This window comes from Herbaspirillum sp. CF444, assembly GCF_000282135.1.
In the GTDB taxonomy this organism is placed as follows: domain Bacteria; phylum Pseudomonadota; class Gammaproteobacteria; order Burkholderiales; family Burkholderiaceae_D; genus Herbaspirillum.
On record NZ_AKJW01000011.1, the window covers coordinates 1 to 57,671 of the forward strand.

29 protein-coding genes (1 of these 29 running past the window's edge) are annotated in these 57,671 nt (G+C 61.3%); 17 read left to right on the top strand and 12 right to left on the bottom strand.

Annotation, left to right across the window (positions count from 1 at the left end; all coding sequences use genetic code 11):
* From PMI16_RS01890 to PMI16_RS01910, 5 genes are all read left to right on the top strand, one after another.
* On the top strand, positions 1–578 hold a 578-nt coding region (locus PMI16_RS01890; protein WP_007875828.1), incomplete at its 5' end, for a contractile injection system tape measure protein.
* Positions 579–620: 42 nt separating this feature from the next.
* Complete coding sequence (locus PMI16_RS01895) at positions 621–1,967, top strand: ATP-binding protein (protein ID WP_007875831.1); 1,347 nt, start codon at positions 621–623, stop codon at positions 1,965–1,967.
* Between the two features lie 28 nt (positions 1,968–1,995).
* Positions 1,996–5,013: a hypothetical protein gene (locus tag PMI16_RS01900; protein WP_034378854.1), complete on the top strand. Its 3,018-nt coding sequence runs from the start codon at positions 1,996–1,998 to the stop codon at positions 5,011–5,013.
* A gap of 43 nt (positions 5,014–5,056) precedes the next feature.
* A complete protein-coding gene (locus tag PMI16_RS01905; RefSeq protein ID WP_007875835.1) occupies positions 5,057–6,607 on the top strand; it encodes a hypothetical protein in 1,551 nt (516 codons plus the stop codon).
* Between the two features lie 45 nt (positions 6,608–6,652).
* The gene (locus PMI16_RS01910) at positions 6,653–8,224 is read left to right on the top strand and encodes a tetratricopeptide repeat protein (RefSeq protein WP_007875837.1); all 1,572 of its coding nucleotides are present in this window, start codon (positions 6,653–6,655) and stop codon (positions 8,222–8,224) included.
* 115 nt (positions 8,225–8,339) lie between these two features.
* On the opposite strand, the gene PMI16_RS01915 is transcribed toward PMI16_RS01910, so the two are convergent.
* The 5 genes from PMI16_RS01915 to PMI16_RS01940 form a co-directional block, all read right to left on the bottom strand.
* Positions 8,340–10,571 (bottom strand): xanthine dehydrogenase family protein molybdopterin-binding subunit, encoded by a 2,232-nt coding sequence (locus PMI16_RS01915; RefSeq protein WP_007875838.1) that lies wholly within the window; start codon positions 10,569–10,571, stop codon positions 8,340–8,342.
* A gap of 10 nt (positions 10,572–10,581) precedes the next feature.
* Entirely contained in the window at positions 10,582–11,055 is a 474-nt protein-coding gene (locus tag PMI16_RS01920) for a (2Fe-2S)-binding protein (protein ID WP_007875839.1), read from the bottom strand.
* A 373-nt stretch (positions 11,056–11,428) separates the two neighbouring features.
* The gene (locus PMI16_RS01925; RefSeq protein ID WP_007875840.1) at positions 11,429–12,496 is read right to left on the bottom strand and encodes an alpha/beta hydrolase family protein; all 1,068 of its coding nucleotides are present in this window, start codon (positions 12,494–12,496) and stop codon (positions 11,429–11,431) included.
* A 31-nt stretch (positions 12,497–12,527) separates the two neighbouring features.
* The gene (locus tag PMI16_RS25135; RefSeq protein ID WP_007875841.1) at positions 12,528–13,895 is read right to left on the bottom strand and encodes a GIN domain-containing protein; all 1,368 of its coding nucleotides are present in this window, start codon (positions 13,893–13,895) and stop codon (positions 12,528–12,530) included.
* Positions 13,892–14,206 carry a helix-turn-helix transcriptional regulator gene (locus tag PMI16_RS01940; protein ID WP_202801638.1) on the bottom strand — a complete coding sequence of 105 codons (315 nt, stop codon included), beginning with the start codon at positions 14,204–14,206 and terminating at the stop codon, positions 13,892–13,894. Before PMI16_RS01940 ends, PMI16_RS25135 begins: the two co-directional genes overlap by 4 nt.
* Before the next feature lie 492 nt (positions 14,207–14,698).
* Here PMI16_RS01940 and PMI16_RS25140 point away from each other — a divergent pair, with 492 nt between their 5' ends.
* Positions 14,699–15,346, top strand: coding sequence for a transglycosylase SLT domain-containing protein (locus PMI16_RS25140; protein WP_007875845.1), 648 nt, complete (start codon positions 14,699–14,701; stop codon positions 15,344–15,346).
* Between the two features lie 314 nt (positions 15,347–15,660).
* Here the strand turns inward: PMI16_RS25140 and PMI16_RS01950 are convergent, their stop codons facing one another.
* On the bottom strand, positions 15,661–15,855 hold the full coding sequence (locus PMI16_RS01950) for a hypothetical protein (RefSeq protein ID WP_007875847.1): 195 nt from the start codon (positions 15,853–15,855) through the stop codon (positions 15,661–15,663).
* Between the two features lie 621 nt (positions 15,856–16,476).
* Between PMI16_RS01950 and PMI16_RS01955 the strand changes: the two genes are divergently transcribed.
* The gene (locus PMI16_RS01955) at positions 16,477–17,058 is read left to right on the top strand and encodes a DUF4142 domain-containing protein (protein WP_007875849.1); all 582 of its coding nucleotides are present in this window, start codon (positions 16,477–16,479) and stop codon (positions 17,056–17,058) included.
* A 143-nt stretch (positions 17,059–17,201) separates the two neighbouring features.
* Here the strand turns inward: PMI16_RS01955 and PMI16_RS01960 are convergent, their stop codons facing one another.
* Entirely contained in the window at positions 17,202–17,879 is a 678-nt protein-coding gene (locus PMI16_RS01960; protein ID WP_007875850.1) for a ceramidase domain-containing protein, read from the bottom strand.
* Positions 17,880–18,586: 707 nt separating this feature from the next.
* Between PMI16_RS01960 and PMI16_RS01965 the strand changes: the two genes are divergently transcribed.
* From PMI16_RS01965 to PMI16_RS02005, 10 genes are all read left to right on the top strand, one after another.
* Positions 18,587–22,579 carry an SDR family NAD(P)-dependent oxidoreductase gene (locus PMI16_RS01965; protein WP_007875851.1) on the top strand — a complete coding sequence of 1,331 codons (3,993 nt, stop codon included), beginning with the start codon at positions 18,587–18,589 and terminating at the stop codon, positions 22,577–22,579.
* The gene (locus PMI16_RS01970; RefSeq protein WP_007875852.1) at positions 22,576–33,555 is read left to right on the top strand and encodes a non-ribosomal peptide synthetase/type I polyketide synthase; all 10,980 of its coding nucleotides are present in this window, start codon (positions 22,576–22,578) and stop codon (positions 33,553–33,555) included. Before PMI16_RS01965 ends, PMI16_RS01970 begins: the two co-directional genes overlap by 4 nt.
* Positions 33,552–44,135, top strand: coding sequence for a non-ribosomal peptide synthetase (locus tag PMI16_RS01975; protein ID WP_237719767.1), 10,584 nt, complete (start codon positions 33,552–33,554; stop codon positions 44,133–44,135). The genes PMI16_RS01970 and PMI16_RS01975 overlap by 4 nt, the downstream gene beginning before the upstream one ends.
* Positions 44,128–44,397, top strand: a complete 270-nt coding sequence (locus tag PMI16_RS25145) for an MbtH family protein (protein ID WP_081493350.1) — start codon at positions 44,128–44,130, stop codon at positions 44,395–44,397. The genes PMI16_RS01975 and PMI16_RS25145 overlap by 8 nt, the downstream gene beginning before the upstream one ends.
* 243 nt (positions 44,398–44,640) lie before the next feature.
* Complete coding sequence (locus PMI16_RS01980) at positions 44,641–45,183, top strand: YcjF family protein (protein WP_007875854.1); 543 nt, start codon at positions 44,641–44,643, stop codon at positions 45,181–45,183.
* Between the two features lie 30 nt (positions 45,184–45,213).
* Positions 45,214–46,113, top strand: a complete 900-nt coding sequence (locus PMI16_RS01985) for a thioesterase II family protein (RefSeq protein ID WP_007875856.1) — start codon at positions 45,214–45,216, stop codon at positions 46,111–46,113.
* A 13-nt stretch (positions 46,114–46,126) separates the two neighbouring features.
* Positions 46,127–46,696 (top strand): hypothetical protein, encoded by a 570-nt coding sequence (locus PMI16_RS01990; protein WP_007875858.1) that lies wholly within the window; start codon positions 46,127–46,129, stop codon positions 46,694–46,696.
* Between the two features lie 15 nt (positions 46,697–46,711).
* Positions 46,712–46,909, top strand: a complete 198-nt coding sequence (locus tag PMI16_RS01995) for a hypothetical protein (protein WP_007875860.1) — start codon at positions 46,712–46,714, stop codon at positions 46,907–46,909.
* A gap of 4 nt (positions 46,910–46,913) precedes the next feature.
* Positions 46,914–48,566, top strand: a complete 1,653-nt coding sequence (locus PMI16_RS02000) for a cyclic peptide export ABC transporter (protein WP_007875862.1) — start codon at positions 46,914–46,916, stop codon at positions 48,564–48,566.
* On the top strand, positions 48,563–49,783 hold the full coding sequence (locus PMI16_RS02005; protein WP_007875864.1) for a prohibitin family protein: 1,221 nt from the start codon (positions 48,563–48,565) through the stop codon (positions 49,781–49,783). The genes PMI16_RS02000 and PMI16_RS02005 overlap by 4 nt, the downstream gene beginning before the upstream one ends.
* Before the next feature lie 18 nt (positions 49,784–49,801).
* On the opposite strand, the gene PMI16_RS02010 is transcribed toward PMI16_RS02005, so the two are convergent.
* From PMI16_RS02010 to PMI16_RS24930, 5 genes are all read right to left on the bottom strand, one after another.
* The gene (locus PMI16_RS02010; protein WP_157212495.1) at positions 49,802–50,212 is read right to left on the bottom strand and encodes a DUF697 domain-containing protein; all 411 of its coding nucleotides are present in this window, start codon (positions 50,210–50,212) and stop codon (positions 49,802–49,804) included.
* A gap of 119 nt (positions 50,213–50,331) precedes the next feature.
* A complete protein-coding gene (locus PMI16_RS02015) occupies positions 50,332–51,465 on the bottom strand; it encodes a MupA/Atu3671 family FMN-dependent luciferase-like monooxygenase (RefSeq protein WP_007875867.1) in 1,134 nt (377 codons plus the stop codon).
* 136 nt (positions 51,466–51,601) lie between these two features.
* On the bottom strand, positions 51,602–53,644 hold the full coding sequence (locus PMI16_RS02020) for a heavy metal translocating P-type ATPase (protein WP_007875869.1): 2,043 nt from the start codon (positions 53,642–53,644) through the stop codon (positions 51,602–51,604).
* A gap of 147 nt (positions 53,645–53,791) precedes the next feature.
* On the bottom strand, positions 53,792–54,031 hold the full coding sequence (locus PMI16_RS02030; protein WP_007875871.1) for an MbtH family protein: 240 nt from the start codon (positions 54,029–54,031) through the stop codon (positions 53,792–53,794).
* Between the two features lie 17 nt (positions 54,032–54,048).
* Positions 54,049–57,671, bottom strand: partial view of a non-ribosomal peptide synthetase gene (locus PMI16_RS24930; RefSeq protein ID WP_007875873.1) — the end only. 7,567 nt of this gene lie beyond the right edge of the window; only the last 3,623 of its 11,190 coding nucleotides appear in the window; its start codon lies off the right edge, out of view; the stop codon is at positions 54,049–54,051.

The window sequence follows — 57,671 nt, forward strand, 5'->3', positions numbered from 1 at the left end:
CAGCGGCCGCTACCGTGGTTGCCGCCCCGACGCACGCCGTCGACACGATGGCGCGGGACGCCGAGATGCCTGTCAGCGCCGACATCTACGTGCTCAATGCCGGCCAGGTGCTGGCGGCGCCGTATCTGCCGCGCTTGTGGGAGGCGCTAGGCCTGCTGCACGAGGGGCGTTTCAAGGACGAGGCCGCCGCCCAGCGTGCGGTGCATCTGTTGCAATTCCTGGTGTTCGAACAGACCGCGACGCCGGAATATCAACTGGCGTTGAACAAACTGCTGTGCGGCGTGCGCTCGCAAGTGCCGATGGTGCGCGAGATCGAGATCACGACGCATGAAGTGGAGATCGTGGAACAGTTGCTGTCGGCCATGATCGCGCACTGGAAAATCATCGGCAGTACTTCGCTGCGTGGTTTGCGCGAGACCTTTTTGCAGCGTCCCGGTCATCTGCAATTGAAGGACGACGCCTGGCATCTGCGGGTGCAGGAAGGGACCTTCGACATGTTGCTGGATCAGTTGCCGTGGAGTTTTTCGATCATCCGCTATGCGTGGATGGAGAGGCCGGTGCATGTCAACTGGCGCTAACAAGATGAAGATCAGGAAGATGACGGTAAACGGGGAGGCGAGATGGACGCATTGACCGCCAATGCACGCAGTCTGGAACGCGAAGTCGCCTGGTTCAGCGAAGTGCTGACCACGCGCTTCCATGCCTATTTCATGCATGAAGGCGGACCGTACGACATCCACGCCCATGTGCCGCCCGACGTCGCACAGGATGCATCGCCGTTCGCCGCTGCGATCCGCGAGCACAATATGGGCTTTGACGAACGCATTGTGCTGATCCTCACCTTGCTGCCGCATATACGGCCGCAAGCGCTGGACCTGTTGTTGACCGCGAATAAGAATACCGAGCGCAGCTATACCGAATTCGGCGGCTGGAAAGGCAAAAACCATGCTGGCGTGTTGCCGACTTGCGAAACCGCCGTCTTCATCCTCGCGGGCGACGACCTGGCGCGACGCTTTGCCGTGCTGGAGTTGTTCGACGCCGAGCATTTTTTTACGCGCCAGTCGATTCTCCGGATGGAGCAAAAGGCCGATGGCGAACCTTTCCTGAGCGCGGCGCTGACGATAGAAAGCGATTTTTTCGATCGCTGCACCTCCGGCCAGCAGCACAAACCGGATTACAGCGCCGGTTTCCCGGCCAAGCGCATCACCACGCAATTGAGCTGGGACGATCTGGTGTTGGCGCCTGAAGTGTTCGAGGAGATCGAAAATATCCGTATCTGGCTCAAGGGCGGTGCCGCCGTCATGCAACGCTGGCATCTCGACAAGAGCGTGAAGCCCGGATATCGCAGCCTGTTTTACGGTCCTCCCGGGACTGGCAAAACCTTGACGGCGACCTTGCTCGGTCAGGCGGCGATGGTTGATGTATATCGCATCGACCTGTCCAAGATCGTTTCCAAATACATCGGCGAGACCGAGAAAAACATGGCCAATGTGTTCGACCAGGCGCAAAACAAGAACTGGATATTGTTCTTCGATGAAGCCGACGCCTTGTTCGGCAAGCGTACGGAAGGCAGCACTTCCAACGACCGTCATGCCAATCAGGAAATTTCGTATCTGTTGCAACGCATTGAAGATTTTCCGGGCGTGGTGATTTTGGCGAGCAACCTGAAAAGCAATATCGACGAGGCGTTTGCGCGGCGTTTCCAGACCGCGATTTATTTTCCGCTGCCGGACGGCTTGCAACGGTTGCGGCTCTGGAAGAATATTTTTCCGCAACGCCGCCACCTGGCGCCGGATGTGAACCTGGAAGACCTGGCGGAAGAAAACATCCTCTCCGGCGGCGCCTTGATCAACGTCGTCCGCTATGCCGCGATGCGTGCAGAACGGCAGGGACGCGATGCGATTTGCAAGGAAGATCTTCTGCGCGGCATCAAGAAGGAATTCATCAAGGAAGGGCGGACGATCTGATATGAGGACTGCTTCGATAGCTTGCTCCATGCGCGTAACCGTGCTGCAGTGCGTGCTGGCGCTGACCGGCTTGCTGCTGACGCCGCAGAATGGCAGTGCAGAAGTCTCGGCCGAGACCCCTGCAGAAACCCCGGCGGAAAACGCATCGGCGCCCGAGATGCTTGCACCGTCGGTGCCCCCCGCATCGAAAAAGCTGCGGGCGGCGCCTGCCGTATCTGCACCCATATCTGCACCTGTATCTGTACCGGAAGCAGCACCGGTGCCTGGCGCGTTGATGACGCCCGAGGCGGCCAAGGCGATTGTCGGCAAGGTCAGGGTGAGCAAGACCGACGGGGAAGGTCCTGCGGCCCGGTTGCTGTCGTACGATGTATTGAAAAAATTCACGCCCGCGCTACGCCAGCAAATCCAGCAAGCCTTGCTGGAAATCTATGCCGAAGACGCCGCCTACATGCAAGCCTATCGCGAAAGCACGGCACCGCTGTCGGACAATGTGGTCGGTCCGATCACATTGTCATGGCTGAACCGCTTCTGGTTCGATTTCAAAATGGAGCCGGTGGGCAACCTGACCAATGCATCTGTCCAGGCTTTGCTGCATTTTGCCGCGACCGTCAAGGCGCACCCCGAATGGAAGGTGGATCTGATCAGTGCGGATCTGGGACGCTGGATCGATGGCTTCGAGCCCGAAGACCGGGCGCGCTATTATCAGATTCGCCTCGCCGGCACCGACGAGCAGATCATCGCCATGCTGCGCTTGTATCACTACGAGACCGACAACACGCGCCAGCCGCCGCCGGACCAGGATCGCGCCTTGCTGACGATCTACAGCTACAGCCTGACGGCGACCGACATCAGATTGCTGGCGTCGAAATCGCAAGTCATCGCCAAATTGTCCGCCTTGCAGGATGTGGTGTATATCAACCAGCCGCTGTTCGATGCGGCGGTGCTCGGCGCGCTCAAGGATCTCGGATCGCAGGCGGCTTCTTATCTGCCTGCCGCCAGGGACGCCGCGCTCGAGAAAAGCTATCGATTGACGCTGTCCTCGCTGCAGATGCTAAGGGAAGGCAACATCGTGCCGGAAACGGTCATCGGCGAGCTTGAAAAACTCACCGGCGCCTATCCCGATCAAGCGATGTTCATGGAAGCCGTGATCGATGCCACCGCCCAGGTCAACGAGCCGATCGATCAATACATGCCGGACATCCTCAACGCCGCCGAGACCAGCACTTCGTACATCCTGACCGCGCGCGCGTTGGCCGAGCTGAGCGCGAATCGCAAGAACGATTCGGTGCCGCAGGTGATCTTGGACATGATCAAAGGCCTGCAAGGACTCGAATATGCGCAGCAATGGCTGTTCGACAAGGCCGTCATGGCGCGTCTGCGTAATGGCGTCGGCGCTTGCCAGAGCGGCATACCAGAAAACGTCGCCGACCGGCGCAAGGTCTCCGCAGAGCAGATGAAGCAGCTCGAGAGCGCGCTGAAAGACCCGGCGCTGTTTGAAAAACTGGACAAGCTGTGGCACGGAACATCCTGCAGTCCCGATGAAACGATTGCCATGAATCAGCAGATCGAAGCCTTGTACGTCAAGTACCGGGCCTCGATACGCGAAAGCGCGCGCAAGAAACCGGCTTACGACCCCAACAAACACGTGCAGTGGAACGGCGACGGCTGCGGTTGCGTGCTCGACCGGCTGGTGGGAGAAGTGTATGGCTTCTATCCGTTCTGGTTTGCCGGCACCCCGCAAAAGGTGAATTTCAGCACCTTGTCGCGGGTCGCTTATTACGGCCCGACGTTCGACGATACCGGCATTTTGAGGCAGGCGAACGACGGCCGCGATTTCGTTGCAGCAGCCGAAAACGGCGACCTGGCGCAACACGATTTCGTCAACATCGCGCGCGATCACCAGACCGCGGTGGATTGGGTGGTCCAGCGCAACGACTGGCGCTCCTGGCAAAAAATGGACAAGGGGCGCAAGGAACAGATACTCGAACGCCTGGCGACCAGCATCGTGCGCCTGATGTCGATCCGGCTGCATAGCTGGACCGCAACCGTGTCCAATCACCTGCCATTCGGCGCACGCTTCGTGCCGACCAATGGCGACGGTGTCACGCTGTTCTTCGACGACTATCCGGACGACGAGGTGTCGGTCGGGGTGTTCAACAAGTTCGTCGATACGCTGCGCAGCCGTTTGCGCGGCGCCAGGGCGGGCGACATCATCAACGTGATGATGCGTCATTCGGCCTTGGGCAAGGGCATCTACGACTATCCCAATCTGTATGGACTGATCGCCGCGAGCGATGCCAACCCAAGGAAGGACTTGCTGGCCCAGGTCGAGCGCGACAGCAACATGCGGCCGCATTTCCTGGTGCTGCTGGAAGAACAGACGACCGATTCCAAGAAACAATTGCGGCTGCGCATGGAAGGACCGCTGCACGGCGAGCGGCGCGAAATGGTGTTGCGACAAATCGTGCCGGTGATCACCTTCGACCACGACAACTGGCAGCAACTGCAGGACGACATCATTTACTTCAAGGACAACTTCGGCGGCATCGGCTTCTGGCCGATGCCGATGACGCCTCCGGCCGCCGCGGCTGAGGCGGTCGGAGGCGCCGCCAAGGATGGGCCTGCGGTACTGGTCGACTTCGCCGGCGTGCAGCAATGCGACGTCAGCAGGGACGTGAGCCAATGCCTGGTCGATTTCTACCAGACGGTGCCTGGAGCCGAAGCCTCGCCGGTCTGCAAGACGGTGTGCGAAAACCTGTACGCCTTCCGTCTTGCGGCCAAACTGGCGGTGCTGTTGCTGATCGCTTGCGTCGCCCTGTATTACTGGTCCTGCATGTGGCGCGAACGGATGGCGCGTTGCTACCATGCCCCGACCGTGGCGATCGCCGCCGTCTGGAGCTTGCTGGCGCTGGCCTTGCTGTTTTGCGATCCGTTCCTGCGATGGCTGGCGCGCGGTTACATGATTCCGATTTTCCTGGTGCTGTTTATCTGCGCGCTGATTGCCTGGTATCAGTACCGCTTGAAGGAGCGTGACGAGCAGCCGTAATGGACGCTGTGCATGGGGCGTGGATTGAGAAGGGCAATGCGACATGGAGTATCAGAGCAAGCCGGGGCCGGGCGCGAGCGACAGAGCGACAGACAAGGCGACCGACAGCGCAGGGGAGACCCACGCCGACGGCAGCTCTGCGCGCGCGGCGTCGTTTGTCGATGTGCGGCCGGTCATGGCAAGGGATCGCCAACTGATGCAGATGATGCGTGCCAATGCCGATACCCATGTCGATGTCCGCAAGCAAGCCGCCGCGCCGCCGGCCGCAGCAAAACCGGTATTGCAGCCCAAGCAGATGAGCAGGCTGTCGTCGTCGCGGAGTCCGATACAGCTGGCAACAAAGGTCACGGGTGCCAAGGTCGGCGGCGTTGCTTCGGAAGCGACCCACACGGAAGGATATTTTGCGATAGATCCGGACCGGCAGCGGGGCGTCTATGCCGAGGTCGGCACCAAGATGACTGCGACACTGTACAAGCAGAGCCCACTCAAGGGTTCGCCGGTCGGCAATCAGTGGCTGTGGATGGATGCATTGAAAAAACGTGCGAATACCACGGTGATCCGAGGGCATTTGCTGAATCATGATCTGGGCGGAAGAGGACTTCCTTACAACCTGTTTCCGATTTCGAATGCCGCCAATCAGGAGCATTCCAACAAGGTTGAACAAAGAGTGAAGGGCTTGTTGTATGGAGGTGCTCCAATAGAATTGGACACCAAAAATATTCCCCTGACCTATGAGGTCGAGGTGACAAATCGCGACGATAAAGCGTTAAAGGCGACATTTCATTGCACATGGTCCTATCTCGATAAAAAGGAATCGCATGACGTGCACTCGGATCTGAACGTGAAGGCGAAATTTTCAATGGCAGGACCGGTAGATGAAAAAACTGGAAAGCCGATACCGAAGATCGTTCCGCCGGATGCCTGGAAAAAAGGTCAAAACGAGAAAATTACCGACCAAAAATCCATAAACGTGAAAGTGAATAGGAAAGATCCCCGTTTCAGAAATGGCGGGAAGCTGAGGGCAGGAGGGCTGATGAGTGTGCATATCGAGGGCGTTGTAGAGGGCTCTGATTATGTCAAGACCCCTTACTGGCAGCGTCAACTGGGCAGCATGGATTTCAGTCAAAAATACGTGACCGCGATAGGTAAGTGGGTGGCAAAAAAGGAGGACGAGAAGATAGGACGGGTCGAAATAAATGATGCGCTTGATTTTGCAGTCGATCAGATAGACCCTGTAGAACGCCGGGCGCCAACGGCGGTAAAGAAGCGGGGAAAGGGCACTTTGTCCGGAAAATACAAGGACAAAATTGCGCAGGGGCCAAGGAGAACCACCAGAATCATCATGCGGTCTTTCCCGCCAACAGCGGGAGATGCAAAATATGTGCGCCCACAGGGCAAGTCAGGCAAGACCGGCAAGGCGGGCGCTGCGAAGCGTCCCCCAAAACCGGTGTTGGATGCCAGGCAGCACATCGTTCACCTTGAATCGATAAGAAAACAAAGGAAGGAGCAGGAAGAACAGTATATGTCAGACATTGACGAGGCCATAAAATCCATACTGGCGAAGGCGGAGGAGGCATTGGCAAACAAGAGTTGAAATAGTGTGATGCGCAAGTAACTGCACCGCTCAAAAGACAATGCAATGGTCAAAAAGATGAAAAAAATGGTCTACATGCTGGAACGCGATCAGCTGTTTCGCAAGTCCCTGCTGTGGGAATTGCAGAGCCGGTATTTCAGCGAGCGCGGCGTGCAAGCCTGGCGCGACGAAGAAGTGCCGCACTACATCACCAGCAACCCGACCATCGCGCGCGCCTATGCCGAAACGGTGTTTGCGTTTTACCAGGACCGGCAGCGCCTGTCGGCCAGTACCGAGGCGCTGACCATCTGCGAACTCGGCGCCGGCTCGGGGCGCTTTGCGTTTTATTTCCTGTCGCATCTGATGACGCTGTGCGCTTCGTCCGGCGTGGCGCTGACGGCGTTTCGCTACGTTCTGACCGATTTCACGCAAAGCAACCTGGATGCGTGGCGCGTGCATCCGCGCTTCCAGCCATGGTTTGCGAGCGGTTTGCTGGAGGTGGCGCTGTTCGACGCGAATCACACGCACACGCTGGAATTGCAAGTCGGCGGCGGCGCCGTGGCGGCCGGCGGCCTGGAACAGCCGCTGGTGGTGGTGGCCAATTATTTGTTCGACGGCGTGCCGCAAGACCTGTTTTATTTTCAGGATGGCGCGGCGCACGATTGCCTGGTTTCGCTGCACACCGAGGCAGATCCGCAACAGATGGATGCAGCCGATCTGCTTGAGAACATCCACGTCGACTACGGCTATCGGCCGTTGACGCAAAAACCGTATGGCGACGCGATCCTGCTGCAATTATTTGCGCAATATCGCGCGCAGTTGCAAGCGGCCCATGTCTTGTTTCCGGCCACCGGCCTGCAGTGCCTGACGCGCTTGCGCGCCTTGTCGCGCAACGGCCTCATGCTGTTGTCGGCCGACAAGGGCCAATGCGAGCTGGCGACGGTGGCGCTGCGCGATCCGCCGGCGCTGACGCGGCACGGTTCATTTTCGTTGAGCGTCAATTACCACGCCTTGCTGGAATGGGCCGAGATCGGCGGCGGCTTTACGCTGCGGCCGCAAAACCGTCATCGCAGCCTGGCCGTCGTCGCGCTGCTGCTGGTGGAGCGCGCATCCGAACATGATGCGACCTGCGCCGCATATGGCCGGCATATCGCCGGCTTCGGTCCCGATGACTTCTACACGATTGCCAGCTTGCTGTATCGCGGCATGGAAGTCATGAGCATCGACGAGATCCTGGCTTACATGCGACTCAATCACGCCGACGCCCATCAACTGGCCAGGCTCATGCCGCGCCTGACGGAACTGGCGCCGAAGTTGGACGATGGCCAGGTCGAGGCGCTCAAGACGATGCTGGCGCAGAGTTGGGCGATGTATTTCCCGTTGGGCGAGGAGCGCGACCTGGCGTTCGAGATCGGCTGCCTGCTGTACGAGCTCGACGAGTTCGAGGCGGCGCTGACGTACTTTGCGCGCACCGAGGAAATCTACGGCCGCGATGCCGGGGTCTGGTACAACATGGCGGCTTGCCATCAGCAACTCGGGCAATTTCAACAGGCGCGGGCGCTGCTTGAAAATACGCTGAACGTGATGCCGGACAATGCGGGCGCGCGGGCGTTGCTGGAGCAGATGGCGGAGCGCTGAAAAATCATTTTTGCCCCGCCGTGGCTGTTGATTGCCATCAACGATCCCGGCGGCTGCGGCGAGGAATCCCCGGCCCGTGCGACAGGCACAAGCACGGGGCGCCCATGTCGGCTGCTTACGTCAGCTTGAATGGCAATTGGCGCAGGGGCTTTCCGGTCAGGTGCGCAATGGCGTTGGCAAATGCCGGCGCTAGCGGCGGCAGGCCGGGTTCGCCCATCCCGGTCGGCGGATCCGCACTCGGCACGATGTTCACGCTGAATACCGGAACGTCGGTAATACGCGCCACAGTGAAGTCGCCGAAGTTGCTTTGCTCCACCACGCCATCTTTGAGCGTAATGGCTGCGCCCGGCAAGCACATGGACATCCCCATGATTGCCGCACCTTGCACCTGCGCTTCCAGCGTGCGTGGATTGACGGCGAGATTGCAGTGCACGCCGGCGGTCACGCGATGCAACACCGGCTGACCATCTTGCACCGAGGCCTCCACGACATACGCCACGACGGAACTGAAAGCCTCGTGTACGGCAACGCCCCAGGCTCGCCCGGCAGGCAGTTGCTGCTTGCCGTAGCCGCTCTTGTCCACTGCCAGTTGCAGGGCTGCCCGGTGGCGAGGGTGCTTGTCGCCGAAGAGCTGCATGCGGTAGGCGACCGGATCCTGCCCGGTGTTGCGCGCGATCTCGTCGATCAAGGTTTCCATCACGAACGCCGTGTGCGTGGAACCCACGCTACGCCACCACAGTACCGGCACATTGAGCTTGGGATGGTGCACCGTCAGGCGCATTGGAATGGGATAGGGGTCGCGCATGCCTTCCGTCGCCGTGCCGTCTATGCCGTTCTTGACCTGAAACTGTTCAAAGACCGATCCGGCAGTGATGGATTGACCGACGATGACATGGTCCCAGGCCAGCACTTTGCCGCGTTCATCGAAGCCGATGCGGGCGCGGTGCAGATGCATGGGACGGTAGTAGCCGCCATGCATGTCGTCCTCGCGGCTCCAGAGCGTGCGCACCGGCACGTTGAAACCTGCAGCGCGCGCTGCCTTCGCGATTTCGCACGCTTCGACGACAAAGTCGCTGCCGCTTGAGAAACGGCGACCGAAACCGCCGCCGGCCATTTGCACGTGGACGTCGACTTGTTCCGGCTTCACCCCGAATACGCGAGCGACTGCAGCACCATCCAGCCCGGGGCACTGGGATCCGGTCCATATTTCGACGCGTCCATCGCTATTGATTGCGACAGTGCAGTTCAATGGTTCCATGGCGGCGTGCGCCAGGTAGGGAAAGACATACTCGGCGTCCAACTGGTGCGGTGCTGTTGCCAACGGCGCCATGTCGGCGTCGAATTTGCGTGGGCCGGGCTGGGTGGCAAGGGTACGATATTGCGCGAGCTGCTTTTCGCTATCGACTTTTTCGACGGCCGAAGTATTCCACTCCAGCTTCAGCGCGTCGCGTCCCTGTTTGGCCGGCCAGTAACCGTCGGCGATGACCGCCACGCCTTCGGCGCCCCGGTCCAGCGGCACGCGCACCACGGCTTTGACACCTTTTACGGCACGCGTCGCGCTGTCGTCCACGGAAGCCAGGCGAGCACCGAACATCGGTGGACGCGCCACTACGGCAGTCAATTGACCGGGCAGGCGAGTGTCAATGCCGAATTGTTGCCGGCCGCTGCTTTTGTCGCGTGCGTCCAGGCGTGTCGTCGGGCGTCCGATGATGCGGAAATCCCTGGGATCTTTCAGCATCACTTTTTCGGGCACGGGAAAAGCCATCGCCGTTTCCGCCAGTTCGCCGTAGCTCAGCTTGCGACCTCCCGGTCCCAGCACCCAACCGGTTTCCGTGCGCAACGTGCTCGTATCGACGTTCCAGCGCGCTGCTGCGGCACCGAGCAACATGGCGCGGGCGCGGGCGCCGAGTTCGCGATATTGCGTGAAACTGTTTTTGACCGAATTCGAGCCGCCGGTAAGATGAATTCCGAATAGCGGATCAATATACGCCGGGTCGTTCGAACCGTGCCGGGCACGCACCAGCGTCCAATCCGCATCCAGCTCTTCGGCCAGGATCATGGGCAATGCCGTTTGCACTCCCTGGCCGAACTCCAGTCGATTGACGGCCACCATTACCTCGCCATCGGGCGTAATGTGCACGAAGGCCGCAGGTTGCTGGGTCGGCTTGAGTGCGTTGCCGGTCTGTCCCATGGCCAGGTGAGGGAAGGCGCCGAGAGCCAGCCCTATCGAACCGGCAAGTTTGAGGAAAGTGCGGCGCCGCAAGAGCGGGGCCGCATCGTTTTGCTCTCGCTCCAGCAGATGCTGCAAGGCGCGCGGCATGTCGCGGTAATCTACATTGGGCAACATGGCAACTCCTTCAGGCGAGGGCTTTGGCGGCATCGGCCACCGCGGCGCGAATGCGGACATAGGTACCACAGCGGCAAATGTTGCCGGCCATGGCGGCGTCGATATCGGCGACGCTGGGCTGGGTGCCGCGGGGCAGGGATTTCAGGAACCCGGTTGCGCTCATGATCTGGCCGCTTTGACAATAGCCGCACTGCGCCACGTCATGCTTGAGCCAGGCGGCATGCACTGCTGCACCGACAGGATCGCTGCCGTCAGTCGTGGCTTCGATCGTCGCGATTTTCTTGCCTTCGGCAGCCGAAATCGGCGTAATGCACGAGCGGATGGCCTGACCATCCAGATGCACTGTGCAGGCGCCGCACAAAGCGGCTCCGCATCCGAACTTGGTGCCGGTCATGCCAAGGTTGTCGCGCAAGGCCCAGAGGATAGGGGTGCTGGGATCGGCGTCGACGGTGTGTTGGCGACCGTTGATGTTGAGCGTACTCATGGCTGGCTATTCTCCTGGGTGAGTGAGGAAGGAGGGTGGCTAATTGCGGTTGTCTGAAATCCGATGCCGGGTGCTTGGGGGGGAAACTCCGACAAGCTTGAACAGATGGATGCGACTCTCTTCAAACCATGAAAGTATGCTCCTCCGTCCACGAAATGTTCTTGCCGGTTTTGACTTATCTCTTGCCTATTCCAACAAATTTTTCGCTGAATCGGGTTAAACGCTCGACATTGCTTTCAGGAAGCTTTCAGCCGTTTGATGTCTCGTTGTGACCGTGAGCCAGACAAGTGCTTGAACAGCCCCCCTGATTCTGAGAGCCGCATTGGAAGGGCAAGGATTGGCATTTTAAAGGCCATGCGCAGCACGCGCATGTTCATTTCAGATGTCCCCTGAAGAAGGCCAGCACCTGAGCGTTGAAATCGCGATGAAAAGCTGCGCGGTCGAATCCGGGCCGGTCGCCGCAGATCTCCGGTTTCGACTCGCGCAGCGCGGGCGAGCAAGGCGGAATGAAACCAAAGTGCGTGGCGTTTTCCGCCAACCGCCAATCCGGAGCGACGGGCAGGTTGCGGCGAACCTCGGCCACGCTTTCGGGCGTGACGCCATCGCCGCCGTAGGCGGAGCTCCACAGCTGAATCGGAATGCTCACGTTCTTCAGACCTGCGGCGTCGAAAATCATGCTGAGCGGGTCGACGATCACGGCCGCCCGGATGCGGTTGTCATGAGTCAGCGGAAACGTGAGGAGTTCCTGGAATCTCTGCCTGACAAGTCCGCATGCCGGGCTTTCCGGCGCCGACATGCATGGAGATGACGGCGACAGCGGAAGGCGCTGGAAATCCGGCCGCGCGCCGGCGAGCACCAGGCCCGTGTAGCCGCCCCTTGAGAAACCGTAGAAGCCGATCTTGTCGGCGGCAAGCGAGATATGCCCCTCCCATTGCTGAAGCATGTAGTCGATCAGCCGCTTGATGTCGGTCGTCCGCGTCGCGAGTGCCGATAACTTGTCGTTCGGGCCGCCGCGAATCTGATAGTTGTCGTCCGAATGGTTGATGGCGGCGACCACAAAACCCGCATTGGCCAGCGCATCCGCGGTGTCGCGCTGGTTGAAGAAGGAGCCTCCATAGCCATGAGAGATCACGACCAGCGGCAGTTGCGTTCCGGAGACCGGACAGTTTTTTACGCCGTCGATGACCAACTGGCCGAGCACGATCTTGTCCGCGGGCGCATCGCAGGGCGTCCACACAACGCCACGCAGCGCGGGGCCGTCCTTGTCTGCCGGCACCTCGATAAACTGGAAGCCTGCGGCATGCGCCAGGCTAGTGCAAAGACAGAGGGTGGCGAGCGAGAGAAAACGGCGCAAGGTCGCAGCAGGTTCGCGCGGCGGCCGCCCTTGATCGCAGGAATTGACGTGCCTGAAAATATCGCGCGCATTCGAGAGTTTTTTCATTTGCATTTCCTTCCGCGGTAATGAGCAGGCCCTAAGGCACGTTCTCGATTCGTCCACTGCCCGAGACGGTCGAATGCAGGGTCGCCGGATGGCCGTACAGTTTCACGGACCCACTGCCGGCGATGGCAATGTTTGCGCTGTCCTGGGCCGCGACCCGCGCGTCGCCGCTCCCGTGCACGACGATCTCCGCGGATCGGGCCGAGAGTTCTTGCAGTTGTGCCGTTCCCGAGCCTGCAACGTTGAGCCCGATGTCCTGCACGGAACCTTTCGCCACGATATGGCCGCTTCCCCTGATGAGAAGCTCCAGCCTTGGCTGATCGATGTCTGACAGGACGAGATCGCCGCTGCCGTTGACTCTCCATCGGGTGATGGAAGGCGCCGTCAGTCGGACCGTAAGATGCGTTGCCGGGATGCAGTCGATTTCATCGTCGAACCCGAGTCTGCCATTGGCAATACGCACATGGCTGATGACAGCCGGATCACCGCTCACTGTCGCCTCGGCTTTGGTGCCAGGCCGATAGCTGACCGGGGTGGGCAAATCGATGTCGAGACTGTCGCGCGACTCGAAAGGAAACGTCACGGTCCCGGATGAAACGCCATCGCTACCGTCCGCTGTGCGATGGCCTGCCCGCGCGCGTTGAAGCCAGCTCAGCCCGCAAGCCCATCGTGTATTCCGAGACCAGGAGGCGCCCTCGACGCCATTTGATCCGATGCGCGAAGCGCCGAACGCAAGGAGGCTGACGGCGATGATCAGGCCGACGATTGCGGCCAGGGTCCGTTTCCCGACGGCGTTCGATTTCCGCGGCGGGACGTCGCTGCCTGGTTCCGGCGCTTCGTTCCGAGCGGGATCAAGCAAGCGGTAATGCAACCGGACATAGCGCCCGAGCAAGCGCACGCCGGCGCCAAGACCGAGCAGCAGCAACGAACCGCCAAACACAAGGCAGGCGACCAACCCGAAACCGACCACCATGCGAATCAGCGCACCAGGGATCGAGCCTCCATGTGCTGAGAATACCGCGCCGAATATCACGTGGACGCCGGCCGCACCGAGCGCCACGAGGCCGGCGCCGATACCGATGGCAACGACCGCGATGACGAGCAGCAGCGGCAGCAGGAAGAAGATGTCGACTGCCGCGAGGCCCGCCAGAGCGAACATGGCCGTCGCGAGGTTGGCAACGCTGCGGTGGGCCTCGAAACGTCGCAAGCCGGTCTCGGCGCGCAGCTCCCGGGCGAGCCGCGCCGGATCGCCGAGCGCCTGCGCAACCTCTGCCTCGCTGCGCCCCGAAGCGCTGGCCTCGTCGAAGTGCGTCTCGTAGTCGGCAAGGATCTCGTCGATCTCTTGTCTGGACAGGCCTGCGAGTCCGGCTCGCAGCGTACGCAAAAATGTCTCGCGGTTCATGCTTGATCTCCGAGAAGTTGATCGACCGCCTCGACGAAGGCGCGCCAGTCGCGTCGATGTGCCGCCAGCGTCGTGTGACCCAGGGGGGTGAGGCGAAAGTATTTGCGCGAAGGCCCGCTGCTCGATTCGACCAGGCGGGTCGCAACCAGCCCATCGTTCTGCATGCGACGCATGAGCGGATAGATCGTGCCTTCGCCCATGCCGACGGCACCGGCGAGCGTGCTCGCGATCTCGTAGCCGTAGCTCTCGCCGCGTGACAGCAGGGCGAGCACGCACAGGTCCAGTGCGCCTTTTTTCAGTTGAATTTGGATCGATTCGGGCATGTTGGCTTGAGGTGGTTTACTAGAGTATATAAAACACTACCTGTTTATGCAAGGTATATAAAATGACTCCGTGATCGAGGGATGCCAAGGCAGTGTGACGTCGAGTGAAAATGCTTGTGCGTCCTGTGATGCGCCCTTTTGCTTGTGGAGCGCTCGTTGAGCACGATCGGATGGATGGCGAAGGCGCGTGGCGATCACATTCGATGATCGCATCGCTTTGGGGGCGATCTTGGACGCGTTGTATGGACCTCGTCGCGCTTAAAACATACCCCGAGGGTAGGGATGCAAGGAAGGCTTGCGGCCGACGGGGTCAAATTTCGGTGCGAATCAACAAATTGACTATGCGGTGGTAAAAAAAACTTCCCGGCGAACCACGGGCATTATCCATGCCACTAAAGAATATCGAGAAAGCAATGCGAGAACGTCGCATTTCTTTCTTCGGGGAGGATAGATCTCGATAAACTTTATTTGGAGTTCGAAATGATCACGAAAGTTGGCACGATTGGAGATGTTTATTATTGCCCAATTGACGATAAGACGTACAAAATCACCCGCGACCATACAGTGATCGAAGACAACGATCCCAAGGACATCAGTGCGGCACACGATACCCGCATCAGCAACTGGAGGGATTTTCACGTTGATGGGCAAGTGAATCCTGCCGGCGATATCGGCGATATTCACGACAATTATCCACCCCACAATGAGCTCTACAATAGTGGCAATACAACTCCCACCAATAGCAATACCAATTACCCAAGCGATATTCCCGCCAACGTTCGCTCCTGGGTAGACCAGGCAGCCGAGGAACTGGCGAAGAACGGCATCCACATGAGCGACCAGGACAAGGTCAACATGGCGATCATCGCGATGCACGAATCGGGCGGAGACCCCAATGCGGTCAACAACACGGACGAGAATGCACGGGAAGGCCACCCCTCGAAGGGACTGGTGCAAACCATCGATTCGACCTTCAACGCATATTCGTTGCCAGGCCATGGCGACATCTTCAACCCAGTGGACAACATCATCGCCGGTTACCGTTATGCGGAAGCTACCTACGGTTCGACCAACACCGTGCCGGGCATCCTGGCGCTCAATAGAGGCGACGGTTACGTAGGTTATTGAAATCAGCCTGTTGAGCAGGGTTGGCGACCGCCGCGCATCGCGGCTCGGTGCGATTCCTACATGTGCCCCCGAGCCCAGGCCGGGGGCACGGATTTGCTTCGGCAAACGCTGGACGGCTGAAAAGCCATCGACTGAAGACAATGTATCTCATTGTGTAAATTCATCAGTCGTTGATTTCATGATGTCGTTTGCCCCTCGTGAACGACGGATACTTCATCTCAATAAGGTATTGAAACCGGACTGCACGCCAGCCTGAGAACAGGTAGCGATAAGTGTCAGCAGTCTCAGCAGGACTGCTGTTTATCGTTTGTTTATCATTTTTTGGAATGCAGTTTGCCACTGTCACTGTCGAGAATGTCGGCAAAGCCGTCAATGCCTTCAATACCGGCAATCCTGACAATTGTTTGATGCCGGGCTTGCTGAATTTCTTCTTCGGCCGGCTTGGCTTGCGTCGCTTGTTGCGGCTGTTTGCTACCATTAGTCGGGTTGTTTGAAGTGGGTTTTTGCATGATGTGCTCCCTGCCGTGAACGATAGAAAGAATAGAAGAAAAAGAATGGAAGAATGAGTGCAGGAACAGGAGCATCGAAAATGATGCTGGACCTTCGCACTGACATTAACAATTAGTATGATCTGACACTTTGTCACGACACCATCAGCCATCGTCCTATACCGCTGTAAGACGAGCGGCAACGAAAACTTCTCTTGCCTGGATTTGAGGCCGTTGCTTATCGGCGTATCCGGGGTATCTGTCTGGAATGAGTTGTTATTAGAGCAAATTTGTGTAACCGACATCGTTCAAAAACACTGCTGCAGTATCACGACCTTGCTCCGGGCCGGGCAACTGATGTACAAGGACACAATTCCATCGTCATGGCTGCCAATACCGTCTTTAATGCCCGCAGGCTCGTCAATCTCGATGCGGGAATCGACGGCGTCGGAGAGATTCCCTCTCGGTGGCGTCAACTGCGGTGGTCATCGCGCCACTCCTCTATTCTTACAAGCGGCAGCGGCGCTGTCCGATTTTCTCGCGGCCTTTGCGGCACTACATTGGCAGCATGTTGTTTGCCGCGATGTCCGGTGTTAACCGGGCTGAGATGCAGACCTGTTTTCGTCAATAAGGAGAATCGCCATGTCGCAGCCGCAATTTCGCCCGCAATTTCGCATGCAGTCACGTCGTTCCGGCGCCATGTTCAAAGTACTCGGTCTGGCGGCGATCAGTGTTGCCGGCCTGGCGCTGGTGATGAGTCATGCGCGCGCCGATGACCTGCCGCATGCCGACAAGAGTTTCATCAACAGCGCTGCAGAAGCAGGAAATTTTGAAGTCAAGGCCAGCAAAATCGCACTGGAAAAGACCGGAAACCCCGACGTCAAGGATTTCGCGACCCTGATGGTCGACGAACATACCACCGTCGGCGACAACCTCAGGAAGCTCGCCGCCAGCAAGAACGTCGAACCGCCCACCGAGCCTGGCATGGCGCAACGCGCCAAGATCGCAGTGCTGGAGAAACTGGAGGGTAGCACCTTCGACAAGCAATACGTCCGCATGATCGGCGTGGCGGCGCACAAGGATGCCGTCAAGCTGTTTCGCAAGAACGCCGGCGAGGCCAAGGATCCGGACGTGAAGGATTTTGCGGCCAAGACGCTACCGAATCTAGAACATCACTTGGCAATGGCAAACGCACTAAAAATCAAAATGGACGCCAAGAAGTAAATATAAGCTGTTAAGGCCAAACCACTTCGACACCTCGGCCACACCTTCCACAGTTCTGGCTATCTATGCTGCGTATCCTCTTTGGCATGCAAAGGCATGTCTCAATGTCCCAGAGGGGAGCAAGGATGGTCAAGGACAGGCGATCAAGCCTGATTAGCTTGCCTGAAAGCGCGAAGGTTCAGAATGAATGCTCGCGTCGTGAGGTAAAGCACAACGCTGTTGAGCAGGTGCCAGAACATATGCGTACCGATGCTGAGGTACTTGCAGACAGCCATATCGGCAGAGCGGAATATCAGCGAAAGGCTGAACACCCCTGCGGCCAGCAACAAGGCCATGGGTTCGTGCTTGCGTGTACGCCAATGATAAATCCCCAGCCCGGCAATGAAGAGCCACGCGGAGCCGTATGACGACAAGGAGCCATTCAGCCATTGCGCGGGCAAGGCGCCGAACCAGTACGTTACAGCGAAGAAGGCAATGACCCAGCCGCCCACTTTCAGCGCTGAGAGCCGCGCAACTTGACACAGGTAGAAAGTCAGGAACAGCACCTGATAAATTGAAATGGGAATGACATCGGCAAACAATGCCCAACGCACTGCAAAGGTATGGAAGAGGAAGCTGCCGATACCGATCACGGCAATCATCAGCGTCAATATCCATGTCGTAATGGAGGTTTTCAAGCCTCGGGACTCGAGCAATCGCCACACGCAATAGGCAGCGAGCAAAAAACCTGCATTCGAAAGGGCATTGACGGGTTCAGCCCAGAAATTCGGGCTGAGTCGTTCACAGTACAGATCCACTGGGGCGAAAAATGATTCGTTCATGGCGTGCGGTAAAAGAAGGCGTTACCCTTCGCAAATTCAAAATGTGATGCAACAGTCCACTGGTAAATCGGTTCAGTGATCTGCCGCTAAGGAGTCGAGCGGACGTTAGCCGGCCTGGTCGTTTTCTCGGTCGATTATTGAGTGTTCTCTCAACTTTGGCAATCTCTGCATTTTGCCCAAAGTGGATACAAGTTTGTGCAAACCAACGACGGCACCAGATAAGGCTGCGTAAGTTACGTCCCGCAGGTCCCAAGTGGTGGTCGGCTCTACGTGCGCCAAACATCGGATGTTTGCCATATCTTCCGCACACATTGAGCCCGGCATTTCCGATCGCTCCTGACGGGGTGCAACGGTGCAGGCATGCCAGTCGAAGTCAATAAAGTTGCCTCGTGAAAACATCTCGCCTCACTCCCATTGCTGCGATGCTGCCTGCCGAATGGATTTGCCAGGATATATTTTGAAAAAGTGAGACAGGAAGTCAACTCTCGGAGCGATTCAGTGGCAATATTGCGGGCAGAAAATATTCTCATTTTTTACGAGAATAAACTCAAGCACTCAACGGGGTCGGAATGACAGGGCGTTGAGTCGTAAAAGATAAGGGCAAGATCAAATCACCCTTGCAGGATGGGGCTTTGCTTGTTAAGCGGATAGTTTGCCGAAATAAACAAGCTTGCCGATGTTGGGTCGGCAATGCTCAGGGGAGCGGGATGCTGGAACGTATTGTGCCGGAGAACACTATCATTGCAGCGCTCGGAACACGGCTGCTCGCAGTGCCGGCGGTCGCGGCCGTCCATCTCGTCGCCGCAGCGAGGGAGGGGGAGGCGGGCGTTGGCCTGGTCGCCTATGTCGTCGGCGGTCAGCGCAAGGCTTTGGACGCCGCCATTGCAGACTCGGCGCATCCGGGGCCGGTGGCGCTGGTGCGCGTGCATGCTTTGCCGCGTCGACCCGACGGCAGCGTGGATGACGCTGCCCTGGCCGCATTGCCGGCCTGGGTCGAGGCGTCGTTGCCGCCGACCGCCGTCTATCGGCCGCTTGCGCCGCTGCGGCAGCGCATCCATCTGGCCGATCTCCTGCCGGACTATCCCTTGCTGACCTCCACCGTGCAGGAAACACCGCTCTCCAGGACGCCGGCGAACGGCGCTGCCGACAAGCCGGCGGTTTCCCGTCTCAGGCCGCTTCCCGCACAGCCGCGAATGCCCGCCAACCTGGCCGAAGCATTGGCGCGCGCGGCGCAGCATCCCGAACTCGGCATCGTCCATGTCGCCGCCGACATGCGTGAAACCCGGGTCAGTTATGCCCAATTGTTCGATCAGGCGCGCCGGATACTGGGCGGCTTGCGCGCACGCGGCGTTCGCAGCGGCGATGTGGTTCTGGTCGATGCGGCAGACAGCCGCAGCCTGCTGCCGCTGTTCTGGGCCTGTCTGCTCGGCGCCATTGTGCCGGCGCCGTTCAAGGTCGCTGCGGCGGCAGTCGGCGGCGCGCCGCTCAAGCGTCTGCGCGATTCCTGGGAAGTGCTGGGGCGGCCGCTCATTGCCGCCGATCCGGCCAGCTTGCAGGCGCTGGCGCCACTGGGAGCGGATGCGCTGAGCGGAATGACCTTGCTGGATGCGTCTGAACTCTGCCGCGCCGAAAGCGCAACCCCTTCGCCGGCAAGCGACCTGCGGGCCTTGTCCATGGTGTTCATGACCTCGGGCAGCACCGGTCTTCCCAAGGGCGTCATGCTGAGCCAGGCCAACGTGCTGGCGATGATCGGCGGCGTAGCCGAACGCGGCGCCGCGCTGACGCCCGGCGCGACGACCATGAACTGGATGCCGCTCGACCATGTCGGCGGTCTGGGCTTCTTGTCGATCTTGCCGCTGGTGCTGGGCATGAACCAGATACAGGTCGATACCGCCACCGTGCTGGAAGCCCCCGTACGCTGGCTGGAACTGGCGCACCGGCATCGGGTCTGCATGGTCTGGACGCCCAACTTTGCGTTCGAGCTGTTGCAGCAGGCGGCTTCTGCGCCCGGCGCGGCGCGCGACTGGGACCTGTCCAACCTGCGCATGATCCTCAACGGCGGGGAGGCCGTTTCCGACAGCGTGCTGACGGCTTTTGCCGCGCGTTTCGCAGAGAACAAATTACCCGACGGCGCGATCTGGCCGTCGTTCGGCATGACGGAAACCGTCAGCGCATTTTCCATGTCGCAGTGGATCCCGGGCAACGGCGAAGTGGTTTCCCTCGGCCTGCCGATCTGCGGCGCCGCGCATCGCATCGTCGACCAGCACGGCGAAGTGGTCCCGGAAGGCATCATCGGCGCCGTCGAGCTGTCCGGCGACTCCCTGTTCATGGGGTATTTCGGCCGCGACGACCTGACGGCCGAAGCGATGCACGGTAACTGGTTCCGCTCCGGCGACATGGGCCTCATCCGCAATGACGAGCTCTTCGTGGTCGGGCGCATCAAGGAAATGATCATCGTCAACGGCGCCAATTTCTACAGCAGCGAAATTGAAGAAGTCGTGGCGCAGACGGAGGGCGTAGAGCGCATCAGCATCGCGGCTGTTGGCGTGCGCGCGCCGGCTGCGCGGACGGATCAGCTGGCCTTGTTTTTCCATGTTTCCGGTGTTTCCGATATTGCCGATGTGCGCGACGACGTCCTCAGGCGTGTCATGCAAGACATGCGCATGCGCCTGGGCAAGCAGCTGTCGCTGATGCCCGCGTATTTCATCCATGTACCGTCAGATCGCCTGCCGCGCACCAATTCCGGCAAGGTCCAGCGGATCGAACTCAAGCGCCGGCTGGAAGCCGGTGTTTTCGATGCCGAGATCAAGCAAGCCGCCTGCCTGCTGGAGGCTGCCGGCACGATCCCCCACTGGTTCTCCGAACCGTTCTGGAAAGCTTGCCCGATAGCTGTCACGGCAGGCGAATCCGTCCACGGGCAAAGCATCGCCGTACTGGGAGACGCCTCCGCCGGCGACGCCGCGATCCGGGCGGCGCTGGCGCGGGCGGCCGGCGATATCGACTGGCGGCAGTTTGTGCTGGAAGAACAACCCGATCCTTTGCCTTCCCTGGGCCGTCTTTTCAATGCGATGGCGCAGCAGGGATTGCCCGACGTCATTCTGATATTGCCCGGCTGGGCGCGCTTGCCCAGGCTGCTGTCGTTATGCCAGGCGCTGGCGGCGACGGCGCGAGGTAGCCGGCCTGTAAGACTGATCGTATGCGGCGGCGCTGATGCCGCCGAGCATGCCGCGGCCGCCGCTTTTTTGCGGACGGCGGCAGCGGAAATCGACGGCGTGCATTGCATGCATATCCAGTTTTCAGGCAAAGACCTCGGCAGCGACGCCGGCATGATTCTCGGCGACCTGCGCCAGCCCACGCGCGAAACCGAACTGGCCTATATCGACGGCGCGCGCCACCTGCGGCGCTGGCGCAACGTCGAGTTGTCCAAGGCGGATCGCCCGGCATTGCGCTCCGGAGGCCTGCATCTGATCAGCGGCGGACTCGGCGGCGTCGGCTTGTTGCTGGCGCGGCATCTGCTCGATCGTCACGACGCAAAATTGTTGATTGTCGGCCGTACCGAAGCCGCACAGCTCGACGCCGCGCGCGCGACAGCGCTGCGGGAGCTGGAACGCAGCGGCCGCGTGCTCTACGTCAGCGCCGATGTGGCCGACGCCGCAGCCTTGGGGGCCGCCGTGGCGCAGGCGCGTGCGCGCTGGCAGTGCGGACTGGACGGCGTCCTGCATCTGGCAGGCGAGGGCCGTCAGACCGAATTGCGCCGCGAAACGGCGGCAACGCTGGCGCAGATGATGCATGCGAAGGTGGCCGGCAGCCTCGCCTTGCAGGCGCTGGCGGACGCGCATCCCGGTGCCCGGCTGGTCCTGGTCGGCTCCGTTGCCGGCATGGTCGCGGGCCGGCAGGATGCCGCCTATGCCGCCGCGAACGCCTGGCAGGCGGCGCTGGCGGAACAATTGGCGGCGTCCGGCAATACGCGCTGCCATTACCTGGGATTTTCGTCCTGGCGCCATACCGGCATGAGCAAGAACGGCGCGCCGGTATCGACGGTGGAAGCGGCAGGGTATTTTTCGCTGGAACCGGAACATGCCGTCGCCAGCTTCGACATTGCGCTATCGGCTTCCCGGCCGGTGCTGGCGATCGGTCTCGACCTGCAGCATCCGCGCCACGCAGGCTTGCAAGATGCGGCCATTGCGGTGGATGAAGCGCTGGTCGTTGAAGCCGGAGGCGCTGCGCAAGGCGCCGTGATGTTGCGCGACCATTTCGGTCGCAGCCTTCCGGTCGCGGTGCTGGCGGTGGACGCGATACCGCGCAACGAAGCGGGCGGCGTCGATCGCGAACAGCTGACCCGGATAGCCGGCGGATTCCTGCAGCTGGGCCGGCCGGACAGCGAGTTCGAGCGCTACATGGCGCAGTTGTGGAAGCAGATCCTCGACCTGTCCATATGCGGCGTGCACGACGACTTTTTTGCGTTGGGCGGCAATTCGCTGCGCGCAGCGCAAATCGCAGCGGCCACGCGCGAACGCTTCCGTCTCAATGCGGCGATGCCCGATCTGCTGCAAAACCCGACCGTGGCAGGATTCTGCGCCCACGTGCAGCGCAGCGAAAGCAAGCCGGGCATCACCGAAGCCATTGCTCGCCGCTGGCTGGAAATAGAACAAATGACACCCGAACAAAAAGCGGCACGCGTTGCTGCGAGGACTGTATGACGACACCTGAAATGCCCTCGATCGAGACTGGATTGGATGCGGCACTGGATGCAGCGCTGCTCGCCGACCTGCTGGCCGAGGATGGTTTCGAACTGCCGTCGGAAGAATCGGCAATCCCTCGCCGCGCGGCGTCTGCGCGCGTGCTGGCGACGCCTGCCCAGCAACGGCTGTGGACGGTTGAACGCATCGACGGCGTGACCGGCGAATTCAACCTGGGCATGGATATCCGTTTCAACGCCCCTATCAACGTCGCCGCGCTGGAACGTGCTCTGCTGGCGCTGCTGCAACGCCACGAGGGCTTGCGCGCCGGCTTTTCCGAGCATGATGACGGCTCCATCGGGCAGACCTTCACGCAAGTCGACAGCCTCTCCCTGACGCAGCATGCCATGCCCGCGGCGTCATGGCCGGCTTTCTTGCGCGAGGCCGTTGCACAGCCTTTCGACCTCGCTGCCGACCTGCTGCTGCGGGCGCAACTCCTGCACGATGACGATGCCAAGTCTGAGTCTGAGTCTGAGGGCGGAGCGAGCGCTTTATTATTAACCTTCCATCACAGCATCATCGACATGTGGTCGGGACATCTGCTGCTGCGCGAACTGGTGATGCTGTATGCGCGCGAACTCGGCAAGGGCAATGAAACGGTGACGCTGCCCGAGCCGGTGCAGTTCGGCGACTATGCGACGTGGCTGCGCGAGCCGCAGCAAGCCGCCGCGCGCGAACAGTTGCACGGCTATTGGAAGACGCGGCTGGAGCAGTTGCCGACAGCGCTGGAATTGCCGTTTTCAGGACCGCGCGGACAAGCCGGCGCAACATTGTGCGAACGCATCCCGGTGGTCTTGCCGGCACCGCTGACGGCAGCCGTCAAACGCTTTGCCGATACCGCCGGAACCACGCCGTTCGTGGTGATCCTGGCGGCGTTCCATGCCGTGCTGGCGCGCTATTCCGGCATGGACGACATCGCCGTCGGCGTTCCGGTCGTCAACCGTCCGCGGCAGCAGGAGCAGGGCATCGTCGGTTTCCTGAGCGAGACCATGGTGTCGCGCAATCTCTCGGAGCGCAGCCAAAGTTTCGGCACGTTGACCGAACAGGTGCGCGATCACATGCTGGAAGACTTGCGCCATCAGGGACTGCCGTTCGATGACGTCGTCAAGCTCGTCAATCCGGAGCGCCGCACAGGGCTTGCGCCGCTGTTCCAGGCCATGCTGGTGTTCCAGACGATGCCGCCGCTGCAGGCGCAAGCAGGCGCGATATGCGCGCACGCCGCAACCGTCCCGCTTCCCGCCGCCCGGGCGGACCTGCTCCTGGAACTGGAAGCCGGCGCGGAACACATCGAGGGTGGACTGGAGTATCGCCGCAACTTCATCGATCCGCAGATCGCCGCCGCGATGGCGGCATCGGTTGAAGTCGTGCTGGAAGCCGCGCTGGCCGATCCGCAACTGCCATTGTCGCAACTGCCGCTTCAACGCAGCGACGCGGCGCGCGAGATGCTGGCACGCCTCAATCCACCGTTGCCATCCTTGCCGGGAGCCGCGCCGCGCACACTGAGCGCCTGGTTTACCGAACAGGCTGCAAGGACGCCGGATGCCGTGGCGCTGATCGATGCGGAAGGCGGGGGCGAAACTACCTATGCCGAACTCGACCGTCGTTCCGCCGCGCTGGCCGCGCATCTGGCGCAACTGGGCGTCGTTGCCGAAACGCCGGTCGCCATCTGCCTGCCTCGCTCGGCGGATCTGGCCGTGGCCATCCTGGCGACCCTGCGTGCGGGCGGCGCCTTCGTCCCGATGGATCCGAATTTCCCCGCCGAGCGCCTGCGCTACATGCTCGACAGCAGCGGTGCGACGGTGTTGATGACGACAGGCGCGCCGGACTGGCTTGCCGCCGACGTTCCCGCGGCACAGCAGCCCAGGCTGGTCGATCCTTCACGGGCATTTCCGCAGGCATCCGCGCCGCCGGATCTCAACGGTCCCGACAGCCTTTTGTACATCCTCTACACCTCCGGCTCGACCGGTCGCCCGAAAGCGGTGATGGGCCTGCACCGGGGCGCGGTGAACCGCATCGCCTGGATGCTGGAGCGCTATCCGTTCGAACCGCGCGATCGCTATTGCCAGAAAACCACGCCGACTTTTGTCGACTTCGTCTGGGAGCTGTTCGGTCCGCTGCTGGGCGGCGTGCCGTCCGTGATCTTGTCGGCGGCCCAGGTGCGCGATCCGCGGGCGCTGGCGTCGGCGATGCAGCAGCACGGGGTCACGCGCCTGACGCTGGTGCCATCGCTGCTGAAATCGCTGCTCGATCATGTCGCCGACGTCGGCAACGTCCTGGGTGGGTTGCGTCACTGCATCTGCAGCAGCGAGGCTTTTCCGGGCGACCTGGCGCGCCGCTTCCTGAGCCTGTTGCCGGATTGCCGCCTGCTCAATCTCTACGGATCGTCGGAGGCATCGGCGGATTCGACCTGCTACGACGTCGACACCGCAGAAGGACCGCAGGTGCAGATAGGCAGACCGATCCCGGGCAATCTGCTGGCGATTCTCGATCCGGCCGGTAACGTGTTGCCGGTGGGCGCAGCAGGAGAAATCATGATCGGCGGCATCGGCCTGGCGCGGGGGTATCTCAGTCTCAATGGCGGCGAGCCGCGCTTTGTCACCTTGCCCGCAGACGTCGCCGGCGGTCGCGCGTTCCGTTCGGGAGACCTCGGGCGCTGGCGTCCCGATGGCGGCATCGATTACCTGGGGCGACTGGATCGTCAGGTGAAGATTCGCGGTGTGCGCATCGATCCCGAGGAAGTCCGCGTCGCGCTGCGCAGGTGCCCCGGTGTAGCGGATGCCGTCGTCGTGGCGCGCGAAGTCAGTACTGACGGCAGCGGCGAACTGATACTGATGGCGTATGTCGTCGCGAAAGAATCGGTGGAGCCGGCGTTGCGGCGATGCCTCCAGGACATCTTGCCGATGGCCTTGCAGCCGTCCCGTTATGTCTTCATGCCGGACTTGCCGCTCAACTCCAACGGCAAAATCGATTTCCTGGCCTTGCCCGCGCCCGACGGAGAAGTAGCGGCGCAAGCGCCAGAGACAGAAAGCGCGATGACGCTGGAAGAGAACTTGCTGGCGGATATCTGGCGGCAAGTGATCGGCAGCCGCCCGCAACATCCGCAAGCCAATTTCTTCCAGTCGGGCGGCCATTCGCTGAGCGCCATACGGCTGGTCGCTGCGCTGGAAAAAAACCTGGACGTGCGCCTGCCGGTGACGGCCGTCTTTGACGCGCCGAGCTTGCGCGCCATGGCATTGGAAGTGCGTCGCGCGCAGCGCGGCGCGGGACTGCCGGAGGTGGTGGCCGGCGGCCCGCACCGGCGCGCGCGCGCCTCGTTCAATCAGGAGCGTCTCTGGCTCATCGAACAATCCGGACAACAGCGCGGCGCCTACAACCAGGCAGTGGTCTACCGCCTGCGCGGCCAGTTGGACGTCGAACGCCTGGAAACCGCATTCAGGCGCGTGATGCAACGCCACGAAGCGCTGCGCACGCGGCTGGTCCTTGCCGATGGCCTGCTGTGGCAGGAGGTGCAAGAGGTCCACGCCTCGCCTGAATTCGCTCTCGAAAGGATCGCTGCAGACGACGGCCGGCAGCAGATTGCACCGCTGCTGCAGGAATTTTCAGAACGATTTTTCTCGCTGGCGGAAGACCTGCCGCTGCGTGCCGGCCTGATCGGGCTCGGACCCACTGAACACCTGCTGGCGATCGTGGCGCATCACACCGCCTTCGACGGCGGCTCCGGACGCGTGATTGTCGAAGAACTGGGGCAAGCCTACAGCGGTGTGCTGGATGCCGCTCCCGCAGCCTTGCAGCAAATCGATTTCTCCGAATGGCAGCGCCATTGCGACGAGCAGGGCGCTTTCGAGGCGCAGCGCAATTACTGGCGCGACCAGCTTGCCGGCGCGCCTGCCGTGCTCGGACTGGCCTTGAGCCGAATGCCGGAACAACGCGACTTCCGCCTTGGCCGCGTGCCGGTCGCGCTTGGCCGGGAGCGCAGCGAACGCCTGCAACAGGCCGCCGATGACGCCGGACTGAGCGTCTTCGCGCTGTTGCTCGGGGTGTGGGGATTGACGCTGGCGCGTTTCGGCGGCGAGCAGGAAGTCGTGGTCGGCATTCCCGTGGCCGGTCGCAGCCGCACCGGGCTGGACGGCATCGTCGGCTTCCTTGCCAATACGCTGCCGATGCGCCTGGATTGCAGCGCCGCCAATCTGGCGGAGTTCGGCCGCCGCGTCCAGCAACGCGTCGCCGAAGGACTGCAACACCAGGATATTTCTTTCAGCCGGATCGTCGAAGCCGCCGGCGTGGAGCGCATTCCCCAGCGGCCGCCTTTGCTGCAGGCGATGTTCGTGCTGGCCGATCTGCGCCAGTGGCAATTGCAACTGGACGCCATCGACGCGGTGGCGGAACCCTTGTCGGCGCCATTGGCGCGCACGGATCTCAGCATGGCTTTGCATCAGGATGCGCAAGGCATCGCGGGCGAGCTGGAATATGCCGCCGACGTTATTGCACCGGCGCTGGCCGGGCGCATCGCCGAGGGTTTCGCACACTTGCTGGAGGCCTTGCTGGCGCAGCCCGACGTGCCGCCGCTGTCGCACTCGTTGCTGGATGCGCCGGCGCGCGCCTTGCTGGCGCAGTTCGGTCAGGCGCGCACCGTGTTGCCGCCGGCAAGCGAGCCGCTGCGGCTGCACGACTTGCTGCGCGCCGGCGTACAGCGCAACGGCGACGCCGACGCCGCAGCGCTGGCGACCCCCGAGGGCGAGCTCAGCTACCGGCAACTGGACCGGCTATCCGGCGACTTTGCTCGGCGTCTGCGTACCGCAGGTATCAATCCGGGCGACCGCATCGCGCTGATCGGCGAGCGTTCCATCGGCCTGATCGCTGCACTGCTGGGCATTTCAAAAGCCGGTTGCGTGTTCGTGCCCATCGATCCGACTTATCCGTCGGTGCGTATCGAGCAGATGCTGCAGGATGCCGGCGTCGCGCTGGTGGCCGGCGACCGTCCGGCAGACTGGAACGAGGCGCAATGGATGCGCTTGCCGGTATTGCAGGACTTGTCTTGCGCACCTGAACAGGACGAATCGAAGCATTCTCACGGCGAGTTCGACAAGGACTTCGCGGCAACCGCCTGCATCATTTTCACGTCCGGCTCCACCGGCCGTCCCAAAGGCGTGGCGCTGGCGCATCATGCCTTGTGCCGCCTTGCGCAGAGCGCCGTGACCGAATTTTCCGTGACGCAGGAAAGCCGCATCCTGCAACTGGCCGCCTTCGGTTTCGATGTGGCGGTTTCGGATATCGTGTTTGCCCTGGCCGCCGGCGCCTGCCTGTGCCTGGCGCCGCGCGAACGTCTGCTGCCCGGTTCGCCGCTGCTGCAGACGCTGGGCGCGATGCATATCAGTCATTTGCAAATCCCGGCGTCGTTGCTGGCGGCGATGCCGCTTGCGCCTTTGCCCAGCCTGCGCACGCTGATCGTCGGGGGAGAGTTGTGTCCCGCTGCAGTGGCGTCGCAATGGCAGCAAGGCCGCGATCTGTTCATCGCCTACGGTCCGACCGAAACCACGGTGACCGTGACCGCCGGCCGCTATGCGGGTGCCGACGCGCCTTTGCAGATCGGCCGCCCGCTGGGCGATGCGCGCATCTATGTGCTGGACGAGCAGGGCGCACCGGCGCCGATCGGCGTCATCGGTGAATTGTGCATCGGCGGACCGGGGGTGAGCATCGGCTACCTCAATAATCCGGCGCTGACGCAAGAACGCTTCCGGCCGGATCCGTTTTCCGACGATCCACAAGCGCGCCTGTATCGCAGCGGCGACCGCGCGCGCTGGCGCGAAGACGGCTCGCTGGACTTCCTCGGTCGCAGCGACCGCGAGTTCAAACTGCGCGGGTTCCGCATTGCCCCGGCCGAAATCGAAGCCGCCTTGTCGCAGCAGGCCGGCGTGACTCAGGCACTGGCGATGCTGCGCCCCGACAGCGCCGGACAGCGCCGCCTGGTGGCCTATGTCGTCGGCGCCGGCACGGATGCCGCGACGATCCGCAGCGAATTGCGGCGCAGCTTGCCGTCCTTCATGGTGCCCGATTTCATCGCGATTCTGGACAGCATGCCGCTCACCGGCAACGGCAAAATCGATGTGAACGCCTTGCCGTTGCCGGTGTTTGAGCGAGAGGGCGTGGCATCGGGCAATACGGAGAGCCGCGAGGGTCGCGATTGCCTGGCGCGTGTCGCCGGCCTGTGGCGGCAGGTGCTGAACCTCAAGGATATCGCCCCGGACGCCAATTTTTTCGACGTCGGCGGCCATTCGCTGCTGCTGGTCCGTTTGTACGACCTGCTGACGGTCGAGTTCGGTGCGGCGGCGTCGATCAGCGATCTGTTCCGTTTTCCGACCATCCGCAGCCTCGCGGCGCATTTGTCCGGTCAGGGAGACATCCGGGAAACAGGAAAAACGGTGCATGCGCCGCTGCTTGCCCAGGCGGACATCGCCGTCATCGGCATGGCATGCCGTTTCCCGGGGGCGCCGGATGTCGACGCCTTCTGGCAACTGCTGGTCGAAGGCCGCGAAGGCATCAGCCGCCACGATCCGGCATCGCTGGCAGAGGCGGGACGCGCTGCCGACGTGCAGCAACAAGCCAACTTCGTTGCCGCCGGCGGCGTGATCGGGCAGGCCGATTGTTTCGATGCCGACTTTTTCGGGCTCGGGCCGCGCGACGCCGTCACGCTGGATCCGCAACATCGCGTTGCGCTGGAATGCGCCTGGCATGCGCTGGAACATGGCGGCTATGCAGCGATGGAAGCCCGGGGCGATGTCGACGTTGGCGTCTTCGTGGGTGTCGGCGTGAATACCTATTTGCAGGGGCAGTTGTTTGGCGGCGGCCCGATGCCCGAAAGCGCGGACACATATCACGCGATGTCCGGCAACGACAAGGATTTCGGCGCCACCCGGATTGCCTACCATCTGGACCTCAAGGGACCGGCGCTGGCCGTGCAGACGGCATGCTCGTCATCGCTGGCGGCGCTCGACATGGCTTGCCGTTCGCTGCGCAGCGGCGCTGCGGGCATGGCCCTGGCCGGCGGCGTGGCCATACGTTTCCCGCAAGGCAGCGGGTATTTCCATGAGCCGGGCATGATCCTGTCGCCCGACGGACATTGCAAACCGTTTTCCGCCGATGCACGCGGCACCGTCCCCAGCGGCGGCGTCGGCATGGTGCTGCTCAAGCCGCTGGCGCAGGCGCAAGCCGATGGCGACAACGTGCTGGCGGTGATCCGCGGCAGCGCCGTCAACAACGATGGCGGGCGCAAGGTCGGCTACGCCGCTCCCGGCGTGGACGGCCAGGCGGCGGTGATTGCCTCGGCACTGAAGCAGGCCGGACTGGAGCCGGGCGACATCGACTATGTCGAAGCACACGGCACCGGCACCGAGCTGGGCGATCCGGTGGAAATTGCCGCCTTGACGCGTGTCTTCGGCGGGCGGCAACGGCCGCTGGCGCTGGGTTCGGTCAAGAGCAACATCGGCCACGCCGACGCGGCAGCCGGCATCGCCGGCCTGATCAAGACGATTCTGGCCCTGCAGCACGGCGTGCTGCCGCCGAGCCTGCATTTCTCGTCACCCAATCCGCATGTCGATTTCACGGCGGCGTCGATCGGCGTGGTCGGCTCCGTGCAAGCGTGGCCCGCGCAGGAAAGCGGCCATCCGCGCCGCGCCGGCGTCAGCGCCTTCGGCATCGGCGGCACCAACGTGCACGTGGTGCTGGAACAGGCGCCTGCGCGTTTGCAGACCGCCTCCGCAACGATATCGCCGCCGGTGTTGCCGCCGGTTTTACAGGTATTGCCGCTCTCGGCGCGCACGCCGGCAAGCCTGCGCAGCAGCATGCTGGCGCTCGCCGACGTCTTGCAAGGCCGGCCGCAATTGGCATTGCGCGATGTCGCCTTCACCTTGCAGCAGGGACGCGCCGCCTTCGGCTGTCGCCACGCCCTGGTTGCATCCAGCAACGAAGAAGCCATGGTCGCGCTGCGTCTGGCGGCAGAACAGTCCGGCACTGAGCCGGTGGCCACGATCAAAGGAGCGGCGCGGCTTGCCTTCCTGTTCCCGGGGCAGGGCAGCCAATATCCGCGCATGGCGCAGGCGCTGTACGAGAGCGACGCCGGCTATCGATCCTGGTTCGACCGCTGCGCCGTCGCGCTGTTGCCGCATGTGGAGCAAGACATCCGCACCGTGCTGTATGGCGTCGCGGCCGACGATCCCGCTGCCGTCGCGGCACTCGGGCAGACCGCGCTGGCGCAGCCGGTGCTGTTCTCGGTGATGTACGCGCTGGCGCGCAGCCTGGAGGCGCGCGGCGTCGAGGCCGTCGCCATGCTGGGTCATAGCCTCGGCGAATACGTCGCGGCATGCCTGGCCGGCGTGTTCGAGCTGGATGATGCCCTGGCGCTGGTCGCCATGCGCGGCCGCCTGATGCAGGCCTTGCCCGGCGGCGCGATGCTGGCGGTGCAGGCGGACGAAGCGCAGGCGCATGGGCTGATGCGTACGTTGATGCGCGATTGCGGCGACGCGATCGGCCTGGCTGCCGTCAATGGCCCCGGACAGTGCGTGTTGTCCGGCGCAACGGACGCCATCGATGAATTGCAAGCACGGCTGAAAGAAATCAATGTGCCGGCCGTGCGCCTCGACACCTCGCACGCCTTCCACTCGGCAGCCATGGATCCGGTGCTGCCGGATTTTGTCGCCCAGTTCGATCGCATCACCCTGATGCCGCCGCAACGGCGCTTCATTTCGAATGTCACCGGCACCTGGATCAGCGATGCGGATGCCGTCGATCCCGCCTATTGGGCGCGCCATTTGCGCCAGGCAGTGCGCTTCGGCGACGGCCTCGACACCTTGCAGCGCGACGGCGTCGACCTGCTGCTCGAAGTCGGCCCCGGCAGCGCCTTGCAAAAACTGGCGCGCACGGGCGGCTGGCCTGCGGCGCAACTGATTGCGCTGGGCATGCACCGGCAAGCCCGGCAACAGGTCTCCGCGCTGGAAACCATCGTGGCGCAACTGTGGACGCGCGGCGCATTGATCGACTGGCGCAAAGGCAAGGTAAGCGGGCCGGCGAGCGGCGATGCAGGCGCGCCATCGCGCGTCGCGCTGCCCGGCTATGTGTTTGAGCGCACGCGTCACTGGCCTGCGCCGCAACCGGCTATCGCCGCGACCGTGAATTCACAGGAACGGCGCGCCGATATCGCAGACTGGTTTTATCTGCCGGGCTGGCAACGCGCGCCGCAGCTGTCGGCGATTACAACATCAGCGGCGTCATCAACCGCGCCGGACGTCTGGCTGCTGCTGGGCGCAGAAACCGATGCCGGTCGCGCTTTGGCGACCGGCTTGCGCGCATTCGGCCAACAGCTTGTTGAAGTCAGGGCGGCAGCCGCATTCGAGGCGCTCTCGCCGCAGGACTACGCCATCGATCCCGCCAGTGAACAGGACTACCGCCGGCTATTGGACAGCGTCGCACCGACCCGCGTGGTACATCTCTGGGCTAGTGTTGTACAGCCTTTCGAGATGGCGCTGGAACGTGGCTTTGCCAGCGTGATGCTGTTGGCGCAGGCCATCGGCGCGGGTTCGCAGGCGCGCACGCTGCAACTCGACATCGTCACATGCGGGGCTGCGGATGTCAGCGGCGACGAGCAGTTGGCATCGTCGCTGGGTACCTTGCTCGGCCTCGCCAAGATTCTCCCGGTGGAATATCGCAGCCTGACCTGCCGCCTCATCGATATCGAGGCGGAAGGCTCCGTGCCTATGCTGCTGAACGAACTCTTGCACGCAAAAATGGAGACACAGGTCGCGCTGCGCCGCCGCCATCGCTGGGTGCCGCATTTGCAGCCGGTAAAGCTCGCTGCGCCGGAAGCGGGCGGCGATCGCCTGCGCAGGCAAGGCTGCTACCTGATCACCGGCGCCTTTGGCGGCATGGGTGCGAGCATTGCGCGCGATCTCGCCACGCGTTACCGCGCACGCCTCGTTTTGCTGGGGCGCCATGTCGACCGCGCGCTCGTCGCTGAACTCGAAAGAGCGGGTGTCGAGGTACTCGCAAGCGCCTGCGACGTTGCCGACGCCGCTGCGCTGACGCCGGCGATTGCGTCGGCGCATGCACGTTTCGGCGTTATCCACGGCGTATTCCATTGTGCCGGCGTGGCCGATCTCGGCGGCATCATCCAGAACCGCAGCGTCGCGTCGATGCATCAGGTGATGGCCGCAAAAGTGCAGGGCACGGTATTGCTGGATCGCTTGCTGGAAGGCGATGCGCTGGATTTCATGGTGTTGTTCTCGACGCTGGGCAACTTGCTGCCGCAGGCCAAGTTCGGCCAGGCCGCATATGCCGCCGCCAACGAATTCCTCGATCTGTTCGCTCATGAGCGCAATGCGCGCGGCGGTGGTTTTACCACCGTGCTCAACTGGGACGATTGGAGCGAGGCCGGCATGACTGTCGCCGCTTACCGCCGTCATGGCCAGGCTGCGCCCGATAGCAATGAAGCGATGCGTTCGCAGGAAGGCATCGAGGTCTTGCGCAGGGTGCTGGCGTCGCCGCACGCGCGCGTTGCGGTATCGATACGCGACTTGCCTGGCCTGATGGCGCGCGCCGATGTGCTGCTGGACAGACTGTCCACGCCGACACCTTTATCTCCGGCCGGCGCCGGCATGTCTGCGTCGGCGGGTGCAAGCGGCATGAACAGCATGACGGATACGGAAGCAAAACTGGCCGCCACCTGGCGCAGCATTCTGGGTGTTGCGGACATCACGCGCGAAGCAAATTTTTTCGAACTGGGCGGGCATTCGCTGATCGGCATGCGTTTGCTGGCTTTCGTGCGCGAGAGCTTCGGCGTCGATCTGAACATCACCGCCGTGTTCGAGCACGCCACGCTAGCCGCGCTGGCCGGCCATATTGATCAATGCCGTTCCGGAGACGACGGCATAGAGGAGTTTACGATTTGAACGGTGTTGGACATTTGATGGCGCAACTGGCGGAGCTCGGCGTCACGCTGACCTGCTCCGGCAGCGACCTGCGCGTGCGCGGCCCGGCAGGCGCCTTGTCGCCGGCACTGCGTGCAGAGCTGGGCGCGCGCAAGACCGAGTTGATTGCGCATTTGCAGGCGGTGTCCGATTCGTCCCTGACGATGTCTTTCCCCGAGCTGACGCGCAGCCCGGTACAGCGCACCACGGCGCCGCTGTCGTTCAATCAGCGCCGGTTGTGGTTTCTGGATCGTCTTGAAGGCGGCAGCAGCGCCTTCGTCATCATGGCCGGATGGCGCCTGCGGGGCGTGCTCGACCTGCCCGCGCTGGAGCGCGCATTGAGCGCGTTGACGGCGCGTCACGAGTTGCTGCGCAGCGTGATCCGCGATGAAGGCGTCGAGCCGGAGCTGCATATTCTCCCGATGACGCCGTTTGCGCTGACGGTCGAAGCACCGGCTGCCGGTAGCAGCCACGCGTCGGCCGAGCAGGCGCTGCTGGCGCGCGAAGCGGCCCTGCCTTTCGACCTGACTGCGGCGCCGCCCTTGCGCATCAGCCTGTTGCAGCTGGAGCCGCATAGCCATGTGCTGGCGCTGGCGATGCATCACATCGTTTCCGATCATTGGTCCATGGGCGTGCTGATCCAGGAACTGGGCATGCTGTACGCGCTGGAAACCGGCGCATCATCGATCCGCCCGGCCGAGCTGGCGATCCAGTATTCCGACTATGCGGTGTGGCAGCGCGCGATGTTCAGCGAAGAGAGGCTGGCGCCGCATCTGCGCTATTGGCGTGAACAGCTGGCCGGCGTCGTCACCGAGCTGGCGTTGCCGCTGGACCGGCCGCGTCCGGCCGAGCGCGGCAATGCCGGCGCCATGTATCAGTTGCGCCTGGCGCCCGGCACGGTGCAAAAGGTGCAGGCCTGCGGTCTGCACACCGGATCGACGCCGTTCATGGTGCTGCTGGCGGTCTACGCGCTGGTCTTGTCGCGCTGGTCGGGACAAGACGAAGTGGTGATCGGATGCCCGGTCGGCAACCGCGACCGCAGCGAGACGCACGGACTGGTGGGATTCTTCGTCGACACCATGCCGCTGCGCATCAACCTGCACGGCGACCCCGATCTTGCGGAGCTGATCCGGCGCATACGGACCACTTGTCTTGAGGCGTTCGAACACCAGCAGGCGCCGTTCGAGCGCATCGTCCAGGCGGTGCGCCCGGAACGCGCGCTGAACAAGGCGCCGCTGTTCCAGACCATGTTCATGCAGCAAAGCGACTCCAGTGCGCAGCTGGCCCTGGCCGGATTGCAGGTGGAAGCGGTACCGCCGGCAGCGGGCGCTCCCGAACTGGATCTCAACTTCTTCGTGCACCTCGACGGCGACGATTATCTCTGCGCGATGGAGTACGACACCGATTTATTCGACCAGGCGAGCATTGCCGGATTTTGCGAGCAATTCGCCTACGTGCTGGAGCATGCGAGCATCGATGCGTCGCTGCCATTGTCTTGCGTTCAACTGGCGCCGCCTGCTCCGCTGCCGGTGCTGGTACCCGATGTCGAACCGGCGCCGTTGTTGCCGCAGAGGATAATCGCTGCCGCGCTTCGTCATGCCGACCGGGTTGCCGTGGAACAGGGGGCAACGCAGCTTACTTATCGTGAATTGATGCATCAGGCGGATGTGCTGGCGCAACGTCTTGTTGCCGCCGGCGTACGGCCTGGGGCCGTGGTCGGTCTCGGTTTTTCTTCATCGGCGGCCTTGGTGGTGGCGATGCTGGCGACGTGGCGCGCCGGCGCCGGCTACGCGGTCCTGAGTCCGCAGCAGCCGGTAGCGCGACGAACACAGATGATCGCCGCCGCCGGTATTGCCCTGGTGGTCACGACCGCCGGGGAAGCGGCCGGCTGGCCGGTGCCAACGCTGTTGTCGGATTTGTCCGCATCGCCGGAATCCGCATTGCCCGCGCTTGCGCAACATGTCGACGCTGCAAATGCCGGCGCGCTCGCCTATGTCTGCTTCACCTCCGGTTCGTCGGGCACGCCCAAGGGCGTGGCCGTGACGCACGCCAATCTCGCCAACCATGCGCACGCGGTGGTGCAGGATTTCGGCTTGCGCGAGAACGATCGGGTGATGCAATTTGCCGCCGCCGATTTCGACGTCGCCGCCGAAGAGATCTTTCCGGCGTTGGCAGCCGGCGCCTGCGTGGTGATTCGTGCAGAGGGCGTCACCGATAGCATTGACGCGTTCCAGGAGCATGTCGGGCAAGCAGGCCTGAGCGTGCTGAACTTGCCGGCGGCGTTCTGGCATGAGTGGGTGCGTGCGCTCGGTCAGGCGCGCCGTGCACCGCCTGCCTGCCTGCGTCTGGTGGTGACCGGCAGCGACCGGGTGTTTGCCCGCCGCTGGCGCGAGTGGCAGGCGTTGTGCGCGCATCCGATAGCATTTCGCAGCGGCTACGGCCCGACCGAAGCGACCATTACCTCTTCGTTTTTCGATCCCGCCGAACAGCCGTTGCCGTCGGCCGCCGAAGTCTTGCCGCTCGGCCGGGCGATCGCCAACGTCGCATTGGAAGTCGTCGATGGCCGCGGCCTGGCCGTGCCGCCCGGCGTCATCGGTGAAATCATGATCAGCGGCGCCGGCGTGGCGCAAGGCTATATCGGGCAGCCGGCACAAACTGCCGCCGTCTTCCAGCCACATCCACATTCGGCCGCGCCCGTGTTGCGCAGCTACCGCAGCGGCGATCTGGGGCGTCGCCGCATCGACGGCACGCTGGAATTCATCGGGCGCAAAGACCAGCAGGCCAAGGTGCGCGGCTATCGGATTGAACTGGCGGAAATCGAATCGGCGCTGATGGCGCATCCGCAAGTGCGCGAAGCGGTGGTGCTGATGCGTGCGGACAATACCGACAAGGCAGGCTCGGGCCAATTGCTGGCCGTCGCCGGCTGCGAGGCGGAACTGGAACCCGGCCTGCTGCGCGCGTGGCTGGGGGAACGCCTGCCGGCCTACATGGTGCCGGCGCGGTGCATCACCTTGCCGCAGTTGCCGCGCACGGCATCGGGCAAGACTGACCGACGGGCATTGCTGGAGATGGATAGCGCGCGTGAGGCCCCATCTCAACATGACGCGCCTGCAGTTCCCGCCACGACGGCGGCCGAGACGCCGCTGGCGGCATTGTTTGCCGAGGTGCTGGACCGGCCCACGATCGGGCCTTGCGACAATTTCTTCGAATTGGGCATCGACTCCATCCGCAGCCTGCAGGTTGTGTCGCGTGCCCGGCAGTTGCAGCTGAACCTGACGGTGCGCGACATTTTCCGCTTCCAGACGGTGCGTGATCTGATGCGCGCGCTGGAAGCGCGCGGGCAAATCATATCCGGCAGCAAACTGCAGGAACCCGACGACGGCAACGACGATGATTTGCAGCCGACGCCGATCCAGGCATGGTTCTTCGAGCAGGCGGGAGAACATCGCACCCACTATAACCAGTCGGTCGTGCTGCAGACGCCGCTCCATGTCGACGCCGCTGCGCTGGAACGCGCGCTGGAGGCGGTGGTGGCGCGTCATCCGATGTTGCGTTTGCAGGTCGACGGCGAACGCTTGCAGGTCGCAGCTTCTGTTCCAGGACCGATACTGCGCGTTCTGCATGGCGCCGAAGCCGAACTGCCGGCGCGCATGAGCGCCTATGAGCATGCGCAGCGCAGCATGGATTTGCGCGCCGGCCGGGTGCTGCAGGCTGTTTTCGCACGACCTGCTGCGCGCTTGATGATCGCGGTGCATCATCTGGCGATTGATGCGTATTCCTGGTCGGTATTGCTGGATGACCTGAGCCTGGCCTATGCGCAGGCATTGCGCGGCGACATATCCTTGCCCGCGCCAACCACGTCCTATCGTGTCTGGTCGCGCAAGCTGCACGAACTGGCCGCCACGCCGACGGCGCAGTCTGCGTTCGATTATTTTCTGGGGCGCTTCACAGGCCGGGGGCTTTCCGTGTTGCCGGCGCAATTGCCGGCCGGGACGGCGGGCGCCGCAGAAAGTTTGCCGCTGTCGCTCGACAGCGAAACCACGACGGTCCTTCTGCAATTGGCGCCCGGGGTATTCCAGGCCCGCGTTGACGAACTGCTCATGGCGGCGTTGTTTATCGGCGCCGCCCGTATCGGCCTCAAGGGGGCGTTGCAGATAGATCTCGAACGCAACGGTCGCGTCGACCTGTTTGAGGATGTCGACCTGTCGGGTACCGTCGGCTGGTTTACGGCGGTGCAGCCGGTGCTGCTGGAATGGCCGGACGCAGAACCTGACGTGGCCCGGATAGTGATGCAAGTGTGCGAGCGCGTGCGCGAATCGCCGTGTCAGGGGCTGGCGATGGGGATCATGCGTTATTTGTCGGCCGATGCCGGACAGCGCGCTGCGTTGCAGGGCTTGCCCGGCGCAGAGATCCTGCTGAACTATCTCGGCAGGCTGGACATCGGCGCCACGAGTGTGCCCGGCAGCGACGGTTTTACCGCCGTCGATGAAGACAGCGGGCCGGCGCAGAGCGATGCATTCGCGCGTAGTCACGTCATCGAAATCAATGCCGGCATCCGCTCCGGTTGCCTCAGCGGCGCGGTCAGTTTTCCGGCAGGCGATGCGCAGCGTGAGCGCATCGGCGCATGGCTGCGCGAAGTCATGGCGGCGCTACGCGAGATCGCCGCTGCCGCACAGCGCCATGCGTCCTTGCCGCAGGATCGGATTGAGGAGGAGTTGCCGCTGACGCCGTTGCAGCAAGGCATGGTGTTCCACAGCCTGCGCGATCCGGACATCTACTGCAATCAGCTTTGCCTGACGCTGGACGGCGCGCTTGACGCCGAGGCCTTGCGTCGCGCATGGACGCAGGCGCTGCAACGCCACAGCATGCTGCGCACCAGTTTTCACTGGCGCGACCTGCCGGCCATGCGCCAGCGCGTGCATGCCGACGTGGAATTGCCGTGGACCTTCGCCGACTGGCGCGGCCTGGATGAGGCCGCGCGCGCGGTGGCGCTGGACCAGCTGATGCGCGCCGACCTTGCACGCGGCTTTGAACTTGAGCAGGCGCCGCTGTTGCGATTGCAATTGTTGCAGGTTGGAGACCAGCGCCACGAGCTGGTCTGGAGTTCGCATCATCTGTTGCTGGACGGCTGGTCGGTGTCGCTTTTGCTGGCCGACATCTTTGCGCTGTATCGCCAGGCGTTGGGCGATTCGCAGGTGCGCCTGAAAGCGGCGCCGCGTTTCTCCGACTATGTGCGCTGGCATGAGCGGCGCGATGGGCGCGAACGCAGCGAAGATATCCTCTTCTGGCAGCGCTCACTGCAGGAAATCGAAGAACCGACGTCGCTGGCGTTCGCCAGGCAGGCGGGCGACGCGGTATCGGCGCAAGGCACGACGCCCGCGTTGCATGAGTTGCATGAGTTGCATGCGATGGAGTTGTCGCCGGCGCGCATGCAGGCTGTGCAAAAACTGGCGCAACGCGCACGCACTACGCTCGGCACGGTGCTGCAGGCGGCCTGGGGACTGTTGCTGGCGCGTTGCAGCGGCAGCCGCGACGTGGTGTTCGGCGTCACCGTCTCGGGACGGTCAGCGGAACTCGACGGCGTTGAAGACATGATCGGCATGCTCATCGCCACGGTGCCGGCGCGGGTGACGATTCCGTCCGCGATGTCTTTGTCGGACTGGCTGGCGCACTTGCAGGAGCAGCATCTGGAGCGCGAGCAGCATGCCGGCGCGTCGCTGACCGAAATTCGCCAGGCGGCGTCCTTGCCCGGCAATCAGGAATTGTTCCAGACCTTGTTGCTGGTGCAGAATTATCCCAAGGCGCAGTCCCTGTCCGGCGGCGGATTGCGCCTGGCGGGCGTAGCGGTGAGGGAGCGCACCAACTACCCGCTGACCCTGGTCTGCAGCGCCGGTGAAACGCTGAGCCTGGCCTTGCATCGCGACGGCAGCATTCCCGCCGCGGCGGCCGACCGCTTGCTGGCGCAACTGGGACGTTTGCTCGACAACATGGCGGCACATCCGGACTGGCCGGCGGCGCAGTTGCTGGCGCTGGACGATCTCGATGCGCAGGCGGCATTGATGGCAGGCAGAGGTCCCGTCGAGGTGATTGCGCCGGCGTATTTGCCGCAGCAGATCGATGCCTGGGCAAAACGTTCACCGGACGCCGTGGCCTTGAGCGATCAGGAACGGCGTCTGAGCTATGACGCGTTGCGCGTCGAATCGCTGCGATTGGCCCGGCGCTTGCGGGCGCTCGGCGTAGGCAACGAAACGAAAGTCGCGCTGTGCTTGCCGCGTTCCTCGGGCTACGTCGTTGCAGTCATTGCCATCCTGCGCTGCGGCGGCGCCATCGTTCCGCTGGATCCCGCCTATCCGGCTGCACGCCGGCGTTTCATGCTGGAAGACAGCGGCGCGCCCTGGTTGATTGCGGATAGCATGTGCGCCGATGAATTGCAGGCACGGGCGATCACGCTGGATCCGGCTGCCTTGTTCGCGGCGGCCGATGTGGAAGAGATGGATGACGGGGACTTCCCGCAACCTCGTCCGCAAGCCCTGGCTTACGTGATCTACACATCCGGGTCCACCGGCACGCCCAAGGGCGTCGGCAATACCCATGCCGGCCTGCGCTCGCTGGCGCATGCCCAGCGCGGCGCGTTCGGCTTGTTGCCGGAGGCGCGCGTGTTGCAGTTTGCCTCGCTGTCATTCGATGCATCGATCTGGGAAATGACCATGGCGTTCGGCGCAGGTGCCGCCCTGGTCGTGCCCGACGCTGGCACCGCCCGCGTCGGCGACGGATTGCAACAGTTCATGCGACACCAGCGCATCAGCGCGGCGACCTTGCCGCCGACCGCGCTGGCGACACTGGATGAGGGCGACTTGCCTGACTTGCAGACGCTGGTCGTCGCAGGCGAAAGCTGCGCAGCCGAACTGGTCTTGCGCTGGGCCCCCGGACGGCGCTTCTACAATGGTTACGGGCCGTCTGAAGCTTCCGTTGCTGTCAGCGTCGAGGCATGGTCCGAGGCCAACAATAACGACAACAATAACGATAACGACAACGACAGCGCCGGGCAATTGCCGATCGGCCGGCCGCTGCCGAACATGCAGCTGCATGTGCTGGATAGCGACATGCAACTGCTGCCGCCCGGTGTCGTCGGCGAACTGTACATTGGCGGGGCAGGGCTGGCGCGCGGCTATCTGAACCGTCCACGCCTGACGGCGGCGAGTTTCTTGCCGGATCCTTACGGACCTCCCGGCGCGCGCCTGTATAAAACCGGGGATCGCGGCTATCGTCTCGCCGACGGCAGGGTGCAGTTCGTCGGTCGCAACGATCACCAGGTCAAGCTGCGCGGTTTCCGTATCGAATTGAGCGAAATCGAGGCGGCGCTGATGCAACATGCCGAGGTACGCCACGCCGCGGTGCTGGTGCGTCGTCACGGCGAAGGCGACCGCGACCGCCGCCTGACGGCTTATCTGGAAACGCGCTCACCGATAACGAGTGAGCTCTTGCGGGATTTCCTCGGCGATCAGTTGCCGTCGCATATGCTGCCGGCGCATTTCATCGCACTGGAATCGATGCCGTTGACCGTCAACGGCAAGATCGACCGCAAGGCATTGGAGGCGCTGCCGGTGAACATGCCGCAGCCGCCGGCGCTTGCCGAAGGCGACTATGCCGGCGAGACCGAGCGGCAACTGGCGGGCATCTGGGCGCAGGTGCTCAATGTGGCGCAAGTGCAGCCGGGACACAATTTCTTTGAACTCGGCGGCGATTCGATTCTCGCGATCCAGGTGGTGTCCAAAGCCAACCGGCAGGAAATCGCGCTGACGCTGAACCAGATCATGGATCCCGATTTGCCGACGCTGGCGAAGCTGGCTGCACAGGTGGATGCCAGCCAAGGTGCGGAACGCACGCCGGCGCCAGCTCCGGCGGCGCAGGTTACTACAGGCCCCATACCGCTGACGCCGATCCAGCATTGGTTCCTTCAGCAGAATCCGCCGGACCTGCATCACTACAATCAAAGTTTCTTGCTGGAGGTGCCGGCCGGATTGGATGTGCCGGCCCTGCGCCGGGCACTCGATGTGGTTTGCGCGCGCCATGATGCGCTGAGGCTGCGTTTCAGGCAGATCGACGGTGTCTGGCAGCAGCATCTCAGCGAACATGCAACGGCGCTGCTGGAAACGGTGCCGCCGCCGGCCGAGACGGCCGGCTGGCGCGCCTTGCTGGAACAAGGCGCGGCAGACAATCAGACGCGCCTGGATATCGAACAGGGCCCCTTGCTGCGGCTGGTGCTGTATGCGCCGCCGCTGGGAACATCAACCGCGCGCCTGCACGTCGTGGCGCATCACCTGGTCATCGACGCCGTGTCGTGGCGCGTGTTGCTGGAAGATCTGTTCGACGCCTATGCGCAAGCGCAAAAATCTGTAGCCGTCAGCTTGCCGTATGCCGCTACCGCTATGCGCGCTTCTTTTGGGCAATGGGCTGCGGCGGTAGAGCGCCATGCCGTCTCCGCGCAAGCCCTCGGCGAACTGCCTTACTGGCTGGAGCAGCCGCGCGATCTGGCGCGCCTGCCTGTGTTGCGCACCAATATCGCGGCGACTGCCGGCGCCGCGCACACCAGGGGTTTTACGCTGGATGAAAGCGTCACCGGCATGTTGGTGCGGGAGCTTCCACGCAGTCGTGGAACCCAGGTGCAGGAGATTTTGCTGACCGCCTTGAGTGTGGCACTGGATGCATTGTTATGCGGCGCAGGCAAACGCAACATCGGTATTGCGCTCGAATCCCACGGCCGCGACATCATGCTCGAAGGCCTGGCCGTCGGCGGCATACCGGGATGGTTTACTGTGCTGGCGCCATGGACGATGCCGCTCGGCGAGCATCGCATCGACAAGATCCGCGAGACGCTCAAGGCCATGCCGCGGCATGGTTTCAGTTTCGGCGTGCTGCGTTTCCTGTCGCCCGACACCGCCGTGCGGGAAGCGCTGGCGGCATTGCCGGTTCCGGAAATCGCGTTCAACTACCTTGGTCAATGGGATACGGCATGGCCGGACAGCCTGCCGGTCCGGCCCGCGCCGGAAACCGATGGCGCCGGTTTTGCGCCATCGACGCCACGCCCGTATGTGCTGGAAGTCAACGCGCTGGTCTCGGGCGGACGTTTGCAGCTGGACCTGACGTTCGATCCGCGCGTGCTGGCGCAGGAATTTGCCGACCGGCTGTGCACCGGCATGCGCGACTGGCTGCAGGCGTTGGTGCAGAGTGTGTCGACGGAATCGATAGCATCAGCCGCATCGAAAGAGGTGGCGGATGCAGGCATGGCGACTTACGCATTGGCGCCGCAGCAAGCGGCCATGCTGGAACACACCGCCCGGCACCCGGATTCGTCTGCGTATGTGGTGCAATTCACCGCACGCTTGCCAGCCGAACTGCAGGTGGACGGCTTCATCGCCGCCTGGCAAACCGTGTTCTCGCGGCATCTGTCGCTGCGCGCCTGTTTCATCGCCGGAGAAAACGGCAAGGCCAGTCAACATTTTGGCGAAACGTCGGTGCTTGCCTGGCAGCGCGAGGATTGGCGCGGCTTGTCGGAGCAGGAGGCCGGTACCGGTCTTGACGCCTATTGCCGGCAAGACCGGCTGCGCGGCTTCGATCTCGCCACGCCGCCGCTGATGCGTTTTTCGCTGTTGCAAACGCGTACCGGTCATCATTTTGTATGGACTTATCATCATGCGCTGATCGACGGCTGGTCGATGCCGGTATTGCTCAGCGAGGTTACCGCTGCCTACGGCAAACAGTTGATGGCCTCGCCGGCGCCGGACTTCCGTGTTTTCCTTGACTGGCTGGACCGCCAGGACGGCGCGGCCGCGCGTCACTTCTGGCGCGGCGAGTTGGCCGGGATGAACGCATCGCGCTGGCCGGCGGAGCCGGGGACGGCCTGCAGCGGCCGCTTTGCGGAGATTACGTGGCAGCCGCAAGCGGGAACCGGCGCCCGCCTGAGCGCGTTTGCACGCCGGCATCGCCTGTCGGCGCCGAGCATTTTCATGCTGGCATGGGCGCTGGTGCTGGCGCGCCACAGCACTGCGGACGAGGTATGTTTCGGCGTCACTTCGGTATTGCGTCCGGCCGACGTCGACGGTATCGAAACCATGGTCGGCAATCTGATCAACACGCCGCCGTTACGCTGCCAGATCGATCCCGCTATCGGCTTCGTTGAAGCCTGCCGGCAATTGCAGCGCAGGCGCGTCTCCGCCATGGCGCATGCCACGCTGGCATTGTCGGAAATCGCGCAGTGCGCCAGCCTGTCGGACGGCGATGCCTTGTTCGGCACGGCGCTGCGCATCCAGAATTATCCGCTGGGCGATGTCGGACGGGGCAACGCCGCGCTGCACGTCAGTGATGTCGCCATTTGCGATCAGTGGCATTACCCGTTCAATCTGGAAGTCACGCCGGGAGAACAGTTGGGCCTGATCGCGGTGTACGACGCCGGCCTGGTGTTGCAGGCGCAAGCCGAAGCCATGCTGCAGTCCTATGCCGCGCTTCTTGAAGTGCTGGATGACTCGGCGCTGGGCATCCTGATGGAAGGAATGTATGTCTGAAGTTGGTGCCGATGTCGTATGTCTGGTCGTGGTGAACGATCAGCGCCAGTATTCGGTCTGGCCGGCGCAGCGCAAGCTGCCGGCCGGATGGCGCGTTGTGGGTGAGCCGGCGTCACGGGAGAGCTGCCTGGATCGGATTGAAACCTTGTGGAGCGACGAGTACCCGGGCGCGTTGAGAGCAGCACCGGACCGGACAGAACCAGCAAAACCACGCATTTCCTTGGGAGACAAGCGAGGAGACGCTGGCATAGGAGATGAATAAAGCTCGTAATCAGTTTTTTTGTTGGAAATTTGTTGAATATATTGGCTGTATACCGAACAATTTCCATGGTTTACGTATATTGTTCATGCGTTGTCCGTGGTTGTCCGTGTATTGGTCTTGTGTTCGACCGGTTTCCCGAAAGTGGCGCTCTGTTGTCCGATGCGGCAGAGTCTTGTTCCCCAGCCTTGAGCTACCCAAAGACCTCATGCGCTTCAGGGCGTTTAATTTATGAAGGAGATTTCTATGAAAACTACCGATGAAACGATCACAGCAGAAGAACCCGCAGTAGAGCAGGCCGCGGAATTGACGCCGGCCGAGCGCCAGAACGAGGCGTTGCATTCCATCAAAAACCATGCCATCACGGCCATGGGCATAGGCATCTTGCCGGTTCCCGGTCTCGATCTGATCGCCCTGACAGGCGTGCAACTGAGCCTGCTGCGCAAGATCGGCGGCTTGTACGGTTTTACGCTGTCCGATGAACGCGGCAAAAAACTGTTGGCTTCGATACTCAGCGGTTATTTGCCTCTGGTGATTGCAGGTCCGGTCAGCAGCATCCTGAAGTTCATCCCGGGCGTCGGCATCGCCGCAGGCGTCCTGGCGCAATCCACGCTGGCGGGCGCAGTGACCTATGCAGTCGGCAAACTGTTCCTGCAACATTTTGAATCGGGCGGCACCGTGCTCGACGTCGACACGAAAGAGATGGGGCAGAAGCTGAAGCAGCAGATTCAGGAAGGCAAGGAGTTTTTGAAGAAGCACGCGCCCGGTGGCAAGAAGGACGCGGTCTGATCCAGGCCTGAACGACCGGCAGGAAACTGCATGCCGGAAGTGAATGCACTTCCGGTATTTTTATGCGCCCAGCTTCGGCGGCTGCCATGCCAAGGCTGGGCATGCACCCCGTGGAATGACGATTTTCTCATGACTGCAATACAAGAATCACGTGCCTGGTTTCCTTTCGGTGCGGGCGGGGAAGACGCCCACACACGCTTGTTTTGTCTGCCCTTCGCGGGCGGAGGCGCGTCCAATTTCCTTCCGTGGCGCGCCCGCCTGGCAGAGGCGGGGGTAGGCGTGGCGCCGGTCCAGTATCCCGGACACGAGACACGTCTTGGCGAAGCACCTCTGCACGCATGGGAAGAGATGCTGGCGGCGTTGCAAGCCGCGCTCGTACCGCTGCTCGATCGCCCTTATGCCTTGTTCGGCTACAGCATGGGCGCGCGCCTTGCATTCGCCCTGGCCGCGAGACTGGCTGCTGCCGGCATGGCGCCTGTGCGCCTGATCGTCGCGGCGCACGTGCCTCCGGATTTGCCGTCGCCGGCCCTGCAAGCAGCGGGCTTGGACGACCAGGCGTTCAAAGCGCTGTTGCTGCGGTACGGCGGGATTCCGGCAGAGATATCGCACGAGCAGGAATTCTGGGATCTGACGCTGCCGCTCATGCGGGCCGATTTTGCGCTCGCTGCCGCACCCCTCGATGCGGATGCCGACGTTGCTGCTATGGCTGCTGCTGCCTCGTATCCGATCGCGGCCTATGCCGGCATCGATGATGTGCATGCCGATGCGAAAAGCATGGCGGGCTGGGGGCGGTTTACGACGGCCGGTTTCATACTGAGGGAATTTGCCGGAGATCATTTCTTTCTCCGCGGCGCCGATGTCTGCCAGGCCTTGAACACCGACCTCGCGCTTGCGCGGTCGGCCGACTTATCATCACTTGTCTCCGCCTGAGCGGAGCTGTCTCATGAACAACAAAAGAATATTGCCGCCGGACGTCGGACGCAACACAAAAAGGGCAGGCTGGCCGGTGCTGCTGACGGCGTTGGCAACGTTGGCCTGCATGCTGCCCGTCCATGCCCAGGATGCCAGCCATCATTTGGGCGCGGGCGCCTTCGTATCCGATCAGCCGTTGCAGGAGCTGCTCAAGAAGCGCCGCCCGAAAGGCCTGATCTACCTTGCGGTGCCGCAGGCGATCATGGTCGCCAACGAAGGCGGCAGCAAAAAACCGAGTTGTTCGCCGCAGATCCAGTTGACCAATTCGTCCAACCAGACGCTTGAAGAACTGGTCGTCGGAATCCGCTACAAGAAGGCCGGCAAGACCATCGGCAGCACCTTGTCGCGCTTCTATCTGATCAAGACCGGCAAGCAGGACGTGCACTATTTTCCTAGCGTGCTCGACACCCCGGCTTGCGAAGAAACGACCGGCGAAGCGGAAGTGATCCAATGCCTGTACGACACCGGCGAGAGCTGCGCGCAAGACGTGCGGGCGTTGGAATACGGCGCAGTGCCTTTGAAAATCCAGGACAAGAAATAACAAGGAGCTATCATCATGCCTATCGCATTTTTAATCTATGTCGTGTTGTGCCTGCTGGTTGCATTCATCGCGCGCAAGAGCAAGCTGGGATCGCTGCGCACACTCGTGGTGGCGTTTTTGCTGACGCCGCTGGTGGCGTTTATCTATGTGTTGTTGTTTGCCTCCATCGACGACAAGAGCAAAGCGGTTTCCAACGGTTCGGCAGAGCGATGATCTGATGCGCCTGACCGAACTTCTTATTCGCGATACCCAGACGTCGCTGCAGCACCTTGGCCTGATGGCGCTTCTGGCCGGCGGAGCCAGTACCGGCATCTTGGCGGTGGTCAATTTCGCGGCCACCACGCAGGCCGGGAGCGGCAGCCAGCTTATTCCCGTCGCGCTCTACGGCCTAGCTTTGCTGGCGTATATCTTCAGCCAACGCTACGTCTTGCAGACGACCACCGACGAGGTCGAGCGGATTGTCGACGAGCGTCGCCGCAGCCTGATCCGGAAGCTGGCCGACTGCGAACTGCTGGGGGTCGAAAAAATCGGTCACGGCGCCATTTTTTCCGCCATCAACACCGATACGCAGACCATCTCGCAGACCGCCGGCAGCCTGATCCTCGGCGTCCAGGCGGTGATGATGATCTTCTGGACCACCATTTACATCGCGACCTTGTCGATCCCGGCGCTGGCGCTGGTGGTCGTGGTCCTGCTGGTGGCGGCGCGGTTGTATCGCAAGCGCGGCGAGCGCGCCAGCATCGACCTGCGACGCGCACACGATGAAGTGGTCGCGCTGCACGAAATGGTCGAAGGGCTGCTGGCCGGTTTCAAGGAAGTGAAGCTGTCGAGCCGGCGCGCCGCCGAGTTGTTGCAGGATGCCGTCATGGTGTCCGGGAGGACGGCGTTCTTTCGTTCATTGGCGCAGCGCGCGCTGGGCGTCAATTTCGTCTTTTCGCAAGTCGCCATTTTCATCTTGCTTGGCACGCTGGTCTTCATTTTGCCCGCATTGAGCACCACCTTCGCCGACAGTACGGTCAAGGTGATGACGGCGGTGCTGTTCCTGGTGGGCCCGGTGTCCGGCGTGATTTCCGCAGCGCCGCAGATCACGGTGGCCAACGCGGCGGCCGAGAACCTGCTGAAGCTGGAGCAACTGTTCGACGAGAACGTCGAACAAGGCATCGCCACGGGCGACCAGCGGGAGAAGGCCGCTGCTGCGCCCGCGTTTGCCGGTTTCAATACCATCGATTTGCGACATCTTACCTTTGCGCGGGGCGAGGGCAGCGAACGCTTTGTCGTCGGTCCGATCGACTTGAGCATACGGCGTGGCGAGACCTTGTTCATTACCGGCGGCAACGGTTCCGGCAAGACCACCTTCGTCAAAATGCTGACCGGACTCTATCCTGCGGATTCCGGTGAAATTCTGGTCGATGGCCGGCTGGTGGGCAGGGCCGACATGCAGCGTTATCGCGATATATTCGGCGCGGTGTTCTCCGATTTCCATCTTTTCCCCACTCTGTATGGCGTCGAACGCATCGACCGTGAACGCGCGGCGAGCCTGATCGACGAAATGGAAGTCGAAAACAAGGCGCATCTCGATGGTCGCCGCTTTTCCACCGTCGATTTGTCGACCGGCCAGCGCAAGCGGCTCGCGCTGGTGGCGACACAGCTGGAGAATCCGCCGATCATGGTGCTCGACGAATGGGCAGCCGACCAGGATCCGCATTTTCGCGCCAAGTTCTACCAACTGGTATTGCCGCGTCTGCGCGCTGCCGGCATCACGGTCATCGCGATCACCCACGACGATAAATATTTTCATCACGCAGATCGCCGCCTCCACCTTGAGGATGGCCGCGTTACCAGTATCTCCAGCAAGGGAGCCGCAACATGAGCACCACACACGAGTTTCAACCATCGTTCGAATCCGTCCGGGAGCGATTGCGCCGACGCTTGCGGTTTTTCAGCAACGACCTGATGATCGCGGGCCTGGTTCTGGTGGTGATGCTGGTTTTCCTGCTGCCTTCGATGATCGTCACGATTCCGGCCGGTCATCTCGGCGTGTTGTGGAAGCGCTTCGCCGGCGGCACCGTGATCGATCATGTGGAAAAAGAAGGCACGCATCTGATGCTGCCCTGGGATGTGATGTATGTCTACGACGCGCGCCTGCAGAGCGTGGAACGCGAGTTCGAAGTGTTGTCGTCCGACGGCCTCAAGCTGATGGTGACGCTGGCGTGGCGTTTCCGGGTGATTCCCCAATACCTGGGCGAATTGCACAAATATGCCGGCCCGGAGTATGCCGAGACGCTGCTGGGGCAGTCGGTCGGGGCGCGCGCACGCGATGTGATCGCGATCTATCGCCCGGAGGATATCTATACCAGCCATCGCCTGGAAATCCAGAATCAGATCTCGGAGTCGGTGCGCTATGACATCAAGAATCGCTTCAATACGGAACTGCGTTCCGGACAAAACTGGATTTTGATCGAAGACGTGTTGGTGAAGCGCATCGTGCTGCCGGACGGCGTGGAAGATGCCATCGTGCGCAAGAACGTGGCGCGCCATGAAGTTGAACAATACGCCCTGATCGTCGAGAAGGAACAGCAAGAGAGCGAACGCAAGCGCGTGGAAGCGCTCGGCATCCGCAACTTCCAGGAAATCATCAGCGGCGGCATGTCGGATGCCTACCTGCGCTGGCGCGGCATTGAAGCGACGCTGGAGCTGGCCCGCTCGGAGAACGCCAAGGTGGTGGTGATCGGCAACGACAAGACGGGTGGTATGCCCTTGATTTCCATCAATGGCGACAGCGTGCCGCATGAGAAGAAGGATGCCAAGGACAAAGCGGTCGCTCCGCAGGCGGACATCGGCAAGGGCGATACAACCCAGGAGCTGAAATCGGGAACGCGCGGCAAGAAGAGCGTGGCCCCGGGGCCAATGCCGGCGCCGGCAGAGAAGACGTCTTCCGCAAAACCTGACGTCGCTGCCGGCAAGCCGGTGGCGCTTGCCCCTGATCTCCAGGCGCGCGAAATGCATCGCAAGGAGCAACGGGCTTTACGCGACCATCCGCCCGTTCCTTCTGTTCCATCCGTTCCGCCTGTTCCACCCCAGCGCTAGGCTGCCTGCGAGGTTGAGTCAGGCTGTTGCCGGAGGCAATGCCGGCGCGGCCGAAGAGCTGCTTTCGCGCGGCGAAGGCAGGTCGATGCGGCCGTTGGCGATCAGTCGCTCCAGCAGCAGTTCTCCCAGGACGTAGGTATACGCGGCGCTCAGGCCGGCCGAGGGCAGGGTGCCGGTAAAATAGCTCGCAAACGACAGGTAGCGTAGCGCCGTGGCTCTGACGCTGCCAGGCGACAAACCGCCAAGGGCGCCGGTGACAATGCCGCGGGCCGCAGTGCGGTTGAATTCGGCGCCGTAAAGCACGCAGAGTTTCTTCGCCATCCGGACCTGGACCGTGAGCGCCGTGGTCATGTCCAGCAAGGGCACGGGAATGACCATGCTGGCGCCGGCCAGGGACGTATGCCGCAGGATGACATCCTGCGCGTGCAAGCGACGTAGCGCGGCTCGGGTGAGCGGGGCGGGCGCCTTCATATTTTCTCCTGGAGAATCCGGCGAGAAGTTAATAAAAAATGTGCAATGGGGCGCCGGGATATCGGACACCTACCCAACTATCGGAACCGTTTGACCAGTTGCTGCAAATACGGCAACGAATCCCGAACCGCATCGTAGTCGATACCGAAGTCAACCAGGCAGGCGATATCGTTGACGCCTGCCTGGATGGCCTTGTCAACGATCGCGCTGGTTTGTTCGACATTGCCAAACATGGCAGCCGTCCCAAAATAGCGTTGGAATGCATAGTCGACGATTTTCTCTTTCTCTTCGCCGGAGAGCGAGCGACCATCCCGCATACCGGCGGTTTCTTTTTCCAGGCCCGCCGCTAAATGAGGGCCTAATGAGCTTTTGATATATTCTTTGAACGGCTTTTCTACTGCCGACATGATCCAGTCTTTGTCCGGATGGACGAAGGTGTGGAGCATGAGCGAAAATATTCCGCTATCCGCATCAAATCCGGCGCCGGATCGCGCCTCCCTATACAGCTTCACTTTTTTGGCGATGCCGTCAAGGCTGATGCCTTGAAGCATGGTGAAGATGTTATATCCCAACTTGCCCGCCGCAATGTAGGTGTCGTCACTGGTGCCGAGCAGCCATACGTTCAATTCCTTTTGATGCGGGCGGGGATACACGGTGATGGGGTAGTCTTTACCGTCCGCACCACTGAACGTCACGGATTCGCCGCGCCAGAGTTTTTTGATGACGGGAATCTGATCCAGGCATATCTGCTTCCGATTTTCGTAATTTTGCGGCGCGAAAATAAAATCCGCCTTGTTCCAACCCGATCCGAATCCCAGATCTACGCGTCCACCTGACAAGATGTCGTTCATTGCCCACCATTCAACCACCTCGGCAGGGTGGTGAAGCGGCAAAGAAACGCCTGCGGTCCGGAATCGAATACGCTTCGTTTGGGGAATGAGATGCGATGCCATAATCGCGGAATTGGCGTAAATCGAACCGAACTCGGAAAAGTGTCGCTCCGGAATATACACGGCACTAAAACCTTCGCGATCTCCGAACAAGGTGATGTCGCGCATGAAGTCGTATTTTTCGCGATCCGACACATCTTTTCGAACATCTGAAAAGAAGAGGAAACTGAATTCGATTTTCGACACCGGCCGATTCATGGCGGGTGCCGCCGAGGTACTCGGGAGTGTTGGCATACCCAGGATTTCTTCAATACTTGGCACGATAGCTCCACAAATAAGAGTTGCTGATATTGTCTTTCCGGCTAAGGTATCCGGATAAATCGAAGTGCGATGGAAAGACTCCTTCCCATGAAAGAGGGACTTTGCTCACACTTCGACTTGTGCAGGCACGACTGAATCAAGTCTGGCGTGAAGGTGCGTCATCGCCTGGTTTGTTTTTGTCTGAATTAAATACCGCCATCGGGTCTCTCGCGGCAACAAAGAAGAAGCCCGTATTCAGCAACAGCGAACCGAGGATGCCGAAGCGGGGGTAAAACACGGAGACCAGATTGATGCCCGATGGAATGACGGTCAAGCGGAGTCGGCGTTTGAGTTCCGCGTCCAGGCGTTGCGCAATGTCAACGAGTTTGGGGACATTGGCGAGATGTCCATCCATCAGCAAGACTTCCGCGACGTCCACGGCGATGCTTGAGGCGCCCTTCAGCGAAATCGATACATTGGCGGTTTTCATGGCAATGGAATCGTTGATTCCATCGCCGATGAAGCAGACTGAACGGCCTTCCGACTGGAGTTGTTTGACGATGTCGGCTTTTCCTTCAGGCAAAACACCGAAAAAATAGTCGTCGACTCCCAGTTGCTCGGCCAGACGCCGGGTCGGCTCTTCATGATCGCCGGACAGAATGGCGATATGCTTGATTCCCAGGCGACGCAATCCCTGTATGACGCTGGCGGCTTCGTCGCGGATATGAGCCTGCAGTTCGATCGCGCCGTTGATCTTGTCGTCCGCACTGATGAACACCAGGGAATTGCCCGCACTGTGAGCGTCTTCCTGGAGTTCGGAAATTTTCTTGGGGATCTTGATTCCTTCGTCTTTCAAGAAACGCAAACTGCCCACTCTTATTGTTTTCCCATCAAAGTTCACTTTGACGCCAAAGCCCAGTTGATAGTCGGAAGTCTCCACTTCCTCGATGGTGATGTCTTCCTGTCTGGCCTTTTCTGTGATTGCCAGAGCGATGGGGTGCGACAGCCGACGCTCCGCCGCCGCCGCCCAGGTGAGAATCTGCCGCTCGCTATTCTGCTCAAAGGCGACAATGCGCTTCACCTCCGGGATATCGTCGGTCAAGGTGCCTGTCTTGTCGAAAACAACGGTGTCAACCGCATACAAGCTCTCCAGGGCGCGCCCGTCTTTCACCAAGATGCCTGCGCGTGAAGCTTCCGTGACGTACTCCAGGGTCGCCAGCGGCGCCAGCAGACGAATACGGTAGCCGATGTGGCTGTAGATGAAGATGGCGGCTGAACTGGGTCCCAGGGTGAGAAAGATGGGCAAGCTGATCAGGAAGGTGGGGGTAGTCGCCTTTTCTGCCCACTGCTCACCTTTCAACTGGATTTTCGATTTGAAATCCATCGATTGCTGGAGCGCCTTGACGATTTTTGCCGATACCGTTTCTTCCCCCGATTTATCCACCTTGATCAGGACGCGACCGGATAGCACCAGGGTATTGGCAAAGACATATTCGCCTTCCGATTTTTCCGCGGGCTGCGATTCACCCGTCAGCGCGCGCTGGTCGATAGCAGCAATGCCTTGTTGAATATAGCCGTCGACGGGAATGATTTCACCGCCTTTCACCACCAGCACATCGCCTGCCTTGAGGCTGGAAATCGGCACTTCGACTTCAGTTCCGTCGCACATGATCCAGACGGTTCCCGGCAATTGGTCAAATACATCAGTGAGCAATTTTTGGGTGCTGTTTTTGACCCGGCCGACCAACTCATATCCTGAGTACACCAGCCACATATTGATGGCGGAGGTGATGTGTTGACCCAGCCCGACGGTGATCACATTGGCAAAGAAAAACAGTAAATCGACGGTGATTTTTTTCTCCGTGCGGGCGTTTTGCCAGATATCTCTCAGGTAGGGAATGGAGGCGAAAAATAAAGTGGCAATGCCCACGATCCGGAACGGGGGAATGACGGTACCCACAACCAGAAAAGCGGCTGAATACAGGCTCAGTCTTTTGTTCCGCTGACTCTCTTCAATGAATGCCTGCAACGGATCTTTTGCTTGCACGGGGACCAGCGCGCCGGTTTGTTGGGACGCGGATTCGGAAGAGTTTTTTGAGTGAGGCTTGGTATCGACCTTAAGTTCAGGAAAAAGCTCTTCCAAAAAACTCAGACCGGCATAGCCAGCTCCAGCTGCGATAGCTCCAAGGCGAGAAAACATAATGCCAGCTCCAATATCAACTCAAGTTCGCCGGTCTGCTCATTTTTTCCATATTGGAAAATGAGGTCCGAAAATAAAAAACGATCATGCTGCAGCTGCGCACAATATAACGCACTGCGCAGCCTGCACAAGCAGATTTGCGCCGCTCTATTGGGGCAAGGGAGTCATGTCGGTCCAGACGGTTTCAATATATGCAAGGCATCGCTGCTTGCTGGTCGCCGAGCTGCCGCCATCATTTTTTTCATTGAAGCCCCGGAGCCAGTCGTCGGGAATCGCGACCTCATGCCAGCCACCCGGTAAAGCCCGCTCGACAAACCAGATCGAGTATTGACCGCGCTGGTTGACGACCACTCTGTAGGCGACATCGTTGGTTGATTGTTCAGACATGGTTTTTCCTTGGCTGTTTATAGAGGTTCCGCTACCGTGCTTGCCTGGGTAAAGCAATCACGCAAGTAGTGCGCGAGACTTTGTACATTCGGGTTGGCCAGCATGCTGGTGTGACTGCCCGGAGTGATATGGATTGTCACCTGTTTGGCGAATCGATCCCAGCCCCATTCAGGCTCATTCTGGATGGGCCAATACTGTTTCTCGGTGTCGCCTTTGACGAGCACCAATTGATCCAGCTCTACGGCGTTTTGCGGCTGGTAATCTGCGCTGACATTGGTCCGGTACACGTTCACGATCCCCAGGAATTGCTTGGTTTCAATCTCCGGAGGGAGCCAATTGGCGGCGATGAGAATATTCTTGACGTACTCCAGCTGCTCCGGCTCGGACATGGTGGAAAGCAACTCTTCGGTGATGCCTAAAGGTCGCTCCAGATATTCCTCCATCACTTTGCCGAGTTCAGGCAGAAAGCGCGTGCCCTCCCAGTCTTGCGCTATCGGCACCATGTCGGGATGAGGGGCGGTCGTGCCCAGGACAACCACCAGAGCAACCTCGCGTCCACGCCGTATCAGCTGTTGTGCAAGTTCGAATGCGATTTTTCCGCCAAACGAATGACCACCCAGCAAGAAGGGCCCTTCCGGATGTATTTTCAAAACTTCCTCGAGCCAGTACGCGGCCATGTCTTTGACGTCCTCCAGCGGATCGGTTTCACCATCCAGACCGACCGCTTGCAAGCCATAGAATGGTTGATCGTCGCCTAATTGCCGCGCCAGCTCATACAGATAGACCACGCTCCCTCCGGCGCCCGGGAAGCAGAAGAAGGGCAGCTTGCTGCCGTTTGCATTGACCGACACCAGGGAGGTGAAATAACGATCGCCGTTTTGTCCTTTGAGCAGGTTCGACAGTTTCTCGACGGTGGCGTTTTGGAACAACGAGGCCAGGGGCAGTTTCTGATTGAATTTCTGTGCGATACGGGACATCAGCGTCACGGCAACCAGCGAATGTCCTCCCAGGTCAAAGAAATTGTCGGTCATGCCTATCGGCTTGACCTGCAGGAGATCTTCCCAGACCTGACACATTCTCAGTTCAAGTCCGTCGCGTGGGGCGACATATTCCACTTCCTTGACGCGCTGGTATTTGTCTTTCGAGATTTTCGCAAGCAGCGCGCGGTCCACTTTGCCATTTCGCGTCAATGGAATCGTGTCCAGGACCACATAGGCTTGCGGCACCATGTGCACGGGCAGCCGTTGTCCCGCAAAGCGCCGGATCGCATTGATATCGATCAGTTCCGGCGTGTCTGCGCACACAAAGGCCAGCAATTGTTTTTCTTCGCTGGCCGCGCCGACCACGATGACCACGCTTTCGATCACGTTTTCCGCTTTCAGCAGCACCGCCTCGATTTCCTCCAGCTCGATTCTGAAACCGCGAATCTTGACTTGATTATCGATGCGTCCGAGATACTCGATTTTTCCGTCGGGCAAAAATCTTCCCAGGTCGCCCGATTTGTACAAACGCGGGTTTTGCTCCCGGTTTTCGAGACCGTCCGGGTAGGCAATAAAGCGTTGCGCCGTAAGCTCCGGGCGATTCAAGTAGCCGCGTGCAAGGCCGGCGCCGGCGATATGCATTTCGCCAACCGCACCAAGGGGGACGGGCTTGAGCGACTGATCCAGGATATGCACCTGCAAATCGGCAATGGGGACGCCGATATTGCTGACGGGGTGTTCAAGGTCGCTGAGCGTGATGGGATGGCAGGTGACATGCACCGTCGTTTCAGTGATGCCATACATATTGACAAGCTGCGGTTCCTGGTCGCCATGGCGTTCTAGCCAGGGGCGCAGTTTTTCCAGATCCAGCGCTTCGCCGCCGAAGATCACGTAGCGCAGCGCGGTTTCACCTGTCTGATCAAGTTCGTTGTCGGCATTCATCAGCTGTCTGAATGCCGAAGGCGTTTGACTGAGCACGGTGACTTTTTGCCGTATCAGCAATTGGTAAAAATCAAGCGGAGAGCGGCTGGTCATGTAAGGGACGATCACGAGGCGTGCGCCATGCACGAAGGCGCCCCAGATTTCCCAGATCGAGAAATCAAACGCGTAGGAATGAAACAGTGTCCACACATCGTGCTCGTTGAATTCAAACCACGGCCGGGTGGCGCTGAACAAGCGGCTGACGTTGGCGTGCGTGACCAACACGCCTTTCGGCGTTCCGGTCGATCCGGAGGTGTAAATCACGTAGGCGAGGTGTTCCGGATCGATGTGCCAATCCGGATTTTGTTCATTGGTCGCCTGAATGTCCTGATCGATGAGGAGCAGGCTTGCCGTCTCTGCGCCTGTGCCGAATTTGGACGTGAGCGGTCCGGTTGTCACAATGATCGCCAATGCCGCATCCCTGACCATGAATTGCAGGCTGGAATCAGGATAGGCTGGGTCCAGCGGGACATAGGCGCCCCCCGCCTTCAGGACCGCGAGGATGGCAACGATCATGTCGGTCGATCGTTCGAGGCAAATGCCAACCAAAAAGTCCGGCCCCACGCCCATGGCGCGGAGTTGATGCGCCAGGCGATTGGCTCGTCGATTCAGTTGATCGTAAGTGATCGCTTCATCTTCCAGGACCAGTGCAATGGACTCCGGTGCTTTCTGAACCGCGTGCTCAAAAATCGCAGGCAGGCTTTGAACATGAGCCGGCACGCTTGGAAGCGCAGCGCGCCAGGTGGCCAGAAGTTCCTTTTCGCCCAAGGTCTGAATGGCATGAGAATGGACGGGCGCGTCGGGCGCATCCAGTATGGCATCCACCAGCAGCAGGAATTGCTCGCCAAATCTTTGCATCGTCGATTCTTTGAACAAGTCGCTGTTGTATTCCAGGATGCATTCCATGCCCTTGTGATTTTCTTCCATGGAAAACAGAATATCGAACTTGGAAGTCTTATTGTGCTGCATGAGCGGGGTGGCTTGCAGGCCGGGAAGCTCCAATAATTCCATCGGTGCGTTTTGCAAGACAAACATGACCTGGAACAAAGGAGAAAAGCTCAGGTTGCGCTCCGGGCGCAGCTCTTGCACCAGCCGATCAAACGGAACATCTTGATGGGAGTAGGCACCCAGGGTGATTTCCTTGACGCGCTTCAAGAGTGCGGAAAAATCGGGGGAATCCGAAAGATCGATACGCAAGGCAATCGTATTGACAAATACGCCCACCACGGTCTCGATCTGACTAAGGTTACGGCCGGCGACCAGCGAGCCGATGACGATATCCTCGGCCCCGGAATATCGACCCAGCAAAAGTGAAAAAGCCGACAGCAGCGTCATGAACAGCGTCGCGCCTTCTTGCTGACTGAGGGCCTCAAGCCGTATTTTGGTCGATTTATCCAACGTGAAGCGCCATTCGCTGCCATTGGTGGTTTGAACCGGCGGGCGCGGAAAATCGGTTGGCAGCTGCAATAACTCCGGCGCGCTTTGCAGCTGATTTTTCCAATAGTTGATTTGCTGCGCGAGATAATCGCGATCGAAATATTGCCGTTGCCATGCTGAAAAGTCGCCGTATTCTATCGGCAAGTCCGGCAGCAAGATGGGCTTTTCCTCGCTATATGCGGCATAGTATTCGCGCAGATCGTTCATGAGGATGCCGATTGACCATCCATCTGAAATGATAT

What these genes read in the sequence shown, in the direction of transcription:
- PMI16_RS01895 (WP_007875831.1), top strand. Translation starts at nt 621, where the DNA reads ATGGACGCATTGACCGCCAATGCACGCAGTCTGGAACGCGAAGTCGCC.
- PMI16_RS01900 (WP_034378854.1), top strand. Translation starts at nt 1,996, where the DNA reads ATGCGCGTAACCGTGCTGCAGTGCGTGCTGGCGCTGACCGGCTTGCTG.
- PMI16_RS01905 (WP_007875835.1), top strand. Translation starts at nt 5,057, where the DNA reads ATGGAGTATCAGAGCAAGCCGGGGCCGGGCGCGAGCGACAGAGCGACA.
- PMI16_RS01910 (WP_007875837.1), top strand. Translation starts at nt 6,653, where the DNA reads ATGGTCAAAAAGATGAAAAAAATGGTCTACATGCTGGAACGCGATCAG.
- PMI16_RS01915 (WP_007875838.1), bottom strand. Translation starts at nt 10,571, where the DNA reads ATGTTGCCCAATGTAGATTACCGCGACATGCCGCGCGCCTTGCAGCAT.
- PMI16_RS01920 (WP_007875839.1), bottom strand. Translation starts at nt 11,055, where the DNA reads ATGAGTACGCTCAACATCAACGGTCGCCAACACACCGTCGACGCCGAT.
- PMI16_RS01925 (WP_007875840.1), bottom strand. Translation starts at nt 12,496, where the DNA reads ATGAAAAAACTCTCGAATGCGCGCGATATTTTCAGGCACGTCAATTCC.
- PMI16_RS25135 (WP_007875841.1), bottom strand. Translation starts at nt 13,895, where the DNA reads ATGAACCGCGAGACATTTTTGCGTACGCTGCGAGCCGGACTCGCAGGC.
- PMI16_RS25140 (WP_007875845.1), top strand. Translation starts at nt 14,699, where the DNA reads ATGATCACGAAAGTTGGCACGATTGGAGATGTTTATTATTGCCCAATT.
- PMI16_RS01950 (WP_007875847.1), bottom strand. Translation starts at nt 15,855, where the DNA reads ATGCAAAAACCCACTTCAAACAACCCGACTAATGGTAGCAAACAGCCG.
- PMI16_RS01955 (WP_007875849.1), top strand. Translation starts at nt 16,477, where the DNA reads ATGTCGCAGCCGCAATTTCGCCCGCAATTTCGCATGCAGTCACGTCGT.
- PMI16_RS01960 (WP_007875850.1), bottom strand. Translation starts at nt 17,879, where the DNA reads ATGAACGAATCATTTTTCGCCCCAGTGGATCTGTACTGTGAACGACTC.
- PMI16_RS01965 (WP_007875851.1), top strand. Translation starts at nt 18,587, where the DNA reads ATGCTGGAACGTATTGTGCCGGAGAACACTATCATTGCAGCGCTCGGA.
- PMI16_RS01970 (WP_007875852.1), top strand. Translation starts at nt 22,576, where the DNA reads ATGACGACACCTGAAATGCCCTCGATCGAGACTGGATTGGATGCGGCA.
- PMI16_RS25145 (WP_081493350.1), top strand. Translation starts at nt 44,128, where the DNA reads ATGTCTGAAGTTGGTGCCGATGTCGTATGTCTGGTCGTGGTGAACGAT.
- PMI16_RS01980 (WP_007875854.1), top strand. Translation starts at nt 44,641, where the DNA reads ATGAAAACTACCGATGAAACGATCACAGCAGAAGAACCCGCAGTAGAG.
- PMI16_RS01985 (WP_007875856.1), top strand. Translation starts at nt 45,214, where the DNA reads ATGCCGGAAGTGAATGCACTTCCGGTATTTTTATGCGCCCAGCTTCGG.
- PMI16_RS01990 (WP_007875858.1), top strand. Translation starts at nt 46,127, where the DNA reads ATGAACAACAAAAGAATATTGCCGCCGGACGTCGGACGCAACACAAAA.
- PMI16_RS01995 (WP_007875860.1), top strand. Translation starts at nt 46,712, where the DNA reads ATGCCTATCGCATTTTTAATCTATGTCGTGTTGTGCCTGCTGGTTGCA.
- PMI16_RS02000 (WP_007875862.1), top strand. Translation starts at nt 46,914, where the DNA reads ATGCGCCTGACCGAACTTCTTATTCGCGATACCCAGACGTCGCTGCAG.
- PMI16_RS02005 (WP_007875864.1), top strand. Translation starts at nt 48,563, where the DNA reads ATGAGCACCACACACGAGTTTCAACCATCGTTCGAATCCGTCCGGGAG.
- PMI16_RS02020 (WP_007875869.1), bottom strand. Translation starts at nt 53,644, where the DNA reads ATGTTTTCTCGCCTTGGAGCTATCGCAGCTGGAGCTGGCTATGCCGGT.
- PMI16_RS02030 (WP_007875871.1), bottom strand. Translation starts at nt 54,031, where the DNA reads ATGTCTGAACAATCAACCAACGATGTCGCCTACAGAGTGGTCGTCAAC.